The sequence below is a fragment of the Nonomuraea sp. NPDC005501 genome (assembly GCF_040605905.1).
Classification (GTDB): domain Bacteria; phylum Actinomycetota; class Actinomycetes; order Streptosporangiales; family Streptosporangiaceae; genus Nonomuraea.
The window spans coordinates 1-56523 of sequence record NZ_JBEXDT010000027.1; the positions used below are offsets into that span (position 1 = coordinate 1).

A 56523-nucleotide genomic window follows, 5' to 3' on the forward strand; every position below is an offset into this window, starting at 1 on the left:
GAGTTCTTCTCCCTCTCGTTAGACCGTGGTCCCAGGGACGGCGGCTTCCGCTCCGACGACCGCGGCCCCAGGGACGGCGGTTACCGCTCCGACGACCGCGGTCCGCGCGGCGGCGGCTACCGCGGCGACGGCCAGGGCTCGCGCGACGGCGGCTACCGCTCCGACGACCGCCCCTTCCGCTCCGACGACCGCGGCCCCAGGGACGGCGGTTACCGCTCCGACGACCGCGGTCCGCGCGGCGGCGGCTACCGGGCCGACGACCGCGCCCCCCGCACCGGTGACCGTGGCCGGCCGTTCTCGGCCGACCGTGAGCGCGGCGTCCGCTCCGAGGACCGTCCCCGTGACGGCCATCGCTCGGCGGGCTACCGTGGCGACGACCGCGGTCCGCGCTCGGGCGGCTTCCGCTCCGAGGGCCGTGGCAACGGCTTCCGCTCGGGTGAGCGCCGCTACGGCCGCTGACCCGCGCACCATCCTCGACGGCCCGCCGTACCACTCGAAGAGAGCGGTACGGCGGGCCTCGCCGTTTCCGGCGGCACGTCCCACCGGGACGGTCGCCGTTTCGACGTCCGGTCGTCCCACCAGCGGAGCGGTGCCCAGCGTGGTGCGCGTGTGCGGCGCATGGCCCTCCACAGCTGCCGGCCCTGCACAGCTGCGCCGCCGATGAAGCCCACCCCGACGAGCGGCGCTCCAGGTGCTGGACGGTTACCTGGCGGCCTGCCGCGGGCGCGGAGCGCGGTCAGCCCTTGAGGCCGCTGAGCGCGATGCCCCGGGTGAAATACTTCTGGAAGACGAGGAAGAACACGATCGTCGGGACCGACGCCAGCAGCCCGCCCGCCATGATGGCGCCCTGGTGGTCGGGCCCGGCGAAGTAGGAGTTGAGCCTGGCCAGCGCCACGGGCAGGTTGGCCATCTCGTCGCTCTGCACGATGATCAGGGGCCAGAGGAAGTTGTTCCACTCCGCCAGCACGATGAAGATCGACATGGCGGCCAGGGCCGGCCGCAGCAGCGGCAGCACGATCGTCCACCAGATCCGCCACTCCCCGGCGCCGTCCACCCGGGCCGCCTGGATCAGCTCGTTCGGCAGCGACTGGAGGAACTGCACGAGGAAGAACAGCACGAACGCCTTGGCCAGCGCCGGCACGATGTAGGCGGCGTAGCTGTCCAGCCAGCCCAGGTTCCGCATGATCACGTAGTTGGGGATCAGCGTGGTCTGCCACGGCACCATCATCGACGCGATGATCATCAAGAAGATCACCCGCCGCCCCTTGATGTCGTGCTTCGCGATCACGTACGCCGCCAGCGAGCAGACCAGCAGCGATCCCACCGTGATGGCACCGGTGATGAACAGGCTGTTGAACAGGAACCGCCAGAACCCGAAGTCCACCTGGAACCGCTGGAAGATGCCCTGCAGGTGGCCCGGGTTGATCCGCTGGGCCGACCACGCCGGGTCGTAGAAGTTGTGGACCGTGGGCGACTCGGGCACGAACGACGGCGGTGTCCTGGCCAGCTCCGCCGGCGGCTTGAAGACGGTGATGACCAGCCAGTAGAACGGCGCGATCATCGTCAGCGACAGCAGGTAGAACGGCAGGCGCAGCAGGTGCCTGTTGACCCGGGTGCGCCGGTCGCCGGCCCGCGCCGGCTGCCGGGCGTGACGGGCGGGGGCGATGGTGTCCAGCGGGGCGACGGCCATCACAGCTCCTTCATCGCGCGGCCCACGCGCAGGTTGACGAGGCTCAGCACGAAGATGATCAGGAACAGCACCCAGGCGATCGCCGAGGCGTAGCCGAGCTTGAAGTGGGTGAAGCCCTGGTCGTACAGGTAAGGGACGATCATCAGGCCGGAGTCGAGCACGCCGCCGACGTTGTTGGTGCCGCGGAAGACGATGTACACGGCCTCGAACACCTGGAACGCCCCGATCAGCCCCGTGACCACCACGTACGTGGTGACCGGCCGCAGCAGCGGCAGCGTGATCCGGCGGAACTGCTGCCAGGCCGAGGCGCCGTCGATCCGGGCCGCCTCGTAGTACTCCTCCGGGATCGAGCCCAGTCCCGCCACGTACAGCACCATGCCGTACCCCATGCCGCCCCACACCGACATCAGCACGAGGACCGGGATGGTCAGCCCCGGCGTGGCCAGCCAGGCGACGGCCTTGCCGCCGAACCAGCCCACGATCGTGTTGGCCAGGCCCACGTCGCTGGGGAACAGCACCCACTTCCACAGGAGCATGAGCGCGATGGAGGAGGTGACGGAGGGCAGGAAGAACAGGGTGCGCATGATCCGGTGCGGCCAGCTCGTGCCGTTGAAGGCCAGCGCCAGGCCCAGCGACAGCAGCGTGCCCAAACCGACCGACGCCACCACGTACAGGGCCGTGTTGCCGAGCGCGTGGCGGAACCTGGCGTCCTCCGCGAGCTGGCGGAAGTTGTCCAGGCCGGTGAACACGGCCGGGTTGATCCCGTCGAACCGGGTGAAGCTCAGGAACAGCGAGTTGGCCAGCGGCCAGATGAGGAAGCCCGCGAACAGCGCGAGGAACGGCAGCAGCATCAGGTACGAGGTGCCGTAGCGGCGCAGCGCGCTGCGCAGGGGAGTGGTCACGGCGGAGGTCGCCATGTCGGCCATGTCAGGCTCCTGGATCGGTGGCCGGGACCGGCGCCCACCGGTCCCGGCGGGCGGCTATCCGGCGTTGCGTTCCATGACCTTCGCGGCCTCGGCCAGCGCGGTCTTGACGTCCGCCTTGCCGAGGATGGCCGACTGGAGCTGCTTGGCCACGTCCCCGGCGCTCTCGTCCCAGCCGGGGCAGCCCGGCGCGGCCTTGCCGGTCCTGATCGAGGCCTCGAACACCTGGGCCTGCTCCGGGGTGAACGTCGAGTCCGACACCACCTTGTCGGGGCGCGGCGGGATGAAGGGCAGGTTCCGCCTCTTGGCCTCGTCCACCATCGTGGTGATCGCCGGGTCGGAGTAGAGGAACTTCACGAAGTCGGCGCCGATCTGGGCGTACTTGCTGAACGACGTGACGCCGATCGCGCGCCCGCCGATGAACGTGGTGGGCCCGGCCGGACCCGCGGGCAGCGTGGTCATCGCCCACTTGCCCTTCAGCTTCGGCTTGTTGATGTCGATGCCCTTGGCGATCCAGTTGCCGGCGACCACCAGCGCGGTGCCGGTGTCGAGCGCGTCGGAGCCCTCCACCTGGGCAGTCGGCGCGCCGTGCTTGCGGTAGAGGTCCACCCAGTACGTCAGCGCCTGCTCGGCCTGCGGGGTGTTCAGCGACGGCTTGCAGTCGGGCGTGTAGAACGTGCCGCCCGCCTGGTAGAGGTAGTTGAAGTAGCCGATCCAGTCGAGGTTGCCCCAGTCCTGGCTGTACGGCTTCTTCACCCCGGCCGCCTTGAGCTTGTCGATGTCGGCGACAAGCTCCTCCCACGTCTTGGGCGGAGCGTCGATCTTGGCCTGTTCCAGCAGGTCCTTGCGGTAGAACAGGGCGAACGTCGACATGTCGAGCGGCACGCCGTACACCGAGCCGTCGGGGGAGACGGCCGACTCCCACTGGGCGGGCTGAGCCTGCGCCTTCAGCGCGTCCAGGCCGTGTTGACGCAGGTCCACCATGGCGCCGCGGGCACCGAACTGGATCGTCCACGTCATGCCGCCGGACAGGACGTCCGGGCCGCTGCGGCTGGTGGCCGCCGCCAGCAGCTTGGCGTACGCGTCGTCCCACGACAGGGTCTGCACCTTGATCGTCACGTTGGGGTGCGACTGTTTGTACAGGTCGGCCGCCTTCTGGAAGATCGCGGTCTCGTCGTCCCCGCCCGTGGACCAGAAGGACAGGTTCGCGGGGGCGTTCTGGTCGGCCTGCTTGGTCTCCGACTGGCCGCTGGTGGCGCACGCGGCGCTCAGGAGTGCCACCAGGACCGTGCTGCAGACTGCCGTCGTTCGTCGCATGGGGGCTGTCCGATCTGTCGGTCGGATGGGCGCCCGGTTCCCCTGGCGGAGGCATGCGGAATGTGCGGGGCATCCCGCGCCCGGCGCCCGAATTCACGGGTATGGGGATCTCACCACTTAAACGGGTAAGTTACAATAGGCGGCGATCGAGATTGCCGGAATGTTTCCAGCCCGCCGGCCGTCGGCCGTGGTCCCGCCGCCGGGCGGCCGCGATGAAGCGGTTCAGGGGGCGGTGCGGGGCGGCGGGGCGGTGCTCCCGCGCGGGCGCAGGCGCGCCGCCGGTTCCTCCACGCCGGAGATCTCCTCGCCGGCCGCCCTCCGCAGCAGGAGCCCGGCGGCCCGCGCGCCGGAGGCCGGGATGTCCCGCGTCAGCGCCGTGAGCGGCGGCCGCACCACCTGGCACAGCGGCGAGTCGTCCCAGGCCACGATCGACAGGTCGGCCGGCACCTCCAGCCGCATCTCCCGGGCCACCGACAGGCCCGCCAGCGCGGTGATGTCGTTGTCGTAGACGATCGCCGTGGGCCTGGCGCGCGAGCTGAGCAGCCGCCTGGTGGCCCGGGCGCCCGCCTCGCCGGTGTAGTCGGTGTGCGGGACGGCCGTCTCCTCCAGCCCCAGCGCCGCGAGCGACTCGGTGAACGCCGCGTCCCTGATCGCGGTGTGCGCCAGGGCGGCCGGACCGGCCACCCTGGCGACGCGGCGGTGGCCGAGCGCCGCCAGGTGCTCGATCACCTCGCGCATCGCGGCCGCCTCGTCCGACCACACCGCGGGCAGCGAGCCCGCCGCGGACGGGTGGCCGATCACCACCGCCGGCATGCCCAGCCGCTCCATCACCGGCACCCGCGGGTCGTCCGCGTGCAGGTCCACGAGGATCACCCCGTCCACCCGCCCCTCGCCCCACCAGCGGCGATGTACGGCGATCTCGGCCTCGTGGCCGGCGACCACCTGGAGCATCAGCGCGCAGGAGCGGGCCGCCAGCTCGTCCTCGATGCCGCTGATCAGCTCCATGAAGAACGGCTCCACGCCGAGGAAGCGCGCCGGGCGGCACACGACGAGCCCGATCGCGCCCGAGCCGGCCCCGGTCAGCAGGCGCGCGGCGACGTTCGGCCGCCAGCCGATCTCCTGGGCGATCGCCTGGATGCGCGCCCTCGTCTCGTCCGACACGCCGGGCCGGCCGTTCAGCGCGTAGGACACCGCGCCCTTCGAGACACCGGCCCGCCTGGCGATGTCGGCGATCGTCGGCCTCTTCACGCGCACCTCCGGCATGAAAGTTTCACTGAACCGTATCAGCGGGATGGGCGGTGATCACGCCACAGCCTGCGGTCACGTGCTTACCCGGTTCATCGACCCCGTTCGCTCGGCCTGATCTCGTGGGGCGTCACCCCGATCGTTCCGACGTGACGTCCGGCGGCGGCGCCGTCCGGGCGGCGGCCCGGCCGGGGCGCAGCAGCGTGACCAGCGCCAGCCCCAGCGCCGCGCTCGCCGCCACCACGACCGGCGGCGGGACGAGCTGGGCCGCCGCGCCCGCCACGGCGAAGCCGACGCCCTGCCAGAACATCAGCCCCGACGTCTGGATGCTGAGCGCCCGCCCGAGCAACCTCTCCGGGGCCGCGTCCACCAGCAGCGCGTCCAGTCCCAGATGGTGCGCCAGGCCCATGCCGGACAGCACGAGCAGCGCGACGGCCGGCGGCAGCCCCGGCCACAGACCGAAGCCGAGTTGCGGAGCGAACATCAGCAGGGCCAGCGGCACGATCAGCCGCAGCCGCCGCTGCGGCGAGGCGATCCACAGGCACAGCACCTCACCCAGCACCGTGCCCACGGGCAGCGCCGACATGAGCAGCCCCAGCCCCAGCGTGCCGAACCCCTTCAGCTCCGCGTACGGGGCCGCCAGCGCCTCCGGAGCCACCGCCAGCGCGGGCGCGGCCCAGCCGAACACCAGGACCCGGCGCAGCCGTACGACCCGGAAGACCCGCCCCAGGCCGCCCACCGAGTCGCGGACGAGCGAGGCCGCGGGCCCGGCGGAGGCGGCCGGCCTGACCCTGACACCCGCGGCGAGCACCGCGGCCGACACCAGGAACGCGGCCGTGTCGATCAGCAGCACGGTCCGCGGCGTCACCACGACCAGCAGCAGCCCTCCGAGCGCGAAGCCGCTCACCTGCGCGGCCTGCGCCACCAGCCGGAAGAGGCTCCGACCGGCTATGTAGACGTCGCCGTCGAGCACGCGGGGCAGCACCGCGGCCCGCGCCCCCGCGAAGACCGGCCCCACCAGGCCGATCGCGAACGCGGCGAGCAGCACCGCCACGACCGGCAGCCCGGGCAGCGCCATCACGGCGGCGAGCGCGGCCGTGGCCAGGTTGCACCCCACCAGCAGCCGGCGGACCGGCACCCGGTCGACCAGCGCGGACAGCAGCACCCCACCGAACAGGTAGGGGACGAACGCCACGGTGAACACCAGGGCCGAGAGCAACGGCGACCCGGTCTGGCGGTAGACCAGCACGGTGAGCGCGAACTGGGTCATGATCGTGCCCAGCATGGCCGCCATGTGCGACAGGAACAGGGCACGGAACTCGCGGACGGCCAGGGCATCGCGGTAACGGCCGCGCGCCGTCACGGCCGGGCCGCCGGTCGAGACGTCGGCCGGGTCGCGGGGAGCATCGGCCGGGCTGCCGGTCGAGACGTCGGCCGGGTCGCCGGGAGCATCGGCCGGGCTGCCGGTCGAGCCGTCGGCCGGATCGCCGGGAACATCGGCCGGGACGTCGAACAGGCCGTCGGGCGGGCCGTCGGGCGGGCCGTCGGGCGTGATGGAGGACGGGCCGGGGGAAGGCTCGGGGGGCCGGCCGGTGGATCGGTCCATGGGGCCTCCTCGGAGGGTGGGACGCCGGCGCGGCCGGCCGCGCCGGTCATCGGGCGACCGGCCACGCGGCTACCGGTCAGTAGGCGTAGCGCATGCGGGATCACCTCCTCGGGAGAGCGTGACGGGCAGGGCTCGCACCCCGCGCAGGGTGCCGCTGTCCCACATGACCGGCTCGCCGTCGCGGCGTACGCCCGCGTAGCCGGCCAGCTCGGTGAACAGCACCCTGGCCTGCATCGACGCGACCCCGACGCCCAGACAGGCGTGCAGGCCGCGGCCGAAGCCGAGGTGCGGGTTGGGGTTGCGGCCCAGGCGCAGCGAGTCGGGCTCCCGGAAGACGGCGGGGTCGCGGTTGGCGGCGCCGATGATCAGCGTCACGCCGTCGCCGCCGCGCACCTTGTGGCCGCCCACCTCGGTGTCCGTCAGGCAGCCGCGGGCGAGCACCTGCACCTGACTCGTGTAACGGACGACCTCTTGCACCGCGGATTCCGGATTTCCGGTGAATTTTGGAAGGACGCCCGGATTATCGGTGAAGGCGAGCAACGCGAGCGACAGCAGCCGGGCGGACGATTCGAAACCGGCGTGAAATGTGGACCGCAGGGAATTCATTACCAAACGACGATCCACGCCGAGACCGTCGAGTTTTTTACTGACATATGCGAACATGCCGCCAGGGCGGTGCTCGCTCATCCAGCGCTCGATCATCTCGTCCAGCTCCGCGCGCGCCGCGAGCCCGGCGGGTATCACCTCGGGCCGCAGCCCCGCGTCCATGGTGTCGATGACGGGCGGGGACACGCGCCGCAGCAGGGCGAGGTCCGGGGGATCGACCCCGAGCAGGTCGCAGATCGTCCCGACCGTCAGCGGCAGGGCCACCTCGTCCACGAAGTCGGCCGTCCGCCCGTCCACCCCCGCCAGCAGCGCCCTGACCCGGGAGGCCGTGCGCCCGGCCAGCGCGACGTGGTCGCACGCCCGGTAGGCGGCCGTGAGCAGCCGCCGCACGGGAGGGTGCTCGGGCGGGTCCACGGTCTGCAGCATGACCAGCTCGCCGGGGACGCCCTCGCCGAGCCGCCGCCAGTCGGAGGTGAAGCAGTCGAGCCGCTTGAGCACCGCCGTGCAGTCCTCGTGACGCGTCAGCACCCAGGTGCCGAGCTCCTCGAACCAGAAGAACGGGTCGTTCTCGCGCCATGCCGAGTACACCGGAGTGGGGTCGCGCAGTATTTCGGGGCGGAGCAGTGTACGGAGCGAAAGCGGAAAGAGGCTTTCCGTCGGCACAAAAGCCTCCATCGGCTGGTCGAAAATTCCCCTGTTCATTTGCCAAATGGACCATAGATGAATGACAGAATGGGGTCAAGATCAGTTCGCCGGCATCGTGTCTCGCGTTCCGGACACCGGACGTGAGAACCACGCGGGCCGACTAGGCTGGTCGTGCACGTCAGCCGACCGACGAGAGAGACCATGAAGACCTTCGAAGAGCTGTTCGCCGAGCTGTCCGAGAAGGCGCGCACCCGGCCCGCGGGGTCGGGCACCGTGGCCGCGCTGGACGCCGGCGTCCATGCCATCGGCAAGAAGGTCGTCGAGGAGGCCGCCGAGAGCTGGATGGCCGCCGAGCACGAGTCCAGCGACCGGGCCGCCGAGGAGATCTCCCAGCTTCTCTACCACGTGCAGGTGCTCATGCTCGCGAAGGGCATCGGGCTGGACGAGGTCTACAAGCATCTCTAGGGCGCCCGGCGCCCGCCTCGCCCGACCCACGCCCGCACCCGCGAGACACGAAGAGACGACACCGACATGATCCGACTGGCAGTACCCAACAAGGGCGCCCTCAGCGAAGCCGCCCAGGCCATGCTCAAGGAGGCCGGCTACCGGCCCCGCCGGGACAGCAAGGAGCTGTTCGTCCTCGACGAGGACAACGGCTGCGAGCTGTTCTTCCTGCGCCCGCGCGACATCGCCGTCTACGTCGGCGAGGGCACTCTCGACGCCGGCATCACCGGCCGCGACATGCTCGTCGACTCCGGCGCGCCGGTCGAGGAGATCATGCCGCTCGGTTTCGGCGACTCCACGTTCCGCCTGGCCGCCAGGCCCGGCACGCTCTCGTCGGTCAAGGACCTCGACGGCATGCGCGTGGCCACCTCCTACACCGGGCTGCTCGGCAAGTACCTGTCCGACGCGGGCGTCGACGCGCGCGTCATCAAGCTCGACGGCGCGGTCGAGACCGCCATCCGGCTCGGCGTGGCCGACGCGATCGCCGACGTCGTCGAGACCGGCACGACGCTGCGCAACGTCGGCCTGGAGGTGTTCGGCGAGCCGATCATGCGCTCGGAGGGCGTGCTGATCAAGCGGCAGAGCGCCCCCGAGTCGCCCGGCGTCCAGCAGCTCGTGCGCCGCTTCCAGGGCGTCGTGCACGCGCGCGACTTCGTCATGATGGACTACGACATCCGCGCCGAGCGCATCGAGGAGGCCATCGCGCTGACGCCCGGCATGGAGGGCCCGACGGTGTCGCCGCTGCACCGCGAGGGCTGGGTCGCGGTCCGCGCCATGGTCCGGCGCAAGGGCCACCAGCAGGTGATGGACCAGCTCTGGGACATCGGCGCCCGCGCGATCCTGGTCACCGACATCTACGCCTGCCGCCTCTGACCGGTCCTTCTCCTGTCCCCGGCGGCTTTCGGGTCACCGCCGGGGCCTCCGTCGTGTGCCGCACGCCGCCGGGCGGCCCGCGCCGCGCATGTCGTGGGGCTCGCGCGCGGTCGCTTCCGGCCGGACACCCCGCTCGGCCGACCGGTGGAGCGGGCGCGTCGGTTAGCCTTCCGGCATGAGCGCGCGACCGGCCAGGGGTAGCCTTCCGGCATGAGCGCGCGACCGGCCAAGGGCGGCGGGCGGTGGGTGTCCGTGCCCCCCGAGCGGGTCCACCCGTGGATCGACGGGTTCGCCGACCGGCACGGGCCGTTCGAGGCGACGGGTGACGACCGGGCGGTGCGGCTGGTGGCCGCCGACGGGGCGCTCGCCGAGCTGCACGCGCCCTTCCCGCCCATGCGCCCGGGGCCGCCGCACGTCACCCGGCTCGTCGCGCACGCCCGCGCGGAGCGGCGGATCGGTGTCGTGCTGGTACGGCTCGGCGGGTACGCGGCCGGGGTGTTCCAGGGCTCGGAGCTGGTGGCGTCCAAGGTGGGCTCCCGGCTGGTCCAGGGCCGCACGGCGGCGGGCGGCTGGTCCCAGCAGCGCTTCGCCCGGCGGCGCCGCAACCAGGCGGACCAGGCGCTGGACAGGGCCGCCGACACGGCGCTGCGCGTGCTGACGCCGTACCTGCCGGAGTTGGAGGCCGTGGTGCTCGGGGGAGACCGGCGGGCCGTGGACGCCCTGCGCGCCGACCGACGGCTCGCGCCGCTCCTGGCGCTGGAGGCGGAGCCGTTCCTGACGGTCCCGGACCCCAGGCTGGCGGTGCTGCGGGAGACGCCGGCCCAGTTCCGCGCGGTCCGCGTCCACGTGGTGGACCCGCCATCGCCCACGGGTACGGGACCCGCTTCGGGCAACCCGGCTTCCCGGCTGGACCGCGGGGGACCTGCGCCCGAAGGTTCGTGACTCCGGCCCGCTGACGCGGCTTCCCGGCTCGATCGCACGGGGCCCGTGCGGCCGTCCGCCGTCTTCGGAGGCGCGGGACCGACTTCCTCGCTTCGAGTCCGTTCGGTGGGTGAGTTGCCGGGGCATTCTGCGGGGGCACAATGAAACGCGAAGTAGAATATTGTTCCGGTAAGCGGTTGCCAGAGAAACCGCAGGTTGAGTCGATTCAAAAGAATGTTCAAGGCCGCTATGATGAGCGACGTTCACCCCCGGCGCGGCCTCGTGAGGATCCATGGCGACAAGGAGCATCAAGGAGGTCGCGCGTCTGGCGCGCGTCTCGGTCGGCACCGTGAGCAACGTGCTCAACCGGCCGGAGATCGTCGCGCCGGCGACCCGGGCACGGGTGTTCGACGCCATCCGCGAGCTGGGCTTCGTGCGCAACGAGGTGGCCCGCCACCTGCGCGTCGGCCGCAGCCGCACGGTCGGCCTGGTCGTGCTGGACGTGGCCAACCCGTTCTTCGCCGACGTCGCCCAGGGCGCCGAGGCGCTGGCCGACGAGCACGACACGATGGTCGTGCTGTGCAACAGCGGGGCCGATCCGAGCCGTGAGCGGCGCCATCTCGACCAGCTCGAACAGCAGCGCGTCATGGGCATACTGATCACCCCGGTCGACGCGCAGCATCCCCGGCTGGCCGAGCTGGCCGCCCGGGGGACGCCCGTGGTGCTGGTCGACAGCTCCGCCACCGGCCTCCAGTGCTCGGTGGCCGTGGACGACCGGCTCGGCGGCCAGATCGCCGCCGCCCACCTGATCGAGCGGGGACATCGCCGCATCACGTTCGTCGGCGGGCCGCCGTCGATCAAACAGGTGGCCGACCGGCACGCGGGTGTGGCCGGGGCCGTAGCCGCGGCCGGGGGCGTGGAGCTGATCGACTCCTCGATGCCCATGCTCAGCGCCGCGGCCGGGCGCGCCGCCGGTGAGCGCGTCGCGGCCATGCACGCGGGCGAGCGGCCGACGGCCGCCTTCTGCGCCAACGACCTGCTCGCGCTCGGGTTCCTGCAGGCCATGGCCGCGTGCGGGCTGCGCGTGCCCGACGACATGGCGATCGTCGGCTACGACGACATCGACTTCGCCGCCGCCGCGGCGGTCCCCCTCTCGTCGGTGCGGCAGCCGCGCGAGCTGCTCGGCCGCACGGCCATCGAGCTCCTGCTGGAGGAGGTCGCCCACCCGGAGCGGCACCGGCACCGGCAGGTGATCTTCCAGCCGGACCTGGTCGTCCGGGAGTCCAGCGCACCGCGAAGGCGCAGCTAGAAGGAGCACCACCGTGACCGAGATCTACCGCAACCGGCTCGCGGGACCCGACGACCTGGCGGGGTTCCGGATGGAGGGGGCCGGGGCGGTCTCCTTCCCCATGGGCAGGATGCGGCTGGAGAGCCTGCGCCCGCCGGCCGACGGGCAGGCCGCCAACCTGGTGCTGTGGTGTCCCGAGGACTTCCCCGCGGACGTGCGGATCGAGTGGGACTTCTGGCCGGTCAGGGAGCCGGGCCTGGCCATCCTGTTCTTCCACGCGCGGGGCAGGGGCGGCGAGGACCTGTTCGACCCGGCGCTGGCCAGGCGTGACGGGCCGTACGAGCAGTATCACAGCGGCGACATCGACGCCTACCACGTGTCCTACTTTCGACGGATGTGGCCCTCGGAGCGAAAGTTGCACACCTGCAACCTGCGCAAGAGCCACGGGTTCCATCTGGTCGCGCAGGGGCCCGACCCGCTGCCCGCGGTGCTCGACGCCGAGGGGCCCTACGCCATGCGTCTCGACATCCGCGCAGGTGAGGTCACGTTCTCGGTCAACGATTTGGTCTCGTTCAGCTGGATGGACGAGGGCCTCACAGGCGGTCCGGCCCTGGCCGGAGGCAAGGTCGGCTTCCGGCAGATGGCCCCATTGATTGGCGAATACGGAAATCTCCGGGTTTCGCGTCATTGACTCTGAGTCGATTCAACACTACGTTCGCCACCACCGAGACGTTCATCCGTCCGTAACGGGGCGGGAACCACGGTGCAACACCCCCATCGCCGTGTCCGTGCACACGCCACGAGAAAGTGCTGCCGGATGAGCCATACCACCACGTCAACCAGGGTCTACGCGGTCTGCTCGGAGCTCGTCTGGGCGGTCCGCCTGAACCTGCTGTGGATCGCCTTCACTCTCGCGGGTGGAGTCGTCCTGGGTCTGGGCCCCGCCACCGTCGCCGCCTACACGCTGGCTCGGAGGCACGCCCGTGGTGAATCGTTTCAGGCGATTCCGGAGTTCTGGTCCGTCTACCGGCGGGAGTTCGTCCGCGGCTCGCTGCTGGTGCTGCCGGTGGCGGTGCTGGCCGTCCTCATGGTCGGCAACTACCTGTACCTCTCCGCGCTCGGGCCCAGCATGGGAACGCTGCGGATCGCGACCTTCGTGGCGCTCATCGCACTGGCCGGTGTGGGGGCGTACGTGGGGCCGCTCTACGCGCACTTCGACCTGCCGCTCCGGGCGTACTGGCCCAAGGCGGTACAGCTAGCGCTCCTGCGCCCGGCCTCGTCCGTGCTGTTGCTGCTAGCCCTCTCAGCCATCGCCTACGCGACCTCGGCGGCGCCCATCCTCGCCCCGGTGATCAGCTTCGGCGCGTGGATCTACCTCAACACGTGGCTCTGCCTGCGCTTCTTCGAGGAGAACGAGGCGCGCCTGCATTCGAAAGGGAACACATGAGCGCACCCCGTCGCCGCCGGCTCATCGCCGGTGCGCTAACGCTCACGGCTGCACTCACCGCCTCGGCCTGCTCCGGTGGCGGTGACGCGCCCGCGGCGGATACCAACACGATCACGTTCGTGTCGAGGCTGTTCGGGACGGCGCCCGATCCCAAGGGCGAGATGCAGCAGGCGATCGAGAAGTTCCTCGGCAAGAAGATCCAGGTCACCTGGGTGCCCAACGCCGAGTACTCCGACAAGCTCAACGTCATGCTCGCCTCGGACAAGATCCCGCAGGTCGTGGACGTGGACCCGCACATGCCGGCGTTCGTCAAGTCCGCCCAGGCCGGAGCGTTCTGGGACCTGACCGACAAGCTGGACAAGTACCCGAACCTCAAGCCCGCCGACGAGCGCACGGGCCTGAACTCCTCCATCAACGGCAAGATCTACGGCTTCTACCGGATGCGCCCCCTGCTGCGCTCGGCCATCGTCATCCGTAAGGACTGGCTGAAGAAGCTCGGCCTGGAGGAGCCCAAGACGGTCGACGACCTGTACGAGATCGCCAAGGCGTTCACCGAGAAGGACCCGGACGGCAACGGCAAGAACGACACCTACGGCCTCGTCATCCCGAAGTGGCCCGGCAACTACGCCACCGCCAGCCCGTACGACGTGATCGAGACCTGGTTCGGCGCCCCGAACGGCTGGGGGCAGCGCGACGGCAAGGTCGTGCCGGGCTTCGACACCCCCGAGTTCCTCGAGGCCAACCGGTGGCTGAAGAAGATGGTCGACGGCGGCATGGTCAACCCCGACTTCGCCACCCTGGACGCCGCCAAGTGGAACGAGCCGTTCCACCAGAACAAGGGCGGCATGATCATCGACGTCAACATCCGCTCCCGGCAGGTCCTCGACCTGTTCAAGGAGGACGACCCGGAGAACTACGGTGACAAGGTCACCATGGTCGGCAACCTCGCCCGCTCCGACGGCAAGAAGTTCTCCTACCCGTTCACCGGCTACAACGACGTCCTGGCCATCTCCAAGCAGAGCGTGCGGACCGACGCCGAGCTCGACAACGTCCTGAAGACGCTGGACAAGCTGGCCACCAAGGAGGGCCAGGTCCTGCTCCAGAACGGCATCGAGGGCCGCAACTTCAAGGTCGAGAACGGCGACACCGCCGCGCTCATCAACGAGGACGACCCCGCGGTCAAGACCATCCAGGACAACGTGGACGACGCCTTCACCCAGCTCAGCACCAAGGGCACGATCGACATCGGCGGCATCGCCTACCAGCGCGTGCCGTCCGGCGAGCCCTACAAGAACATGCTGAAGCTCCAGAAGGAGCTGGTGGCCGAGGACCTCAAGACGGCCGTGCACAACGTGGGCCTGCCCGTGGTCTCGCCCACCGCCGTCGCCAAGGGCGCGCTGCTCGACACGATCATTCCGGACGCCCGGATCAAGTACCTGTCGGGCACCTTCTCCGAGGACCAGCTCAAGGCCGAGATCAAGCGCTGGTACGACAGCGGCGGCACGCAGGTGACCGCCGAGGTCAACGACCTGGTCTCCAAGCTCGGTCAGTAGACGCCCTGAGGGGCCCGGGCCGCGTCCCGGGCCCCTCACACGAAAGGAGGCCGCTGTGGCCACCGACCTGGCGCCGCCTCGCGTGAAGGCGGTCCCCACGGCGAAGAAGCGGCGCGCGGACAAGGTGCCGCTCGGTACGGCGCTCATGCGCTACCGCTGGCTCTACCTGATGCTCCTTCCGGGCCTGGCCTACTTCGTGATCTTCAAGTACCTGCCGATGTACGGCGTGACGATCGCGTTCCAGGACTTCCTGCCCTTCCTCGGCTACTCCGGCAGCCCCTGGGTCGGCTTCAAGCACTTCCAGGAGCTGTTCGCCGGGCCCGACTTCGGGCGGCTGCTGTTCAACACGATGTTCCTGGCGCTGCTGCACATCGTGTTCGTCTTCCCCGCGCCGATCATCGTCGCGCTGCTGCTGAACGAGCTGCGGATCAACGTGCTCAAGCGCACGGTCCAGTCGCTGGTCTACATCCCGCACTTCCTGTCCTGGACGATCGTCGCCTCGCTGACGTACCTGCTGTTCGCGGCCGACTTCGGGGTGATGTCCGGCTGGATCCGCGACATCATGGGCGACACGGCGAAGATCGACTACATGGCGATGGAGGACTGGTTCCGGCCGCTGATCATCCTGCAGCAGCTCTGGAAGCAGACCGGCTGGGGCACGATCATCTACCTGGCCGCGCTGGCCGGCGTGGACCCCAACCTGTACGAGGCCTCACGCATGGACGGCGCCGGCCGCTTCCGGCAACTGTGGCACGTCACGCTGCCCGCGATCCGCCCCACGGTCGTCGTCATGGCGATCCTCGCCTCCGGCAACCTGCTCGACTCGGGTTTCGAGCAGATCTGGCTCATGACCACCTCGCTGAACCGCTCGGTGGCGGACGTGTTCGACACCTACGTCTACTACGCCGGCATCACCCAGGGCGCCATCAGCTACTCCACGGCGGTCGGCCTGTTCAAGGGCGTGGCCGGTGTCCTGTTGATCTTCGGCTCCAACTGGCTCGCCAAGCGCCTCGGCCAGCGTGGACTGTTCTAAGGAGCCCCGAGCATGAAGACCAAGACCGAAACGCCGGTCGGCAACGGCAGCTCCCTCGGCAGCCGCGTGTTCGACACGCTGAACATCGTCGTGCTCAGCGCCCTCGCGCTGGTCACCATCCTGCCGCTGCTGTACGTCCTGGCCGGATCGTTCGCCGGCGAGGCGGAGATCTCCTCGCGGCCCTTCTTCCTGTGGCCGAAGAAGATCGTCACCGAGTCGTACCAGTACATCTTCGCCACCGACACCTTCGTCCGCGCGCTGGTCACGACGATCGTGGTGACGGCGGTCGGCACGGTGGTGCAGCTGCTGCTGACGTTCACCATGGCCTACCCGCTGGCCAAGCGGTACCTGCCGGGCCGGACGCTGGTGCTGAACCTGGTCATCTTCACCATGGTGTTCTCCGGCGGCATGATCCCCACCTACCTGGTGGTGCGCGACCTCGGGCTGCTGGACAGCTACTGGGCGCTGATCCTGCCACTGGCGATCAACCCGTTCTACCTGATCATCGTGAAGAGCTTCTTCCAGGAGCTGCCGCAGGCCCTGGAGGAGGCGGCGCGGATCGACGGCTGCAACGAGATGGGCGTCTTCTTCAAGATCGTGCTGCCGCTGTCGAAGCCGATCATCGCGACGTTCTCGCTGTTCTACGCGGTGGCCATCTGGAACGACTACATGTCGCCGCTGCTGTACCTCAGCGACCCGTCCAAGTGGACCTTGCAGATCCTGGTACGCCAGCTCACCAACAACGACGCGGCCAACGCCCTGGCGCAGATGGACCGGGCCTGGGTGCCGCCCGAGCAGGGGCTGAAGTTCGCCGTCGTGGTGATCGCGACGCTGCCGATCCTGTTCGTCTACCCGTTCCTGCAGAAGCACTTCGCCAAGGGAGTGCTCATCGGAGGCGTCAAGGAATGACCCGTACGGTGCTGCTGGCCGGGGACTCGACGGTGGCGTCGTGCCCGGCGTCCGAGGCGCCGATGTCCGGGTGGGGCGCGCAGCTCGGGGGGCACGTCGGCGGGCCGGTGCGCAACTTCGCCAAGGGCGGGGCCACCACGGCCGGCCACCGGGCCGAGGGCCTGTGGGCCGCGCTCCTGCTGGAGGCGGCTCCCGGCGACCTCGTGGTGATCCAGTTCGGGCACAACGACCAGAAGGAGCCCGAGCTGCCGTACCGCGACAACCTGCGCGCCTTCGTCGAGGAGGCGCGCGGCGCGGGCGCCCTGCCGGTGCTGTGCACGCCCGTGCAGCGCCGCCGGTTCGTGGGGGACCGGCTGGCGCCGACGCACGGCGACTACCCGGACCGGGTCCGCGCGCTCGCCGCCGAGCAGGGGGTGCCGCTGATCGACCTGACGGCCGCCACCACCGAGCTGTACGAGCGCCTCGGCCCGGAGGGGTCGAAGGCGCTGTTCACCCACTTCCCGCCCGGCGGGCATCCCCTTCACCCGGACGGGGTGGCCGACGACACCCACTTCTGCTTCCGCGGCGCCGACGAGGTGGCCGCCATCGTCGCCGAGCGACTGAAGGAGATCGCATGACCGTGCTGCGCTGGCTGGACCGACCCGCGGAGCAGGGGGTGACCTGGGGAGTCCCCTGGTCGCGCGGCACGGTGGAGCCGGGCGCGGCGTTCGCCCTGGCCGATCCGCAGGGCCGCGAGGTCCCGGTGCAGAGCTGGGTGACCGCGACCTGGCCGGACGGCTCGGTGAAGTGGTCGGCGCACGCCGTCGCCCCGGAGGCGGAGCCCGCCGCGACGTACCGGCTGGAGCCCGGCCGCGGTCCGGCCGCCCCCTCCTCGCCCGTCACCGTGACGCGCGGGGACGGCGTGCTGCGCGTGAGCACGGGCGTCGTGACCTGGACGATCGAGGAGTCGGGCGCCACGCTCGCCCGCTCGGTGGAGCGCGGCTCCCAGGAGATCGTCCGCGACGTCCGCCTGGTCAGCCTGCACCAGGACGGGCCCACGCCCGACGACGCCGGCACGCTCACGAGAGCCGAGGCGACCGGTCACGTCACCCGCGTCACCGTCGAGCAGGACGGCCCGGTCCGCGCGGTCGTCCGGCTGGAGGGCCACCACGTCCGCACGGTGGGAAGCACGGCGGGAGGCACGCTGGGAAGCACGGCGGGAGGCCCGCTGGGAAGCACGGCGGGAGGCACGCTGGGAGGAGACGGCGGCGCGCGGCTGCCGTTCAGCGTGCGGCTGTACTTCTACGCCGGGGCCGAGGACGTCCGCGTGGTCCACACGTTCGTCTGGGACGGCGACTCCGAGCGGGACTTCCTGGCCGGGCTCGGCCTGCGCGCCGATGTCGTCATGCGCGACGAGCTCCACGACCGGCACGTACGGCTGGCCGGGCCGGACGGGTTCCTCACCGAGGCCGTGCGCGGGCTGACCGGGCTGCGCCGCGACCCGGGCGAGGTCGTGCGGCGGGCGCAGGTCGAGGGCCGGCCGTGCGGCCCGATCGGCAATCCTGAGGTGGCCGGCCGCCTGCACCTCATCCCGGCCTGGAACGACTACACCCTCGACCAGACCTCCGCCGACGGCTTCACGCTGCGCAAGCGCACCGGCGAGGGGCACGCCTGGGTGACGATTCCCTCGGGCACCCGCTCGGCCGGCTACGGCTACGTGGGCGGGGTGAGCGGCGGGCTCGGGTTCGGGCTGCGCGACTTCTGGCGGCTGCACCCGACGCGGCTGGACGTGCGCGGCGCGGCCACGGACCTCGCCACGGCGACGGTGTGGCTGTGGTCGCCGTCCGCCCCGGCCATGGACCTGCGGTTCTGGCACGACGGCATGGGCCAGGACACGTACGCCGAGCAGCTCGAAGGGCTGGAGATCACCTACGAGGACCACGAGCCGGGCTTCGGCGACGCCCACGGCGTCGCCCGCACCCATGAGCTGACCCTGCGCGTCCACGAGGCCACGCCCCCGGCGGAGGCGCTGGCCGCGCACGCCGTGGCCATGAACGACCCCGCGCTGCTGACGGCCCCGCCCGCGCGGATCCGCGCGGCGGGCGTGTTCGGCGACTGGGCGCTGCCGGACCGCTCGACCCCGGCCCGTACCGCGATCGAGGACCGGCTGGACTTCCTGTTCGACCTGTACACGCGGGAGCGGGAGCAGCGCCGCTGGTACGGCTTCTGGGACTACGGCGACGTCATGCACACCTACGACGCCGACCGGCACACCTGGCGCTACGACGTGGGCGGCTACGCCTGGGACAACTCGGAGCTGTCGCCCGACCTGTGGCTGTGGTACCAGTTCCTGCGCACCGGGCGGGCCGACGTCTTCCGCTTCGCCGAGGCGATGACCCGCCACACCGGCGAGGTCGACGTCTACCACCTGGGCCGCTGGAAGGGGCTGGGCAGCCGGCACAACGTGCAGCACTGGGGGTGCAGCTGCAAGCAGCTGCGCATCTCCAACGCCGCCTACCGGCGCTTCTTCTACTACCTGACCGCCGACGAGCGCGCCGGCGACCTGCTCGACGAGCTGTCCGAGCCGGAGGCGACGTTCGTGGCGATCGACCCGCAGCGCAAGGTGCGCGAGGACGTCTACACGCCGGACCCGTCGGCGTTGTCGGTCGGGCTCGGGACCGACTGGGGCGCGCTCGCGGCGGCCTGGCTGACCCGCTGGGAGCGGCACGGCGACGAGCGGGCGCGTGACCGGCTGCTCGGCACGATGGCCGGCATCGGGGCGCTGCCGCAGGGGTTCCTGACCGGCGAGGCCCGGCTCGACCTGGCCACAGGGCGCTTCGACGCCTCCCGCGACGCGATCATGGTCTCGCACCTGTCGTCGGTGTTCGGCCTGCCGGAGATGTGCTCCGAGCTGATCGCGCTCGACCTGGACGTGCCGGGCTTCGAGCGGGCCTGGCTGGACTACTGCCGGCTCTACCTGGCGCCCGCCGCGGAGCAGGCCGCCGAGGTGGGGGAGCCGCTGCGCGGCATCTCGCTGGTGCAGGCGCACAGCCGGCTCACCGCGTACGCGGCGGCCCGCACGGGCGACGCGGCGCAGGCGGCGCGGGCCTGGCGCAAGTTCTCCCTGGACGAGGACGACCAGCTCAACCGCAACGAGCTGCAGCGCGAGCCGCACTGGCGGCTGACCCGCGTGGAGGGGCCGGGCGTGCTCGCCGCCGTCGAGGAGGCGCCGTTCGTCTCGACCAACGACGCCGCCCAGTACGGCCTGGCGGCCATCCAGAATCTCGCGCTCATCGGCGAGCACCTCCCGGAGCAGGCTCCCCGCGAGAAGGAGAACCCGGAGGAGGCGTCCCGGCGGTAGGGGAGGGAGCGGCGGGACAGAGGTGACGAGCAGGGCGATAACGGGAGGTGGGACTCCAGTTCAGGGGCCTACACTGATCGGTATGCACACTCCCGATTGACGGCACGGCGCACGCGGCCGCCGCACACCCCATCCCTCGTTTCCTAGCTCGGGAGTGTTCCGTCAACCATGATCATTGCCAATGACATCGAGCTGCGCGCCGGCGCGCGCCTGCTCATCGAAAGCGCCTCCTTCCGGGTCAACCCGGGCGACAAGATCGGCCTGGTGGGCCGCAACGGCGCGGGTAAGACCACGCTGACCAAGGTCCTGGCCGGCGAGGCGCTGCCCGCCTCCGGGACGGTCACCACGAGCGGCAGCGTCGGCTACCTGCCGCAGGACCCCCGCACCGGCGACCTGCAGGTGCTCGCCCGCGACCGCATCCTGTCCGCCCGCGGGCTCGACGAGGTGCTGCGCAAGCTGCGCGAGGCCGAGCTCGGCATGTCCTCCGCCGACGACAAGACCCGCGAGAAGGCGGTGCGCCGCTACGGCCGGCTGGAGGACCAGATGCACGTCCTCGGCGGCTACGCGGCCGAGGCGGAGGCCGCCTCGATCGCCTCCAGTCTCGGTCTGCCGGACCGCGTCCTTGGGCAACCGCTGGAAACGCTTTCCGGCGGACAGCGCAGGCGCGTGGAATTGGCGCGCATTCTTTTCAGCGGTGCGGAAACTCTCCTTCTTGACGAGCCGACAAACCACCTAGATGCGGACTCAATCGGGTGGCTTCGTGATTTTTTGCGTTCCCATCAGGGCGGCTTGGCGATCATCAGCCATGACGTCGGTCTTCTTGAAGCCACGGTCAACAAGGTCCTGCACCTCGACGCGAACCGCTGTGTCATCGACCACTACAACGTCGGCTGGAAGGCCTACCTGGCCCAGCGCGAGACCGACGAGAAGCGGCGCAAGCGCGAGCGGGCCAACGCCGAGAAGCAGGCCGGAGCCCTGCTCGCCCAGGCCGACAAGATGCGCGCCAAGGCCACCAAGGCCAAGGCCGCGCAGGACATGATGCGGCGCGCCCACCGGCTGCTGGCCGGCACCGAGGAGGAGCGCCAGAGCGACAAGGTGGCCCGCCTGCGCTTCCCGCAGCCGCAGCCGTGCGGGCGCACCCCGCTCACCGCCGAGGGCCTGTCCAAGTCGTACGGCTCGCTGGAGGTCTTCACCGACGTCAGCGTGGCCATCGACCGAGGTCACCGGGTCGTCATCCTCGGGCTCAACGGCGCGGGCAAGACCACGCTGCTGCGGATACTGGGCGGCATCGAGAAGCCCGACACGGGCGAGGTCCGCCCCGGCCACGGCCTCAAGATCGGTTACTACGCCCAGGAGCACGAGACGCTCGACGGCGAGCGCACGATCCTGGAGAACATGCGCTCGGCCGGCGGCGAGTTCACCGACACCGAGCTGCGCAAGGTGCTCGGCTCCTTCCTGTTCAGCGGCGACGACTCCGACAAGCCGGCGGGCGTGCTGTCCGGCGGCGAGAAGACCCGCCTGGCGCTGGCCATGCTGGTCCTCTCCAGCGCCAATGTCCTCCTCCTCGACGAGCCAACGAACAACCTCGATCCGGTCAGCCGCGAGCAGGTTCTCAACGCTCTGAGGTCGTATTCAGGAGCAATCGTCCTCGTGACCCACGACGAGGGTGCCGTTGACGCCCTGTCACCGGATAGGGTGATCTTGCTACCGGACGGAACTGAAGACGCATGGAGCGCCGAATTTTCCGATCTTGTGGCACTTGCCTGATCTTAATTTGGGCGGGTACGGATCTTTTCCCATGGAGTAGGTAGCCGATCCCGCTGAAATGACTGATCATGGCGGAGTAACGCTGCGGAAGTCCGGCACTACAGGAGGTACTCGTGGCCGAGACACTGAAGAAGGGCACCCGGGTCACCGGGGCCGACCGTGAAAAGCTGGCCGGCGATCTCAAGAAGCGCTACGCCGCGGGTGAGAGCATCCGTGCGCTCGCCGCTTCGACCGGTCGGTCCTACGGGTTCATCCACCGCATCCTGAGCGAGTCCGGTGTGACTCTGCGCGGGCGCGGCGGGGCGACCCGAGGCAAGTCCAAGCGCTGACGGCCGCCTCGGAACGTGCGACCGCAGCCGCTCGTCCCTAGTCAGCCAGCCGCCGCGCCCGGGCCCAGAATCTCATTCTGTAAGCTCGGGCGCGACGGTTCAGTGGCGAAGAGGGAGCGGGCGATGGCGGAAGCGAAGGCGCCACAGCAGCGCGGGGGGAACGCGGACAACGTGTTCGCCGAGGATCCGGCGGAGACGGGACTGCGCTTCGAGGTGGACGGTGAGATCGCGACGATCACGCTGGACCGGCCGGACAAGCGGAACGCTCAGACGTTCGCGACCTGGTCAGCGTTGGCCCGAATCGGTGATGACCTACCGGACCGGGTGCGCGTCGTCGTTGTGAGAGGTGAGGGACCGTCCTTCTCGGCAGGCATCGACCTGCGGATGTTCACACCAGAGGGGGTGCCCGGACAGGGCTCGTTCAGTTCGACGGCGCGGCTCGGGGCCGCGGCGTTCGAGCAGCGGTTGCGGCAGGCACAGCGGGGGTTCCTGTGGCTGCGCCGCCCCGAGATCGTTTCCATCGCGGCCGTGCAGGGTCACGCGATCGGCGCGGGTTTCCAGCTCGCGCTCGCCTGCGACCTGCGGATCGTGGCCGACGACGTCAAGTTCTGCATGAAGGAGCCCGCCCTGGGGCTGGTCCCCGATCTGACCGGGACCAAGCCGCTGGTCGAGCTGGTGGGCCTGGCCAAGGCGATCGACATCTGCCTGACCGCCCGGACCGTGGAGGCCGACGAGGCCCAGCGGATCGGGCTCGCCGAGCAGGTCGTCGCCCGCGACGGCCTGGACCGGGCCGTACACGACAAGATCGCCGGGCTGCTCTCGACCAACCGGGACGCGGCGGCGGCGACCAAGCGACTCCTCCAGGGCGCGCGCTCGCGCACCCTGGAGGAGCAGTGCGCGGCCGAGGGCGCCGAGCAGGCCGAACGCCTTCGCGCGCTGTTCTCCTCTCAACCTTGACCCCAGGACAGGTTTCGCGCTGAGCGGAGCCGGGAATCACCGGGCGTCCCGGCGGCGCTCATACCGGGGAGGAGGGCCCCGGATGGCGATGATGGGAGGGGGCTTCGGCCCCCAGTTGATGGCGTCGCTGCGCCGCGACGAGTCGGTCACCAAGCAGCGGCTCACGCCCGGCACCGTGCGGCGCATCGCGGGCTACGCCCGGCCGTACACCCGGCAGATCACCGCGTTCCTGCTGCTGGTGATGGCGGGGGCGGTCGTCGTGGTGGCCAACCCGCTGCTGATGAAGGCGATCATCGACGACGGCATCCTGCCCCGCCGCACCGACGTCGTGGTGGGGCTGGCGCTGGCGATCGGGGCGCTCGCGCTCCTCGACGCCGGGCTCACGCTGGCGCAGCGGTGGTTCTCGGCCCGGCTCGGCGAGGGGCTGATCTACGACCTGCGCACCGAGGTGTTCGACCACGTGCAGCGCATGCCGGTCGCGTTCTTCATGCGGGCGCAGACCGGTGCGCTCGTCTCGCGGCTCAACACCGACGTCATCGGCGCCCAGCGCGCCCTGACCAGCACCCTGTCGTCCGTCGTGTCCAACGTGATCAGCCTGGTGCTCGTGCTGGGCGCCATGCTCGTGCTGTCGTGGCAGGTGACGCTGGTCGCCCTGGTGCTGCTGCCGATCTTCGTGATCCCGGCCAAGTGGGTGGGCCGGCGCATGTCGGCGCTGACGCGCGAGCAGATGCGGCTCGACGCCGAGATGAGCTCCGTCACCACCGAGCGCTTCAACGTGGCCGGCGCGATGCTCGCCAAGCTCTACGGCCGGCCCGAGGACGACGCCGCGATGTTCGGCGGGCGCGCGGCCCGGGTGCGCGACGTCGGCGTCACGGTCGGCATGTACGGCACCGTGTTCCGGGTGGCGCTCGGCCTGGTCGCGGCCCTGGCGACCGCCCTGGTGTACGGCGTCGGCGGCGTGCTGGCCATCGGCGACGTGTTCGAGCTGGGCACGCTGGTCGCCCTGGCCGCCCTGCTCATGCGCCTGTACGGCCCGCTGACGTCGCTGTCGAACGTGCACGTGGACGTGATGACGGCGCTGGTCAGCTTCGACCGGGTCTTCGAGATCCTCGACCTGAAGCCCATGGTGGCCGAGCGGCCCGACGCCCGGCCGGTGCCCGACGGGCCGGTGACGATCGAGTTCGACGACGTCCACTTCCGTTACCCGGCGGCCGAGGAGGTGTCGCTGGCCTCGCTGGAGTCGGTCGCCCGGCAGGACACCGCCCCCTCGCACCCCGTGCTCAAGGGCGTGTCGTTCACCGGCAGGCCGGGCCGGCTCGTGGCGCTGGTCGGCCCGTCCGGAGCGGGCAAGACCACGATCACCTCCCTGGTGTCCCGGCTCTACGACGTGAGCGAGGGCGCGGTCCGGCTCAACGGGCTCGACGTGCGCGAGGCCACGCTCGCCTCGCTGCGCGACACCGTCGGCGTGGTGGCCCAGGACCCCCACCTGTTCCACGACACGATCGGCGCCAACCTGCGGTACGCCCGGCCCGGCGCGAGCGACGAGGAGCTGTGGGAGGCGCTGCGCGCCGCGCAGATCGGCGAGCTGGTGGAGGGCCTGCCCGACGGGCTCGACACGGTCGTCGGCGACCGCGGCCACCGGCTGTCGGGCGGCGAGAAGCAGCGGCTGGCGCTGGCGCGGCTGCTGCTGAAGGCGCCGCGCGTCGTCGTCCTCGACGAGGCCACGGCGCACCTCGACTCGGAGTCGGAGGCGGCCGTGCAGCAGGCGCTGAAGACCGCCCTGGCGGGCCGCACCTCGCTGGTCATCGCCCACCGGCTGTCCACGATCCGCGAGGCCGACGAGATCCTCGTGGTCCAGGACGGGCGGATCGCCGAGCGGGGCACCCACGACGAGCTGCTGGCGCGCCGCGGCCTCTACGCGGAGCTGCACCGCACGCAGTTCAACTCGTCAGGTAGCCCAGCGTCGTGAGCTCCTGCCGGGCGACCTTCTCCACCAGCGCGAGGTCGTCGGGCCGCAGCCGGGAGCGGCGGGAGCCCGGCTCCGAGGGGCCGCCGTACAGGGCGACCTTGGAGACGCGCGTGCCGAGGAAGTCCGCGACCGAGGCCGCCGCCTGGGCGGGCCTGAGCGCCAGGTCCTCGTAGCGCAGCGTCAGGAGCTGGTCCTCGGGCAGGTCGCGGCGGAGCGTGGCGCTGAGGCGCACGGCGCTGCGCCAGCGCAGGGCGCTCTTGCCGGCGACCGGCATGCCCTTCCACTTGTCGAGGTGCTCGTCACGGTTGACGCCGAGGAACGCGTTGGGGAACTCGGTTCCCTCCGACAGCATCGCCGGCTTGAACCAGGCCAGGCACGCCGGGTCGGCCAGCATGTCGGCCACCACGTCACGGCCGTCGCGGACGATCTGCACGAACCGGGCGTCGGGAAAGGCCCGCAGCAGTGTGGCCGCGCTGTAGATCAGGTCGGGGCTCGCGTCGCCGAAGCGGGTGACGTCCCCCGTCGAGACGCAGGGACCGGCGCCGGTGACGCCGCCCGCGTCGCGGCACGCCTCGCCGCACTGGCGGCACGAGCCCGGCAGCACCTGCCACGACTCGGCGAGCGCGTCGCGCAGCACCCGCACGGCGCCGGAGCTCTCGCCGAGGGACGGCTTGCGGGCGAAGGCGTACAGCACATGGGCCACGCCGGCCCGGCCCATGGTCACGTGGAAGCCCGGTGACCGTTTCAGGGCGCGGCCGAGCAGGTCCGTGCCGGAATGCGGCGCTCCGAGCAGGAAGACCGGCCGGCGGACCTTGATGCCGTTGACCACGAGGATGTGGGGCGGAAGTCGCATACGAGATGCAAGTGTGACACCGTTTTCCCCGTGAACGAGCCAGGGAACGAGCCAGGGAACGAGCCAGGGAACGGGCCGTCGCGGCCTGACGGACAGATCACCCCGATCCGGCCCGGGGACACCGTCGCCGTCGTGGCGCCGTCGGGGCCACCGGACGCCGCGCTGCTGAAGCGCGGAGTCGAGCGGCTGGAGGGGCTGGGGCTGAAGGTCGTGGCCGGCGGGCGGGTGCTCGACCGGCAGGAGCTGCCGTACCTGGCCGGCTCGGACGCGGACCGCGCCGCCGACCTGCAGGCCGCCTGGTGCGATCCGGCCGTGACGGCGGTGTTCTGCGCCAGGGGCGGGTACGGGGCGGCGCGGCTGCTCGGCCTGATCGACTGGGACGCGATGCGGGCGGCCGGCCCGAAGACGCTGGTCGGCTCCAGCGACATCACCGCGCTGCACCATGTGTTCGCGGCCGAGCTGGGCGTGCCGACCCTGCACGGCCCGATGCCGGCCTGTGACACGATCGCCGGCGGTGACGCCCCCGAGCCGGTGTCGTGGGAGCACCTGCGGGCGGCCCTGACCGGGCAGGCGCCCCCGGTCACCGGCGACCGGGCACTGGCCCCGGGCCGGGCCGAGGGCGTGCTGGCCGGGGGCAACCTGTCGCTGCTGGCCTCGATGTGCGGCACCCGCCACCACCCGTCGTTCGACGGGAAGATCGTCCTGCTGGAGGACATCGGCGAGGAGCCGTACCGGATCGACCGGATGCTCACCCAGCTCCTTCAGGCGGGCGCCTTCGACGGCGTCCGGGGCCTCGTGCTCGGCTCGTGGGTGGACTGCGGCGACCCCGCTCCGGTGCTGCGTGACCGGCTGCTGCCGCTCGGGGTGCCGGTCCTGGCGGGCCTGCCGGTTGGGCACGGATCACCACAGCTGAGTGTGTGGCTTGGAGCCCCGGCCGTTATCGATACCGAATCGTGCTCGCTGGCTGGGCCGCTCCGCAGTGGGGAGCAGGCAAGGTAGGAGATACATATCGGGATGAAACGGACATGATGGGACACGGCACGTGACGTTCTTCAAACGTGGCCGGAAACCCCCGCGCAGGGCGATCGAGGACGTCGACCTCGACTCCCTGCTCGCACTCGTCGCCGAGACTCTCGGCTTCACCTGCGTCTTCGCCGCCGACGGCGGCTCGCTCACCCTCGGTCTCCCGGCTCCCCGCCGGCCGCGCGAAGGCGAGATCCTCGTCCGGCTGGCCGGGCTGCGCCGCGAGGCGGGACGCCGCCCGCGTGAGGACTGGCCGACCCTCGTCTCCGAGCATCTGGCACGAGCCGTCGGCGCCGCGGGGGACCGGGTGGACGTGTGCGACTTCGAGCAGGCGGCGCCGCTGCTGCGCACCCGCGTCGAAGCGGTGGACGAGGTGCCCGACCCGGCCCGCGTGGTCGGCCGGCACCTCAACGGCGACCTGGTGGAGCTGCTCACCGTCGGGGACCGCCCGGTGCTGCCCGAGGAGGCCGGCTGCTGGCCCCTGCCCACGGCCGAGGCCCTGGAGCTGGCCGTCGCCAACGTCCGGCGCGGCGAGAGGCTGACGGTGGAGGCCGTCGAGCTGTCCGGCACGGCCGTCGTCCGGCTGACCGGGCCCAGGCCGTCGGCGGCCACGCACCTGCGCTGGCTCGGCGACTACCTTCCGGTGCCCGCCCACGGCGCGCTCGCCGTGCTGCCCGACCCGTACACGCTGCTCGTCCATCCGGTGAACGGGATCGGCGTGGTGCGCGCCATCGAGCGGCTGCGCGTCCACGCCGCCCGCACCGGCGGGCTCAGCCCGCAGGTCTACTGGTGGCACGGGGGCCGGTTGACGCTCATCCGGGCCGACATCGAGCTGAGGGGCGGCCAGACGAGACTGGTCGTCGCCCCGCCGCCCGACTTCGCCCGCGTCCTGGCCCGCCTCGCCGCCTGAGCGGGGCGGGCGGCTCAGGTGTCGCGGCCCAGCTCGGGGGTGCGGTCGCTCTCGGACAGCGCGCGGGCCGCGTGGATCAGCGGCACGTGGCTGAACGCCTGCGGGAAGTTGCCCACCAGGCGGCCGTAGCGGGGGTCGTACTCCTCCGCCAGCAGCCCCACGTCGTTGCGCAGCGCCAGCAGCCGCTCGAACAGCTCCTTCGCCTCGTCCCTGCGCCCCTGCAACGCCATCACCTCGACCAGCCAGAAGCTGCACGCCAGGAACGCGCCCTCGCCGCCGGGCAGGCCGTCCACCGCGTTGTCCTCGGCCACGGGGTAGCGCAGCACGAAGCCGTCGGCCATCAGCTCCTTCTCGATGGCCGCCACGGTGCCCACCATGCGCGGGTCGTCCGCCGGCAGGAAGCCGACCATGGGCATCAGCAGCAGCGACGCGTCCAGCTCGCTGGAGCCGTAGGACTGCGTGAAGGTGTTGCGCCTGGCGTCGAAGGCGTTCTCGCACACCTCGGCGTGGATGCGGTCCCGGATGCTCCGCCACTTGTCCGCGGGGCCGAGCCGGCCGTAGCGCTCGACGTACTTGACCGCCCGATCCAGGGCGACCCAGCACATGACCTTGGAGTGGGTGAAGTGCCGGCGGGGGCCGCGCACCTCCCACAGGCCCTCGTCGGGCTCGTCCCAGTGCTCCTCGACGTAGTCCAGGAGCTGCCGCTGGATGGACCAGGCCCGCTGGTCGGCCGTCAGCCCGGAGGCGCCGGCCAGGTAGAGGGCGTTCATCACCTCGCCGTACACGTCGAGCTGGAGCTGGTTGACGGCGTCGTTGCCGATGCGGACGGGCCGGGAGCCCTCGTAGCCGTCGAGCCAGTCGAGCTGCATCTCCGGCAGCCGCCGCTCGCCCGCCACGCCGTACATGATCTGGAGGTCCTGCGGCCGGCCGGCGATCGCGCGCAGCAGCCAGGCCCGCCACTCGGCGGCCTCGCCGAGATAGCCGTTGTTGATGAGCGCCTCCAGCGTCATCGTGGCGTCGCGCAGCCAGCAGAAGCGGTAGTCCCAGTTGCGCACCCCGCCGAGGTCCTCCGGCAGGGACGTCGTGGGCGAGGCGACGATGCCGCCGGTGGGGGCGTACGTGAGCGCCTTGAGGGTGATGAGGGAGCGCACCACGGCCTCGCGCCAGGGGCCCTGGTGGGTGCAGGTCTCCACCCACTCCTTCCACAGGGCCTCGGTCTCGTCGAGCTGGGCCTCGGCGTGGATCTGCTCGGGCATCGGCTCGTGCGACGGATGCCAGGTGAACACGAACGGCAGCCGCTGGCCCGCCTTGACGTGGAAGGTGGCGCGGTGGGCGTAGTCGCCGCCCTTGAGGGGGACGGGGGAGTGCAGCCAGGCGGAGTCGGGCCCGCCGACGGCCTGGAGGTGCCCGTCGGTACGGCGCACCCACGGGACGATCCGGCCGTAGTCGAAGCGCACCCGCAGCTGCGTGGCCACCTCCACCGTGCCGGAGACGCCCTCCACGATCCGCACCACGTCGGGGTTGCGGTCGCGGGGCGGCATGAAGTCGATGACCCGGACGGTGCCCGTGGGGGTGTCCCACTCGCTCTCCAGGATCAGCGTGTCGGGGCGGTAGCGGCGGCGGGTGGCGGGCTGCCTGCCGGGCGGGCCGATCCACCAGTGGCCGTTGCGGTCGCCGCCGAGCAGCGCCGCGAAACAGGCCGGGGAGTCGAATCTGGGCAGGCAGAGCCAGTCGATCGAGCCGTCCCTGCCCACCAGGGCGGCCGACTGCATGTCTCCGATCAGCGCGTAGTCCTCGATCCGCATGCCTTGACGCTACTCGGCCGGAGGGTGATCACGCGGCCGGGTCCGATCACGTCGCGTCGTGACGGGCCCTGCCGCGCGATCACGTCAGGGGGAAGCGGCGGGCGAACAGCTGGGTCAGCGGCCCGATCGCGAGCGCGAACACCAGCGTGCCGATGCCGACGGTGCCGCCGAGCAACCAGCCCACGGCCAGCACGGCGATCTCGATGAGGAAGCGGCCGAGCCGCAGGGACAGCCCCAGCCGCGCCAGGCCGGTCATGAGCCCGTCACGCGGTCCCGGACCCATGCCGGCGCCGATGTAGAGCACGGTGGCCAGTGCGATCGACACGATGGCGAGGCCCAGGTAGAGCCAGCTCAACGCCCAGTGGCCGGAGGCGGGCAGCACGAAGAGCGCGGCGTCGGCGAACAGGCCGACGAAGATCACGTTGCTGATGGTGCCGAGGCCGGGCCGCTGCCGCAACGGGATCCACAGCAGCATCACCAGCGCGCCGACCCCGATGATCACGGTGCCGATCGACAGCCCGAGGCGGCCGGCCAGGCCCTGGTGGAAGGTGTCCCACGGGTCGTTGCCCAGCCCCGAGCTGACCTGGAGGCCGATGCCGAGGCCGTACAGGGCCAGGCCGCCGTAGAGCCGGACGAGACGGGAGGGGAGGGAGCCCAGGTGCGGGACGGTCGCTTCGCTCATAGTGGACCCAGAGTGGCAGGCCACCCCCTTGCCAAAACAGGGCCAATCATCAAAAGTGGCCTGATGAGATATGTGGGAGCGGCGCAGGTGGCCCGGCTCGCCGACGTGCCGCCAGCGGCCCGCCCGTACTACCGGGCACTCGCCGACGCCGTGCGCGCGCTCATCCTCGACGGGCACATCCCCGTCCGCGTGCGCATGCCCGCCGAGCGGCACCTCGCCGCCACCCTGGGCGTCAGCCGCACCACCGTGACGGCCGCCTACGACCTGCTGCGCGAACGAGGCTACCTCGACAGCAGGCAGGGCTCCGGAAGCTGGACCGCCCTGCCCGACCCCGCCTCCACCGACGACAACCCGTGGCTGTCCACCGGCCGCGACGGGCTCATCCAGCTCCACGCCGCCGCCCCGCCCGCGCCGTCCGCGCTGCGCGAGGCGATGGCCGAGGCCGTCGAGGACCTGCCCCGGTACGGCATGGGCCACGGCTACGACCCCATGGGCCTGCCCGCGCTGCGCGAGCGCGTCGCCGCCCGCTACACCGCGCGCGGCCTGGCCACCCGGCCCGAGCAGATCCTCGTCACCACCGGCTCCCAGCACGCCCTCCACCTCGCGATGAGCCTGCTGGCCGGGCCGGGCGACCCCGTGCTCGTCGAGTCGCCCACCTACACGCACGCCATCGACGTGGCCCGCCGGTGCGGCGCCCGGATCGTCCCGGTCGGCATCTCCCACGAGGGCTGGCAGGCCGACCTGGTCGCCTGCGCGCTGCGCCAGTCGGCGGCCCGGGTGGCGTACCTCATGCCCGACTTCCAGAACCCCACCGGCGCGCTCATGGACGACGCCACCCGCGCCGCCGTCGCCGGCGCGGCCCGGCGCACCGACACCACGATCCTCATCGACGAGACCTGGGCCGAGCTGGACCTGTCCGAGCCCGACCCGTCCGAGCCCGCCCCTTCTGAGCCGGCCCCTCACACGGCTGTCAGGAGCGGGACCGTCGCGCCCATGGGCGCCTTCGACTCCGACAACCGGATGATCAGCATCGGCTCCGCCTCGAAGCTGTGGTGGGGCGGGCTGCGCATCGGCTGGCTGCGCGCCAGCGCCGCGCTGATCCGCCGGCTGGCCGTGCACCGGGCCGCCGTCGACATCGCCAGCCCGGTGCTGGAGCAGCTCGTGGTGGCCCGCCTGTTCGACCGGCTGGAGGAGACCAGGGCCGAGCGCCTGCGCGGGCTGCGCGCCTCCCGCGCCACGCTCGTGGCCGCGCTGCGGGAGCGACTGCCCGCCTGGGAGTTCACGGTGCCGCGCGGCGGCGGCACGCTGTGGGTACGGCTCGACTCCGGCTCGGCCGTCACCCTGGCCGAGGCCGCCGCCACGCGCGGGGTGCGGCTGGCGCCCGGGCCGTGGTTCGGCGTCGACGGGACGCTGGAGGGGTACCTGCGCCTGCCGTACACGCTGCCGCCGGCGGTGCTGGAGGAGGCCGTGGAGCGCATCGTGGCCGCCCGCGACCACGGCTCCGCAGGAGGGGACAGGCCCGCCGACTCGCTGGTCCCGATGGTCTGACCGGTGCTCACTCGGACGGCTTGACGCCCCGGGCCAGCGGGGCGCGCCACTTGTAGCGCATCGCGGCCACGCGCAGCCCGAAGGCCACCAGCGCCGAGGCCAGCGTGGCCGGCCAGCCGTGCAGCCCCAGCGTGGACAGCTCCGCCATCATGGCCGAGCCGAGCAGCGCGGGCACCGCGTAGAGCTGGCGGTCGTACAGCAGCGTCGGGATCTCGCCCGCCAGCACGTCGCGCAGCATGCCGCCGCCGACGCCCGTGGTGACGCCGAGCAGGGTGGCGTGCAGCGGGCTCAGCCCGTACTCGAGGGCCTTGAGCGTGCCGACCGCGCAGAACAGCCCGAGTCCGGCCGCGTCGAACACCAGGATCGCCGGCATCACCCGCGCCACGTGCGGGTGCCAGAAGAACACGATCACCGTGGCCGCCAGCGGCACGAGCACGTACCCCACGCTCTGGAACGCGATCGGGCGCACGTTCAGGATGAGGTCGCGCACCACGCCCCCGCCCAGCGCCGTCATCTCGGCGAGCACCGCCATCCCCACGACGTCGAGCCGCTTGCGCACGCCCATGAGCGCGCCGGACAGCGCGAAGACGAAGATTCCCACCAGGTCGAGCAGTTCGGGCACGGTCACATGTCTATCGGATCGGCCGTCCCGCGGGCGCGTGCGGGTCCGCGCGGGCGGGCTCAGCGGGCGGGCTCAGCGGGCGGGACCGGCGGGCGGGCTCAGCGCGCGGGACCGGCGGGCGGAGTCAGCGGATCGGCGGCGTCGCGGGCTCGTGGTGCTCGGACATCAGGTGGCGCAGCCTGCGGGTGAACATCAGCAGGGCCAGCCCCGCCACGATCGCCATCAGCGCCAGCAACGTGTAGTACATCGGCTCGGACACGACGCCGCTCAGCCGCCCGGTCTGCCCGCCGACCGCGTCGCCCACCGAGACCGCGATGAACCACAACCCCAGCATCTGCCCCTTGAACGCCCGGGGAGCCAGCTTGGTGGTGACCGACAGCCCGACGGGGCTCAGCGACAGCTCGCCGAACACCTGGATGAGGTAGACGAGCACCAGCCACCACACCGACACCCGGCCGCCCTGGGCGAGCGTGGCCGCCACCGCCATCACCAGGAAGCTCAGCCCCACCATGACCAGCGCGAAGGAGAACTTCTGCGGCGTGCTCACCCGCGTGCCCAGCTTCACCCACAGCGCCGCGAAAACCGGCACGAAGATCATGATGAACAGCGGGTTGAAGGACTGGGTGGTGGCCGCGTTGATGTGGACGCCGAACAGCGTCAGGTCCGTGTTGTTCCCGGCGAAGAACAGCAGCTTGCTCGGCGCCAGGTCGTACAGCATCCAGAAGATCGCCGCGGCGGCGAACAGCCACACGTACGCCTTCACCCGGGAGCGCTCGTCCTCGGTCAGGTCGTGGCTGCCCAGCAGGATGTAGCCGAAGTAGACGACCGGCACCGCCAGGATGATCACGGTCACGACGACCGTGAACCGGTCGATGGTGAACGTGCCCGTCGCCACCCAGATCGCCATGGCCGCCACGACGCCGAGCGTGCCCAGCCCCACGTGCCGCAGCACCTGCCGGCGGTGCTCCGGCGGCAGCGGCATGCCGGGCCGGTCGCCGACGCCGCGCAGGTTCCCGCGGCCGAGCACGTACTGGGCCAGGCCGAGGGCCATGCCGACGGCCGCGGCGCTGAAGCCCAGGTGCCAGCGGTCGCCGTCGGCCAGCCAGCCCACCACGATCGGCGCGAAGAACGCGCCCAGGTTGATCCCCAGGTAGAACAGCGAGAACCCGGCGTCGCGGCGGCCGTCGTCCTCATCCGGGTAGAGCTTGCCCACCATGACGGAGATGTTCGGCTTGAGCAGGCCCGTCCCGGCGATGATCAGCCCCAGCCCCAGCCACACGAAGACCGGCGACGTCACCGGCACGGCCATGCTGATGTGGCCGCACATGATGACGAACCCGCCCCAGAACACCGAGCGCCGCGGGCCGAGGATGCGGTCGGCGATCCAGCCGCCGGGCAGCGCCACCAGGTAGATGAGCGCGCCGTACACGCCGACGACGGCCGTCGCGGTCTGCTCGCTCATGCCCAGGCCGTGCTGGGCGGGGGACGCGGCCATGAAGGTGGCCAGGATGGCGCGCAGGCCGTACCAGCTGAACCGCTCCCACATCTCCGTGCCGAAGAGCGTGGCAAGCCCCCACGGGTGGCCGAAAAAGGTGCGTTCGTGCGTTTTCATGCGCGCCCCCGGGCATTCTTCCGCAGTCGATTCATCACTCTACGTGATAGCGGACTCCGTCACCGGTGAGGCCTTGCCGCCACCCCGGTCGTGTGGTGCGATGCATGCCACGCGGACAAGTGAGCGGACAAGTGAACAGCTGCGGAGGCGGTTGCCATGGCCGATGTCCTCGACGTGCGGGCGGAGATCGACGAGCTGATCGCCGGCCGTACCATCTGCGACCAGCTCAGGACGGCGGCCGAGCGGCATCCCGGCGCTCCCGCCTATTCGGATCCGGGCGCCGGAGGCGGCTGGGTCACGCTCACCTACGCCGAGGCGCGGCTGCGGGTGCTGGAGATCGCCGCCGGGTTCGCCGCGCTCGGCCTGCGGCCCGGCGAGACGGTCGCGCTCATGATGGTCAACCGCAGCGAGCACGTGCTGGCCGACCTGGGCGCCGTGCACGCGGGCGGCGTCGGGTGCACGATCTACTCCACGTTCGCGCCCGGCCAGATCGCGTTCGCCGCCGCCGACGCCGGCGCGGCCTACGCCGTGCTGGGCGGCCCCGACGACCTCGCGCGCTGGCAGCCCGTGCTCGGCGAGCTGCCCGGCCTGCGGAAGGTCATCCTGCTGGAGGGCGCGCCGGCCGGCGACCGGTTCATGGCGTGGGACGACCTGCTCGCGCTCGGCCGCTCCGCGCTGTCCGCCGACCCGGAGGCCGCCGAGGCCCGCCTGCGCGCCGTCACCGCCGAGGACGTGGTGACCGTCCTCTACACCTCGGGCACCACCGGCACGCCCAAGGGCGTGCCGCTCACCCACCGCAACGTGCTGTACGAGGTCGCGGCCACCGACCGCATGGCCCGGCTGCCGGAGCGCGGCACCCAGGTCTCCTACCTGACGTACGCGCACATCGCCGAGCGGGTCCTCAGCCTCTACCTGCCGCTGGTGAAGGCGTCGCACGTGCACTTCTGCACCGACCTGGCCCAGCTCGGCGCCACGCTCGGGCAGGTGCGGCCGATGCTGTTCTTCGGCGTGCCCCGCGTGTGGGAGAAGATGATGGCCCGCCTGCTCGCCGTGCTCTCCGCCCAGCCCGAGGAGCGCCAGGAGGCGGTGCGGCGGGCCATGGCGGCGGGCCTCGCCTACGTCGAGGCGGGGCAGCACGGCCACACCGTCACCCCGGAGGTCCGCGCCGCCTACGAGCGCGCCGACGCGGAGCTGCTGGCCGGAGTGCGCGCGCTCATCGGGTTCGACCGCGCGGAGTGGACCGCCACCGGCGCCGCGCCGCTGCCCGCCGAGGTGCAGCGCTTCTACGCCGGTCTCGGCCTCAAGGTCATCGACGTGTACGGCATGACGGAGACGACCGGAGCGTTCACCGGCAACGGCCCCGGCTGCTACCGGCTCGGCACCGTCGGCCGGGCCGAGCCCGGCGTCGAGGTGCGCATCGCCGAGGACGGCGAGATCCTCACCCGCAGCCCCCTCAACACCCGCGGCTACCTCAACCGGCCCGACGGCACCGCCGCGCTCGTCGACGCCGGCGGCTGGCTGCACACCGGCGACATCGGCACGGTCGACGACGACGGCTTCTACCGCGTCGTGGACCGCAAGAAGGAGCTCATCATCACCTCCGGCGGCGAGAACATCTCGCCCGCCGCGATCGAGAACCACCTCAAGGAGCACCCCCTCGTCGGCCAGGCCCTGGCCTACGGCGACAACCGCCCCTACCCGGTCGCCCTCCTCACCCTCGACGCGGACATGGCGCCCGGCTGGGCCCGGGCCCGCGGCATCGAGGGCACCCTCGCCGAGCTGGCCGCCCACCCCGACGTGCTCAAGGAGGTCGAGACCGCCGTCGCCGCCGCCAACCAGCGGCTCGCCCGCGTCCAGCAGGTCAAGCGGTGGGCGCTGCTCGGCGCCGAATGGACGGCCGAGACCGAGGAGCTGACGCCCAGCCTGAAGCTGAAGCGGCGGGTCATCCACGCCAAGTACGCGGACCTGATCGAGGAGCTGTACTCCGGCTGACGAGTCTTTGCCCTCCAGGGCGTGTGTCGTGGTCACTGCCATGACCGGGCGCTTCCTACGGTCTGGATCATGACCAGAAGACTCGTTCTCGTCTCGCTCGCGGCGGGGGCCCTCACGGTGCCCGCGCCGGCGTCCTCCGCCGCCACGACCCTGCCCGGGGCCGCGAGTCCCGCCGGGGTCGCCTCCACCTCCACCTCCACCTCCACCTCCGCCTCCGGCCATGGGCTCGCCACCGCCGCGCGCGCCGCCCGTGTCCCGACCATCCGCGAGATCAACCTGCGGCCGGCGTCTCCCGTCGTCGGCGCCGGAGACTCCGTCCGCATGGTGATCGACGTCGTGGCCAAGGACGTCAAGGGAAGGAACGGGGTGAGCGTCAAGGTCGAGCCCGGCGCACCGCCCCAGTCGGCCCCCGGCTCTTCCGAGGGGACTTCCCCGGCCACGGGAGCCGTCGCCCCCGGCGAGCCCGCCGCCCAGGCGCCCCGCCCGGCCGCTCCGGCTCCCCGCCCCGCCGCTCCCGGCACGGGCAGGCCCGGATCAGCCGCCTCCGGACCCGGTACGCAGGACCGGACGCCGCCCGCCGGCTCACCCGCCGGCCCACCAGTCGTGGCGCCCGCGGTGGCCTTCGACGACCTGGGCGCGCCGATGCCGTCCGGTCACGCCATCCGGCCGGCGGGCCGTCCGCTGCTGCCCACGCGCGACCACCAGCCGGGCGTGGTGGTGTCCCACGACCACTCCTCGTCCGCGTCGCCCGGCACGGCCCGTGAGATCCACGGCGCGGCCCGCCTGGCGCCGCGCTCCCCGGAGCGCGACCACAAGCGGGGCTCCGCCGCGGGCCGGGACGCGGGGCGCGACAAGGGCGACGCGACGGTGTCCTGGCGCCCGACCTCGGGCTGGATGCGGTTCGACGGCGACTGGCAGACGTGGCGCTTCCTGCCGGACAAGGCGCTGAACCGCACCTATCCGGCCGGCACGTGGACGATCACCGCGACCGCCGTCGGCGCCGACGGGTCCACGGCGACGAAGTACACCACGTTCCAGCTGCGCCGCGAGACCAGGCTGGACGCCGTGCGCGTGGCATCCGCCCCGGACGGCTCGGCCGTGCGGTTCACCGGCTCGCTGACCCGCGTGGGACCGCGGGGCCTGGCCGACTACGCCCCGTTCGCCGCGCAGCCGGTCGACGTCCTCTGGCGGCCCGAGGGCAGTGACACGTGGGAGGAGGTGGCCGAGGCCACCACGGGGGAGACCGGCGCCTTCACCACGTCGGTGGCGGGCCGTACCGGCGGCTCCTGGCGCCTGCGCTACGAGGGGACCTCCCGCTACGCCCCGATCCTCTCGAAAATCCACCAAATAGCCGATTAGAACGATAAATGGCCCGAGAGAGGCATATTTCGGGCTATGAAATGAAGAGTCGTTGCATGATTGTGATCGGCGGATCGCAACTTTCCTTTACCTCGTCGCGTCAATCGCGATGACGCGCACCCGTCCGGGCGCGCGTTCCACACGGGGAAGGAAGTTCACCCAATGATGCGACGACTCGCCGCCGGCCTGGCGGCGGCCGCTCTGGGCGTCACCATGGTGGGGGCGGCCGCCGCCCCCGCGCTGGCGGACCCGGACGTCGACGGCGGCCACACCGCGCTCCGGTTCGACGCGGGCCCCGAGCCCGTCTGGCAGGGCAGGAGCCTCTCGCTGGACGGCAGGCTCTCGGTGGAGTGCGAGGAGGACTACATCAGCGGTTTCGTCTCCGTCCACCACGCCGACTACTGCAAGGAGTCGGAGTCGTGGCACCGGCTCGGCTGGAAGCGGATCGTGATCCTCTTCCGCCCGGACCGCGGCGGGGACTGGGAGCACGTCGAGACGGTCACGACCGGTCGTGACGGCTCCTTCCACACCAGGGTCCCGGCCTACACCTCGGGCACGTGGCGCGCGGTCTTCGAGGGCTCGCGCCGCCTCGACCCGGTCGAGGCCACGGACTGGGTCAAGGTCGTCGGCCACCGCCGCTGACCCGCCCGGCCCTTCGCGCGGCGCCGCCCGGCTCCCTCCTGGGGGCCGGGCGGTCGCCTTTCCGCCTGCCGGCCCTCGCCGGGGCCGGCCGGGGTGTCAGGTGAGCCGGCCCACGTGCGCCAGCGCCTGCTTGAGCAGGACTCCCTGGCCGCCCGTCATCTCCTGCTGCACCATCGGCGAGGCCGCCTCCTCCGGCGTGAACCACACCAGGTCCAGCGCGTCCTGGCGCGGCCGGCAGTCGCCCCGCACCGGCACGATGTAGGCCAGCGACACCGCGTGCTGGCGCGGGTCGTGGTACGGCGTGACGTCGGGGGAGGGGAAGTACTCCGCCACGGTGAACGGCGCGAGGGAGGCCGGCAGGCTGGGCAGGGCGACCGGTCCGAGGTCCTTCTCCAGGTGGCGCAGCAGCGCGTCGCGGACCCGCTCCTGGTAGAGCACCCGCCCGGAGACCAGGGCCCGGCTCACGTTGCCGTCGGGGGCGATGCGCAGCAGCAGTCCCACGTGGGTGACGATGCCCATGTCGTCCACCCGCACCGGCACCGCGTCGACGTACAGGATCGGCATCCGGCCGCGCAGCGACTCCAGCTCCTCGGGTGCGAGCCAGCCGGGCGTGGTTTCGGTCATTTCGGTCATCTGTAGATCGTACTGGGCTCCGTGCGCGAGGAGGGGGAGGCGGGCTCCCCGTCGAAGACGATGCCGCGGAGCAGGCCCGCCGCGCTCCGGTCGATCACCACCGCGCCCGCCGCGGGAGCGGCCGTCCCGGCCCTGACCCGCGCGAGCAGCGCCTCGCAGCGGCGGCGGTGGTAGGAGAACGTGCGCGCCCGCACGACCCGGGCGCGGGCCCGCTGGCCGGCCAGGGCCGCCTCGGGGCCGGCGTCGAGCAGCAGCAGGTGGAAGGCGGCGCCGCGGCGCCGGGCCATCCGGGCGAAGACGCGCAGCACCAGCGGCCCGCAGCCCCGGTTGTGCGCGATCACCGGCCCGCCGGCGGCGAGCGCGCGCCGGATCCGCAGGAGGTGGGTGGCGAAGACGACCGCGGTGCGCACCCGTCCGGGCGCCCGGCCGAGGGTGCCCGCCCAGCGCGCCTTCGACTGCGCGGAGTCGATGACCGTGACCCCGTCCACGACCACGGGCGCCGCCTCGGTGCCGTCCATCGCGTACAGGCGGCGCAGCATCGTGCTCTTGCCGGCCCCCGGCAGCCCGGTCAGGATCACCAGCGCCCCGGGCGGGTAGCGCAGCACCCGGTCTCCGGCGGCGTCCGGAAGGGGCCGGTCCGTCTGAGTGGTTTGTCCAGGCATATCGGGTACCTCCGCGTCCGTCCTGTCGCGCGGGGGGCACCCGCCTGCCTAGCGAACGAAGACGCGCCTGATGGGGTTCCGCCAGGGGTGACCGGTCGCACGGGAGCCCGCGTCGACGCAAAGGAGATCGCCTTTGGGCACGCGGTGCGGGACCGTTCCTGTTAGCGTTATCGCGAAAGGGGTGAGGCGCATGGCGACGGCTTCTGACGGGGGAGGGAGGCCGCGCAGCCGGCCCGCGGTGCTCGGGGACGTCGCCGCGCTCGCCGGCGTCTCCGCGATGACCGTCTCCCGGGTGCTCAACACGCCTCACCGCGTGCGCGCCGAGACCCGGGCGCGCGTGCTGGCGGCCGTGCGCGAGCTCGACTACTGGCCCAACTCCGCGGCCCGGCAGCTCGTCACCGGCCGCTCGGGCGTGCTGGGTGTGGTGAGCATCGACACCACCCTGTACGGCCCGGCCTCCACCCTGTACTGCATCGAGCAGACCGCCCGGCTCAGCGGCTACACCGTGAGCATCGCGAGCCTGAGCGCGCTCAACCGCCGCTCCATCGAGGAGGGCGTCCATCGGCTGCGCTCCCAGTCGGTCGACGGCGTCATCATCGTCGCCCCGCACGAGTCCGCCGCCGACGGCCTGCACCACCTGCCGCCCGACCTGCCGGTGGTCGCGGTCGACGCGGGCGAGGACATCCCGGTCCCGGTCGCCATGGTCGACCAGCGGGCCGGCGCGATCCGCGCCACCCGCCACCTGCTGAGCCTCGGCCACGAGACCGTCTGGCACGTGGGCGGCCCGGCCGACTGGATCGACGCCAGCGGCCGCATCGAGGGCTGGCGCGGCGTCCTGGAGGCCGAGGGCCGCTCCGTGCCCGAGCCGCTGCGCGGCGACTGGAGTCCCCGCTCGGGCCACCAGCTCGGTCGCCGGCTGGCCGCCGACCCGTCCGTGACGGCGGTGTTCGTCGGCAACGACCAGATGGCCCTGGGCGTGCTGCGCGCCATGCGCGAATCCGGGCGGCGGGTGCCGGAGGACGTCAGCGTGGTCGGCTTCGACGACATCCCCGAGTCGGCGTACTTCTGGCCGCCGCTGACCACCGTGCGGCAGGACTTCCGCGAGGTCGGCCGGCACGCCTTCCACCTTCTCCTCGACCGCATGGCGGGCGAGGAGAAGGGGGAGCGGCGCCGGCTGGTCGAGCCCGACCTGGTGGTGCGGGAGAGCACGGGCACCCCGCAGCGGGCCTGAGGGGCCGGGCCCGGGGCGGATTCAGCTCAGCCGGATCACGTTCCACGAGACCGGCGGCAGCAGCACCCGCAGGGGGTCGTGCTCGACGTCCGGGTTGGGACGGGGGGCGATCCGGCCGGGATCGTCGGCGGTGTTGCGGGCGTAGACGTCCGCGTCCGTCAGCGTGGTCGCCTCGGTGATCCGCACGCCGCCGAGCGCGCGGGCGTCGATCTCCAGGGACAGCGGTTCGTCGGTGGAGCGGTTGACGGCGAACACGGTGACGCCGCCGTCCTCGGCCCGGGTGGCCACGGCGTGCAGCAGCGGCACCTCGCCGTACTCGGCCGTCTCGTACGACGGGGAGACGGGCTCGACCCGCAGCACGTCGCCCGTGGCGTACCGGGAGGCCTGGGCGAAGGGGTGGAAGGTGGTCTGGCGCCAGGCCCGCCCACCCGGCTCGGTCATGATCGGCGCGATGACGTTGACGAGCTGGGCCAGGGAGGCGGCGGTCACCCGGTCGCTGTTGCGCAGCAGGGTGATGAGCAGCCCGCCGAAGGCGACGGCGTCGGCCAGGTGGTAGTGGTCCTCCAGCAGCGGCGGCGCCACCGGCCAGTCGCGCGGCGGCTCGGCGGCCTGGAAGCGCGACAGGTACCAGATGTTCCACTCGTCGAAGGAGATGTTGATCTTCTTGCGGGACTTGAGCTTCGCGCCGACGTGGTCGGCCGTGGCCACGACGGAGGAGATGAAGTACTCCATGTCGGTCGAGCAGGCCAGGAAGCTGCCGAGGTCGCCGTCCTTCTCCTCGTAGTAGGCGTGGCAGGAGACGTAGTCGACCAGGTCGTAGGTCTCCTCCAGCACCTGCGCCTCCCAGGCGCCGAACGTCGGCATGGAGGAGCCGGAGCTGCCGCAGGCCACCAGCTCCAGGCCGGGGTCGACCATGCGCATGGCGCGGGCGGTCTCGGCGGCCAGCCGGCCGTACTCGGGGGCGGTCTTGTGGCCGGTCTGCCAGAAGCCGTCCATCTCGTTGCCCAGGCACCACATGCGGATGTCGTGCGGCTCCTTGGCGCCGTTGGCGATCCGCTGGTCCGACAGGGCCGTGCCGGACGGGTGGTTGCAGTACTCCAGGAGGTCGAGGGCCTCGGCGACACCCCGCGTGCCCAGGTTGAGCGCCATCATCGGCTCGACCCCGGCCTTGCGGCACCAGCGGACGAACTCGTCCACGCCGACCTCGTTGGTCTCCGTGCTGTGCCAGGCCAGGTCCAGCCGGCGCGGCCGGCTCTCGCGCGGGCCGACGCCGTCCTCCCAGCGGTAGCCGGAGACGAAGTTGCCGCCCGGGTAGCGCACCGTGGACACGCCCAGCTCGCGGGTCAGGTCGAGGACGTCACGGCGGAAGCCGTCCTCGTCGGCGGAGGGGTGTCCGGGTTCGTAGACGCCGGTGTAGACGCACCGGCCCAGATGCTCGACGAACGTGCCGAACGTGCGCCGCCGCACGGGGGCCACTCGGAACGCCGGGTCGATGGTGAGGTGCGCCTCGCGGGCCCTGCGGTTGCTCACGTGCTCTCGCGCTCCTGTGGTGCAGGTGTGACTGGAATGCCCCGATTGTTAGCGTTATCACCCCCAACGTCAAGGTCTGTGCACTGATGGAAGCAAGGTCTTGACATGCGGATTGTGACCGCTAACACTCCTGAGGCATCGCTGTCCAGAGGAACGAGGCCCACCGTGGACAGACCATCCCTCACCCGCCGCAGCCTCCTGGGCGGTGGTCTCGCGCTGCTCGGCGCGGGCGCCGCCGGCTGTTCCCTTCCCGTCGGACTCGGCTCGGCCGGGACCCGCGTGCGTTACTGGCACTTCCTCGGTGCCAGCGACGGCATCATCATGAACAAGATGGTCCGCGGGTTCGCCAAGGACAACCCGGGCATCGCCGTCGAGGAGAACGTGCTCGCGTGGGGCGAGCCGTACTACACGAAGATCGCCATGGCCGGCGCCGGCGGCCGCTCGCCCGACCTGGCCACCTTCCACCTCGCCCGCCTGTCCGGCATCGGCGCCGGCCGCATCCTCGATCCGATCGACCCCGCCCTGCTCGCCGAGAACGGTCTCGAAGCCGCCGACTTCAGCCCGCCCATCTGGGAGCGCGCGCACGTGGGCGGCGAGCTGTACGCCGTCCCGTTCGACGCCCACCCCATGGTGCTGTACTACAACACCGAGATCTGCGAGCGGGCCGGCCTGCTCGCCCCCGACGGCAGGCTGCGGCCCACCGACGGGCCCGAGGAGCTGCTCGCCGCGCTGCGCAAGGCCAAGGGCGTGCTCGGCGGCCGGCCGCCGCTCGTCTTCGACGCCCTCGGCCTCGGCACCGTCGGCCCCTGGCGCCTGTGGTGGTCGCTCTACTCGCAGACCGGCGGCACCCTGCTGTCGGAGGACGGCTCGCGCGTCACCCTCGACGACGCCAAGGCGCTCGACGCGCTGCGCCTCATGCGCACCCTCGGCGAGGAGGGGCTGTGCGACCCGCGCACCGACTACGGCGCCTCCGTGGCCGCCTTCACCAACGGCCAGGCGCCCTTCCTGTGGAACGGCGACTGGGAGACCACCGGCCTGAAGCAGCGCGGCACCCCGTTCAGCATGGCCCGCTTCCCCAGCGTCTTCGGCACGGGAGCGGCCCAGGCCGACTGCCACGCGTTCGTGCTGCCGCACCAGCGCGAGCGCGACCCGGAGATCGAGCGGGCCACCTACCGCTTCATCGCCTACCTGGTGAAGAACAGCGCCGACTGGGCCGTCGCCGGGCACGTCCCCGCCTACCTGCCCACGCTGGAGGAGCCGGAGTACCTCGCGCTGCACCCCCAGTCGGAGTACCGCTCCGTCATCACGGAGGTCGCGCTCGACCCGAGGGCGTGGTTCGCCGGATCCGCGTCGCGGCTCTGGCTCGACTTCGGCGAGGCGTTCTCCCCGGTCGTCAGCGGCGCCCGCACCCCCGAGCAGGGGCTCGCCCAGGCCAAGCAGGCGCTTCGCCGGCTCATGGCCGCGCCCAACCCCTTCCCCGCAGAGGAGCGATGATGACCACCACCGTCGCCGTCCCCGCCGCCCCGGCCGCCGCGCCCGCCGAGCACGCCCGGGCGCGCCGCCGCTGGACCCAGCACGGGATGCTGTTCATCGCGCCGTTCCTGGCGGTCTACCTGGCCTTCCTCGTCTGGCCCCTGCTGCAGGGCCTGCGGATGAGCCTGTCGAGCGTCAACATCGCCGGCACCAACGACCGCTTCGTCGGCCTGGCCAACTACGCCGAGGCGTTCGCCGACCCCCGCATGTGGCGCTCCCTGTGGAACACCCTCGTGTTCACCGTGCTCAGCACGGTCCCGCTCGTGCTGCTCGGCCTCGCCCTCGCCCTGCTGGTCCACCAGCTGCGCTTCATGCAGTGGCTGTGGCGGCTGTCGTTCTTCGGCCCGTTCCTGCTGCCGTCGGCCGTGGTCTCGCTGCTCTGGCTGCAGATGATCTACCCGCCCGAGTACGGACTGCTCAACGGAAGCCTCGGCACCGACGTGCTGTGGCTGGGCGACCCGTCCACGGCGATGTGGTCGATGGTGCTGACCACGGTGTGGTGGACGGTCGGCTTCAACTTCCTGCTCTACCTCGCCGCGCTCCAGTCGATCCCGCGCCACCTGTACGAGGCCGCCGCGATCGACGGGGCGTCCTCCTGGCACCGGCTGCGCTCCATCACGCTGCCCCTGCTCGGCCGCACGACCGGCGTCGTCGTCGTGCTCCAGCTCCTCGCCTCGTTGAAGGTCTTCGACCAGATCTACCTGATGACCGGCGGCGGCCCCGAGGACTCCACCCGGCCGATCATCGAGTACGCCTACGACGCCGGGTTCACCGGCTACCGCATCGGCTACGCCTCGGCCGTGTCCTACATCCTGTTCGCGATCATCGTCGTGGTCTCCCTGGCGCAGCTCCGGCTGTTCCGCAAGAGCGAGGAGCCGTCATGACCAAGAGGTTCGGCTGGGGCCGGCTCGTGCTGCTGGCCGCCGCCCTCGTGCTCGCCGCCGCCTGGCTCGCGCCCGTCGCCTGGGCCGTGGCCACCTCGCTCAAGCCCGAGAGCGAGACGACCAAGCTGCCGCTGGAGTGGGTCGGCAGCCGCATCACCTTCGACGCCTACAGCCTCGTGCTCGGCACCGGCGGCATCGTGAAGTGGGCGGTCAACTCGGTGGTCACCGCCGTGATCGTGACCGCCATGACCGTGCTGTTCTCGGCCATGGCCGCCTACGGCTTCGCCCGGACCAGCTTCCGCGGGCAGCGGGCGCTGCTGGCTCTCATCCTGGCCGGGATCATGGTGCCGCCCCAGGTGCTCATCGCGCCGCTGTTCGCCGAGATGGTGTCGCTGGGGCTCGTCGACACCTGGTGGGCCGTCATCCTGCCGCAGGTGGCCGCGCCGCTGATCGTCTACATCCTCTACAAGTTCTTCCAGGACGTGCCGCCGGAGCTGGAGCAGGCGGCCTTCGTGGACGGGGCGGGGCGCTGGCGGGTGTTCTTCACCATCGTGCTGCCGCTGTCGCGGCCGGTGCTCGCCGCCGTGTCGATCTTCACGTTCATCACGACGTGGAACAACTTCCTCTGGCCGTTCATCGTCTCCACCGACCCGAACACGATGACCCTGCCGGTGGGCCTGGCCAACGTCGTGCAGGGCACGTTCGGCCTGCGCTACGCCCAGATCATGGCGTCCGTCGTGCTCGCGGGGCTGCCGCTGCTGGTGGTGTTCGTGCTGTTCCAGAGGCAGATCGTGCGAGGCGTCGCGCACACCGGCCTGGCCGGCCAGTGACCGGAGCCGGCGACGCCGGCGCGGCGTGACGGGAAGCCCCCACGTCCGCCGGCTTGCCGGAGACCGTCCGGGCGGCCCCGGGGGTACGCCCGGACGGTCACGGGGTGCTCGCGGGTGACGGGCTCGTCGGGGCGCCCGGTGAACCCGGCGCCGCCGGTGACGCCGGGCCGGCGGGGGTGGAGGGGCCGGGGGTCGAGGGGCCGGTGGGGGTCGAGGGGCCGCCGGGGTTGAGCGTGGCGAACAGGCCGTTCCTCGCCTCGACCGGCACGATGAGCCGCAGGCTGCCCCGCCCCGAGTCGAAGCTGAACGTCATCGGGACCGAGCCCGTGTCGGCCACGCCCGTCACCGTGCCGATCGGCCGGTCGGTCCCCACGATCCCGCGCGCGGGCACCACCACCGGGGCCGTCAGCTGGGCCTGCCCGCCCTTCTGCAGCGTCACCTGTGCCAGGCGCACCGGCTCGGCTCGGTCGTTGACGAGCACGGCGTACAGCGGCAGCCCGGCCGGCGGCGTGGCCGGCCGGGCCCCCGGTCGACCGCCGAGGAGGAACGCGTTGCGGACGTGGACCCCCTTGCCGCTGGCGTTGGCTCCCTCGTTCTGGGGGGTGAAGATGCGGGTGACGTCCTCGGAGTTGTACGTCAGGCCGCTGCATCCCGCGGTCGCGAGCGTCAGCGCGACGGCGGAGACGGCGACGGTACGGCGCATGTCGAACTCTCTCTCCCCCGGTATCCGATGGTTCTTCCGCTACCCAGCGTCACCAGGTCGAACCCCACGATCCTCCCGCCAGTCATCGGATGGATGAGGCATGGGCACGTGAGTCAGGCCCTTGACCCCGGTCAACGTCGATGTAATCATCGGATCTCTGATCCGCGAGTCTCCGCCACAGCTCGACGAAAGAGCCGCCGTCATGGGACTTCCTCCGCAGCCCCGTACCCAGGTGAGACCCGCTCGGCGCGCCTCCCGCGCCGCGCTCGTCCTCGCCCTGATCGCCGCCCTCACCACCCTCGTCATCGCCCGCCCCGCCGCCGCCGAGGTCGAGCACCCCCGCCAGCAGTGGTTACGCGACTCCACCGCCGGACTGTTCCTGCACTGGGGCATGTTCACCGCCCCCCGCCACCTCGACTGCGCCCAGTGGGAGCGCGACGTCACGGACGGCGGCTGGAGCGCCGGCTACTGGGTCGACGAGGCACGCAAGCTCGGCGCCTCGTACATCGTGCTCGCCACCTTCCACAGCCGCCTGGGCTACGCCCGCCCATGGCCGTCGGAGATCCCCGGAAGCTGCTCCACGCGGCGTGACCTCCTCGGCGAGCTGGTCGCCGCCGGCAAGGCGAAGAACGTCCGCGTCCTGCTCTACATGACCGACGACCCGCAGTGGCACAGCGAGCAGGGCGTGCAGACCCTCGACTCGGCCGCCTACTCCGCCTACAAGGGCCGGCAGGTGGACCTCACCACCCGGCCCGGGTTCGGCATGTTCAGCTACGACCTGTTCTTCGAGGTCATGCGGAACTACCCCGACCTCGCCGGGTTCTGGATCGACAACGACAACGAGTACTGGGAGCAGAACCACCTCTACGAGCAGATCCGCGAGAAGCGCCCGTCCTGGTTGCTGAGCAACAACAACGAGGACACGCCGATCATGGACACGGTCAGCAACGAGCAGAAGACCGGCATGACCCCGGCCTACGACTACCCGCAGGCCGCCTTCACCCCCATGCCCCGCCTGACCGAGGCCGACTACAAGCTGCCCACCACCGGCGACTGGTGGTACGACGGCCGCGACCACCCCGTGGACGTCCGCCTCAGCACCGGCCGCTACATCACCAACGCCGGCTCCTCCATGAAGTCCCTCATGGCCGAGACGCCGATGGTCAACGGCCGCTTCCCGCCGCAGCAGGAGGCGTTCAACGCGTTCATGGCAGGCTGGGTGCCGCCCATCCGGGCCTCGCTGGAGCGGACCGAGGGCGGCGGCTACCTGTACGGCGGTCTGCAGCCCGGCTTCTGGAACGACGGCGCGCACGGCGTCGTCACCGTCGCCCGCGGTTCGGGCACCCAGTACGTCCACGTGGTGACCAGGCCGCGTACGGACTTCGTCCGCCTGCGCGACAACGGCCACCTCGTCACCGGCGTCCGCGACCTGCGGACCGGCGAGCGCATGCGCTTCCACCAGTCCGGCGGCCACCTGACGATCCTCGGCATCACCAGGTGGGACGACTACGACACGGTCTTCGAGGTCGAGACCAAGGGCCGCCCGTTCGTGTACGACTCGTCCGCGTTCACGGCCACCGCCACCTCCTCCCGCGCCGGCCACCCCGCCTCCGCGCTCGTGGACGGCGGCTTCCAGGACTACTGGGACAGCGACGCCCGGCTCCCCGTGTCGGTGACGCTCGATCTGGGCAGGCGCCGCCCCGTCGCCTACCTGGCCGTCAACCAGCGGGAGATGTCGCCCACGTATGCCCGCGAGTCGTTCGGCCGGCCCGAGGACTCCGCCCGGATCAAGGACTACCGCGTCTACGTCAGCGACGACGGCAAGCGGTGGGGTGAGCCCGTGCGCGCCGCCGCCCTGCGCAGCGCCCGCGGCGTCCAGTTCATCGACCTCGGCCCGCGCACCACCCGCCACGTCAAGCTGGAGATCCTCAGCACGTGGAGCGGCCCCCAGGCGCCCCACTTCCACCGGCAGCTCCAGATCGACGAGATCGGGGTCGGCTTCGGCCATCCCCTCTCCCTGAGCGCGCCGCCGCCGCTGGAGGCCGAGCGCGCGAGCCGGGACGGCGCGGCCCGCGTCGCCGTCTGCCCCGCCTGCTCCGGGCTCGCCCAGGTCACCGGCCTCGGAGGAGGTGACCGCGACGCGGTGACGTTCCGCGACGTCACCGCCGCCGCGGCGGGCACGTACCGGCTGCAGATCGACCACACCGCCGCCACGCCCGCGCCGCTGTCGGTGAGCGTCAACGGCGCCGCGCCGGTCCAGGTGACGGTCCCCGGCGACAACGCCGGCGTCGTGGCGAGCACGGCCCTGGCCGTGCCGCTGAACGCCGGCGCCAACACGATCCGCCTGTCCAGCGCCGCCGCCAAGGGCCCCGGCGTGGACCGAATCGCCGTGGGGCCGATGCCGCCCGCGTCGGAGGCGCCCCGGACGACGCTGACCGTCTCACCCTCGGGCATCCAGTGGACCGGCCCCGGCCGGCAGTCGATCAAGGTGACGGCGACGCTGCGGCTGGATACCGACGAGTCCGTCGACGAGGTGACGCTGGCGCCCGCGGTGCCCGCCGGCTGGACCCTGGAGGGCGCCGCGGCCACGGCCGCGTCCATGCGGCTCGGCCAGACCCTGGAAGGCTCCTGGACCGTCACCTCCCCGGCCGGCCAGGACGCCGGACAGGCCGACATCCCGGTCACCGCGTCGTTCCGGAGCCTGGGCCGGCCCGCCGGGACGAGCAAGCAGGTCCGCGTCCGGCCGCGTCCCGCCGACCGGGTGTTCATGCGCGAGGCCGAGGACTCGCGCAACCGGATCGGCGACGCCGGGATCACCGGCTGCACCCCGTGCTCGGGCGGGCAGAAGGTGCGCAACCTCGGCGGCTCCCCGGACGCGTACGTGCTGTTCGAGGACGTCACCGTCGACCAGGCCAAGGAGTACACGCTGTACCTCGACTTCACCGTCAACGGCGAGCGCTCCTACCACGTGGCCGTCAACGGCGGCGCGCCGGTCGAGGCGAAGGTCAGCGGCGTGGGCAACAACACCCCCTACGTCACGTCCGTGCCCGTCGCGCTGAAGGCCGGCGCCAACACCATCAAGGTCTACAACGACACGGCGGCCGCCCCGGACCTGGACCGCGTGTCCCTGGGCTAGCGCCGCCACGCCACCCGGCGGGGCCGCGCCGAGCGGTCCCGCCGCCCTGAAGGACCCTAGGGAGCACCATGCGCACGACCCTTCCCCGGTGAGCCGCCGGGCGCTGATCGGCGCCGCCGCGGGCGCCCTGGCGGTGCCGTCCTTACCCTTGGCCGCGCCGGCCCGCACCGAGCAGGCCCGCGAGCAGGCCCGCGCCGAGCAGACCGGCGCCGAGCAGGCCGGTCCCGCCCGCGCGCGACCGCAGGACGCCTCCGCCGCGCTCCTGGAGCAGTGGGCGCAGGCGGAGGGAGCCCACCCCCTGGTCCCCGACGTCGCCCGCGCCGGCCACCGGCTGGGCGCCCGGCCGCCGCGTCCCCGCGTCGTCGTCAAGGTCACCGACTTCGGCGCCCGGGCCGACGGGGTCACCGACTGCGCCGCCGCCGGCACCGCCTCCCGCGGCCAGCGCACCCTCTCCGTCTCCGGCACCGGACGGCTCAAGGCCGGCGACCTGGTCCTTCTCGAATGCGACAACCCGCCCGACGCCACCCTCCTCGCCCACCTCGCCGGCGACGTCCCCGGCACCCGCGCCTACGACTGGCCCGCCAGGGCGCCCCAGCTCGTCACCGGCTCCGGCGGCCAGTATGTCCAGTACGCCACCCTCCAGTGGCCGGTCCGCGTCGAAGCGGTCCTCGGCGACCGCCTCGTCCGGCTCGCCCAGCCCCTCAGGTACGACCTGCGCCCCGGCTGGCCCGCCCGGCTGCGCGCGCTCGGCCCCACCGTCCACGACAGCGGCGTCGAAGACCTCACCATCCGCAACGAGCCCGTCCCCATGACCGCCCACGACAAGCACCCCGGCTCCAACGGCGTGTGCTTCCAGGCCGTCCACGACTGCTGGGCCAGGAACGTCCGCGTCGAGAACTGCGACCTCGGCTTCGGCTTCACCGGCGCCAAGTCCGTCACCCTCACCGGCGTCGCCGTCGGCGGCCGCTCGGCCCACCACAGCTTCGCCTGCCGCATGCAGGCGCACGACAACCTGGTGGAGGACTTCGAGATCGAGGCGTTCACCGTGCCCGTCCCCGCCGGGGCCGTGCACCACGGTCTCAACCTGGAGGGCCTGTCGTCCGGCAACGTCTGGCGGCGCGGCACCATGGCCGAGGGCACGTTCGACACCCACCGGGCGCTGCCGTTCGAGAACGTCCGGACCGACGTCACACTCGTCAACAACGGCCGCGTCGGCGGCTCGGCCGCCTCGGGGCCGCTGTTCGGCGCCCGCATCGCCCACTGGAACGTCCGCGTCACCGGCGGCGACCCGTACGCGGTCACGATCGCCGACGTCGCGCCCCGCAGCGTCACGGTCGGCGTCCGGGGCGTCACCGGCACCGTGAGCGGGCTGGTCCCGGACTTCGCCGGCGACCTGGAGAGCCTGCTCGCCGGGCACGGCGAGCGGCCCCAGGTCGCCGACCTGTACGCCGCCCAGCGCGCGCACCTGCGGCTGTGAGGCTCAGCCCTTGTAGTTGAACACCTGGCTGAGCGTGTGCCGCACCTCCACCAGGTCCCGCTGGTCGGCCATGACCTGGTCGATCGGCTTGTACGCCTCCGGGTGCTCGTCCACCAGGGCGGCCGCCCGGTCCGCGTTCCAGGTGCGGCCGCGCATCGCCTCGGCCAGCGAGCCGGCCGTCAGCCGCTTCCTGGCCTTGCTGCGCGACATCCGCCGCCCCGCGCCGTGCGAGCACGAGTCGTACGAGGCGGGGTTGCCGCGCCCGCGCACGATGTACGACCGCGTGCCCATCGACCCCGGGATCACGCCCTCGTCACCGGTGGCGGCCTTGATGGCGCCCTTCCGGGTGATCCACAGCTCCTTGCCGCCGTGGCTCTCCAACTGGGTGAAATTGTGGTGGCAGTTGATGACACGGACGCGCGATCCCTTGCCGACGACCCGGAACAGGGCGTCCACCAGCACCCGGTCCATCCGGGCGCGCGAGGCCATGGCGTAGCTCTGCGCCCACAGCATGTCCTCGACGTACGCCTCGAACTCCGGGGTGCCCTGGGTGAAGTAGGCCAGGTCGGGATCCTCCAGGCCCATGGCCTGGCGCCGCATCAGGCCCTTGGCGCCGACGATGTGCTGGGTGGCGAGCTGGTTGCCGATGCCGCGCGAGCCCGAGTGCAGCACCGTCCACACCCGCTCCCGCTCGTCCAGGCACACCTCGACGAAGTGGTTGCCCGACCCGAGGGTGCCGAACTGCACCGCCACCGTCTTCTCCTGCTTGGCCGTCAGATCGGTGTGCGGCAGCCCGAGGGCGCTCAGCGTGCGGTCCACGGACGGGTCGTCGTGGCCCTTGCCGACGCCGGCGGGGATGCGCCGCTCCACGAGCGGCATGAGCGCGTCGAGGCTGTCGGGCAGGTCGGCCGCGGTGAGGGTCGTCTCGGTGGCGACCATGCCGCAGCCGATGTCGACGCCCACGGCGGCCGGGATGATCGCGCCCTCGGTGGGGATGACCGAGCCGACCGTGGCGCCGATGCCGACGTGCGCGTCCGGCATCAGCGCGACGTGGCCGGCGACGAACGGCAGGCGTGCGGTGCGCGCGGCCTGCGTGATCGCGGCGTCGTCGATCTCGCTGGCCCACGAGAGCACGTTGGGTGCGGGCTGGTTCGGCATGTCCGAGGTCTCCTTTACTCGTCCGTGCCCCAGTGTGCCGCGATCATGACGAGAACCCCACTCCTTTTCCCGGCGCCCGCTCCGGGCCGGTCGGAGGGCCGAACAGCGGCAGGCACGCCTCCAGCCCGTCGATCCGGTGGCCGGGCGGCGTGCTCCACTCCCCGCGGTCCAGCCGCAGCCGCTGCTGCAGGGCCAGCTCGCCGCGGCGGCTGTGACGGACGAGACCGTCGTCCCGGTAGCCGAGCCGTCGCGAGACGCGCAGCGACGCGTGGTTGTCGAGGTACGCCTCCGACACGGCGCTCTCGGCCCCGAGCCCGTCGAACGCCAGATGCAGCGCGGCGCGGCGCATCTCGGTGCCGATCCCCAGGCCCTGGAAGCGCCGCCCGAGCCACGAGCCCGTCCGCACCTCCCGCGTGACCGCGAAGTCCACGGCCTCCACCTCCTGCACGCCCACCACCCGTCCCTCGAAGACGGTGACCAGCGGGCAGCTCCAGGCGGCGGGCGTCCAGCCGGCCCACTGCCGGAAGTGGTACTGCACGGTGCTGCGGGCGCGCTCCTCCGGTTCGGCGTCCGACCAGGGGTGGAGGAACGGCATGACCGCGGGGTCGTGGATGCCCTCGGCGGCCCGTCCGGCCAGCTCGTCCAGGTCGGCCAGCGAGGGCAGCCTGAGCTCCAGCCGGGGCGTCGTGATCGTCAGGGAGAAGAGCGGCCAGTGATACATGGTCCGGATGATGGCATCCCGTCCGGCATGCCCGGTACTCGATTTCCGGGGGGTGATGCCGGGGGGAATCGCGTGTGGTGTGCGGCTGTTGTCATGGGATACGGCACCATGTGACCAGCCGGGTTGGGGCTACGGCGGGGCCGGGCCGTAGGCTTGCCGTCCGGTGATCTGACAGGAGGTGACGCCCATGTTGCGGGACTCGTTCGGACGGGTGGCGACGGATCTGCGGGTGTCCCTCACGGACAAGTGCAACCTTCGCTGTACGTACTGCATGCCGCCCGAAGGGCTCGACTGGCTGCCCAACGCCCAGCTCCTGACCGCCGACGAGATCGTCCGGCTGGTCACGATCGGCGTCGAGCGGCTCGGCGTCACCGAGGTCCGCTACACCGGCGGGGAGCCGCTGCTGCGCCGCGAGCTGGTGGAGATCGTCGCCCGCACCACCGCGCTGAGCCCCCGGCCGCAGGTCTCCCTGACCACCAACGGCATCGGCCTGTCCAGGCTCGCCCGGCCGCTGGCGGAGTCCGGGCTCGACCGGGTCAACGTCTCGCTCGACACCCTCGACCGCGACACGTTCAAGCGGCTGGCGCACCGCGACCGGTTCACCGACGTGGTCGAGGGGATGGCCGCCGCCCACGACGCCGGCCTGCGCCCGGTCAAGGTCAACACCGTGCTCATGCGCGACGTCAACGACCACGAGGCCGTGCCGCTGCTGCGCTTCTGCCTCGACCAGGGGTACGAGCTGCGCTTCATCGAGCAGATGCCGCTCGACGCCCAGCACGGCTGGAGCCGCGAGGGCATGGTGACCGCCGACGAGATCCTCGACCGGCTCTCGGCCGCGTTCGACCTCACCCCCGACGACCTGGAGGAGCGCGGCAGCGCCCCGGCCGAGCGGTTCCTCGTGGACGGCGGGCCGGCCCGGGTGGGCGTGATCGGCTCGGTGACGCGGCCGTTCTGCGGCGCCTGCGACCGCGTCCGGCTCACCGCCGACGGCCAGGTGCGCAACTGCCTGTTCGCCACCGAGGAGTCCGACCTCAAGACGCCGATGAGGGACGGCGCCACGGACGAGGAGCTGGCCGCGCGCTGGACCGCCGCCGTGGCCCGCAAGCGCGCGGGACACGGCATCGACGACCCGTCGTTCCTGCAGCCGTCCCGCCCGATGTCGGCGATCGGCGGCTGAGGCTCAGTTCTCGGTCAGCGCCAGCTTCACCCCGAGCGCCAGGAACGCGCCGGCGAACACCCGGCGCATCCACGCCATCACCCGGGGACGTGAGATCACCTGACCCCGGATGGCCGCGGCGAACCATCCGTACCCGCAGAACACCACGAACGTCGCCAGCATGAACACCCCGCTCAGCTCCAGCATGCGCGCGAACGCCGCAGGCTCGTCCACGCTCACGAACTGCGGCAGGAACGCGAAGAAGAAGATCGACAGCTTGGGGTTGAGGATGTTCACCAGCACGCCGGAGGCGATCACCCGGCTTGCCGGGCGCGGGGCCGTCTCCGGCTCGACGCTGAGCGCCCCGCGCTCGCGCAGGGTCAGGACGGCCATGTAGAGCAGGTACGCCACGCCGAGGTACTTCAGCACCTGGAACGCCAGGGCGCTCGCGTGCAGGACGGCGGCCAGGCCGGTGATGGCGGCGGCCATGTGCGGCACGATGCCCAGGGTGCACCCGAGGGCGGCCACCATGCCGGCACGCCCGCCCCGGGCCAGGCCGGCGGCCATCGTGTAGAGCACACCGGTGCCGGGCGTGACGACGATGACGAGGGTGGTGAGGAGGAACTCGGTACTCATCGCGCCATCGGACCACTCCTGTCCCTTCTATGTCAATCGTTGTTGCCATAGAGGATGGCGGGCTCCCCGCGATTGCGGAGCAGCGGGCGGCGGGGCGCGGACGCCAGGCGCGGCGTCGCCGGACGCCCGGCGGGGTATCGGGACCGGGCGCGGACCGAGGTGCGTACGGTGAAGGCATGAGCGGTGGGTACGACGTGGTGGTGCTGGCCGGGGGAGAGGCGCGGCGGCTCGGCGGCGCCGACAAGCCCGGGCTCGTCGTGGGCGGGCGGACGCTGCTGGAGCGGGTCGTCGCCGCCGTTCCCGGGGCAGGACGGGTGGTGGTCGTCGGGCCCGAACGGGAGCTGCCCGGCGTGGTCTTCACCCGGGAGGACCCTCCGGGCGGCGGCCCGGTGCCCGCGCTCCGTGCCGGGCTGCGCGAGGTCACGGCGCCCAGGGTGGTCCTGCTGGCCGCCGACCTCCCGTTCCTGACCCCGGCCCACATCGCCACCCTCCTGTCCGCCATGCCCGCCACCCCCGATTGCCCCGCCGAGATCGTCGGCGGCCCTCCCGCGGCCGCCGACGTCCACCCCGCGCAGGCGCGAGACCCGTCCCTGGCACCCGGAGCGGCGGCGGCCCGGCCCACCGGTGCCCCGGAGCCCCCGGACGCGTACGAGGGCCGTGGGTGCGCCCCGGGCGACGGCGGCGAGGAGGCGGCACGGCCGGCCGGGGTGGTGGCGGTCGACGGTGACGGGCGCGAGCAGTGGCTGCTGGGCGGGTGGGAGGCCGCGCCGCTGCGGGCGGCGCTCGGCCGGTACGGCGGGCGGTCCCTGCGCGGCCTGCTGGCCCCCCTCGTCGCGGCCCGCGTGGCGCTGCCCGAGCGGGCCTGGTTCGACTGCGACACAATGGACGACCTGGACGAAGCCCGCCTCGGTGACACGACCCGTGTCCCCTTCCCGACGACAGGAGGAGGCGCGACGCCCACTGTGTGACGGCCGTGACGCGGCAGGACGTGCCGCGAGGCCGTGGCGTGCGGGGGCGTCCGCGCCGCACAACCGTATGAACGTGCTGAACGAGTGGACCGCGCTGGCCTGCAAGGAGCTGGGCGTCGACCCGGCCCGCGTCGACCGCGACCTGATCCTGGAGCTGACCAAGGAGGTGGCGCACGGCGTGGCCCGGCCTGCCGCCCCGCTGACCGCCTACCTGCTCGGCCTGGCAGAGGGCGCCGGCACCGCGCCCGAGGACGCCGTCGCCCGCCTCACCGCCCTGGCGCGCGACTGGGGACAGGCCACGCCCCAGACGCTGACTGGCGACTGACACTCCAACGAACTCTTCATGTCAAGCGCTGCGCGAACCTGAAAGTTTCCTGGCAATTATGGACGCGACGGAGCGAAAACGATTTCGGGAAAGGGGCCCTATCACACGGGTGGCGTCGTCGCCGGACTGATCATCTACGGCGCGGATTTCCCCGGGAAAGGGCGACGCCGGGTGGTTACGGGGGCAAACCACCCGGCGTCGCTTCATCGGCGTTCCGACGGGGGCCCGGAACGCCGGCACCAGCACTCCGACGGGGGACCGGAGTGCTGGCTAAAGCGTACACCTACAACCCATGGGATGCGTCAAGACTTAGTCACGACCCGATCTCGCGTCGGTGCCTCGGTATCTCGCTTTGGTTAGCTTCCGGTGTCTGAAAGGTGGGAGGAGGGACATCCATCCCCCTCTCATTGGCTCCGATTACGGCTATGTATGGCAAAAAGACTGCGCCCGCGATGAACAGCAGCCTGTACGGCCACGGCACGGGCACCACGACGGCCAGGATCAGGCAGATCGTCCGGATGCCCATCTTGATCAGGTAGCTCACCTCGCGGCGCTGGATGTCCGCGCTCAGCGAGGGTCTGGCGTCCGTCACCTGATGAACGTCGTTCTTCCTGCGCCAGATCCTCATATGTCCCACCGTAGACCTCGGAGGGGCGCCGGGCGACGGCTGCCCGGCCCTGGAAGACGGGTCATGCGATCATGGCTTTCGAGTAAGGAGGATGTGGAGATGACGGACCGAACGTACCGGGTCACCGAGATAGTCGGGACCTCGGCCGAAAGCGTCGACGAGGCCATCCGCAACGGCATCCGGCGCGCCTCGCAGACGCTGCGTCACCTCGACTGGTTCGAGGTGACGGAGGTGCGCGGGCACATCGAAGGGGGAGAGGTCGCCCACTACCAGGTGGGCATGAAGGTGGGCTTCCGGCTGGAGGACACCTGACGTCGCACGGGCGACGTCGCACGGCGACGG

50 protein-coding genes and 1 pseudogene are annotated in these 56523 nt (G+C 72.0%); 32 read left to right on the forward strand and 19 right to left on the reverse strand.

The window, feature by feature from the left end:
* A pseudogene (locus tag ABZS51_RS15745) lies at positions 1–459 on the forward strand (RNA helicase); the annotation flags it as partial.
* A 277-nt stretch (positions 460–736) separates the two neighbouring features.
* Here ABZS51_RS15745 and ABZS51_RS15750 read toward each other — a convergent pair.
* The 6 genes from ABZS51_RS15750 to ABZS51_RS15775 form a co-directional block, all read right to left on the reverse strand.
* Entirely contained in the window at positions 737–1690 is a 954-nt protein-coding gene (locus ABZS51_RS15750) for a carbohydrate ABC transporter permease (RefSeq protein WP_355440800.1), read from the reverse strand.
* On the reverse strand, positions 1690–2616 hold the full coding sequence (locus ABZS51_RS15755; RefSeq protein WP_355440803.1) for a sugar ABC transporter permease: 927 nt from the start codon (positions 2614–2616) through the stop codon (positions 1690–1692). The genes ABZS51_RS15750 and ABZS51_RS15755 overlap by 1 nt, the downstream gene beginning before the upstream one ends.
* Positions 2617–2670: 54 nt before the next feature.
* Positions 2671–3894 (reverse strand): extracellular solute-binding protein, encoded by a 1224-nt coding sequence (locus ABZS51_RS15760; protein WP_355440806.1) that lies wholly within the window; start codon positions 3892–3894, stop codon positions 2671–2673.
* 258 nt (positions 3895–4152) lie between these two features.
* Positions 4153–5178 carry a LacI family DNA-binding transcriptional regulator gene (locus tag ABZS51_RS15765; protein WP_355440978.1) on the reverse strand — a complete coding sequence of 342 codons (1026 nt, stop codon included), beginning with the start codon at positions 5176–5178 and terminating at the stop codon, positions 4153–4155.
* A 127-nt stretch (positions 5179–5305) separates the two neighbouring features.
* Positions 5306–6781 (reverse strand): MFS transporter, encoded by a 1476-nt coding sequence (locus tag ABZS51_RS15770; protein ID WP_355440808.1) that lies wholly within the window; start codon positions 6779–6781, stop codon positions 5306–5308.
* A 69-nt stretch (positions 6782–6850) separates the two neighbouring features.
* Complete coding sequence (locus tag ABZS51_RS15775; protein WP_355440810.1) at positions 6851–7975, reverse strand: cytochrome P450; 1125 nt, start codon at positions 7973–7975, stop codon at positions 6851–6853.
* Between the two features lie 258 nt (positions 7976–8233).
* On the opposite strand from ABZS51_RS15775, the gene ABZS51_RS15780 reads away from it, so the two are divergent.
* From ABZS51_RS15780 to ABZS51_RS15850, 15 genes are all read left to right on the forward strand, one after another.
* Complete coding sequence (locus ABZS51_RS15780; protein WP_214636287.1) at positions 8234–8497, forward strand: phosphoribosyl-ATP diphosphatase; 264 nt, start codon at positions 8234–8236, stop codon at positions 8495–8497.
* A gap of 66 nt (positions 8498–8563) precedes the next feature.
* On the forward strand, positions 8564–9409 hold the full coding sequence (gene hisG / locus ABZS51_RS15785) for an ATP phosphoribosyltransferase (protein ID WP_310708957.1): 846 nt from the start codon (positions 8564–8566) through the stop codon (positions 9407–9409).
* 210 nt (positions 9410–9619) lie between these two features.
* Entirely contained in the window at positions 9620–10351 is a 732-nt protein-coding gene (locus ABZS51_RS15790) for an acVLRF1 family peptidyl-tRNA hydrolase (protein WP_355440815.1), read from the forward strand.
* Between the two features lie 271 nt (positions 10352–10622).
* Positions 10623–11639, forward strand: coding sequence for a LacI family DNA-binding transcriptional regulator (locus ABZS51_RS15795; protein ID WP_355440818.1), 1017 nt, complete (start codon positions 10623–10625; stop codon positions 11637–11639).
* A 13-nt stretch (positions 11640–11652) separates the two neighbouring features.
* Positions 11653–12309 (forward strand): DUF1961 family protein, encoded by a 657-nt coding sequence (locus ABZS51_RS15800; RefSeq protein ID WP_355440821.1) that lies wholly within the window; start codon positions 11653–11655, stop codon positions 12307–12309.
* 126 nt (positions 12310–12435) lie between these two features.
* Entirely contained in the window at positions 12436–13065 is a 630-nt protein-coding gene (locus ABZS51_RS15805) for a DUF624 domain-containing protein (RefSeq protein ID WP_355440823.1), read from the forward strand.
* Positions 13062–14618, forward strand: coding sequence for an extracellular solute-binding protein (locus ABZS51_RS15810; protein ID WP_355440826.1), 1557 nt, complete (start codon positions 13062–13064; stop codon positions 14616–14618). Before ABZS51_RS15805 ends, ABZS51_RS15810 begins: the two co-directional genes overlap by 4 nt.
* Positions 14619–14673: 55 nt before the next feature.
* The gene (locus ABZS51_RS15815; RefSeq protein ID WP_355440829.1) at positions 14674–15651 is read left to right on the forward strand and encodes an ABC transporter permease subunit; all 978 of its coding nucleotides are present in this window, start codon (positions 14674–14676) and stop codon (positions 15649–15651) included.
* Between the two features lie 12 nt (positions 15652–15663).
* Positions 15664–16560 carry a carbohydrate ABC transporter permease gene (locus ABZS51_RS15820; protein ID WP_355440832.1) on the forward strand — a complete coding sequence of 299 codons (897 nt, stop codon included), beginning with the start codon at positions 15664–15666 and terminating at the stop codon, positions 16558–16560.
* On the forward strand, positions 16557–17177 hold the full coding sequence (locus tag ABZS51_RS15825) for a rhamnogalacturonan acetylesterase (protein ID WP_355440835.1): 621 nt from the start codon (positions 16557–16559) through the stop codon (positions 17175–17177). The genes ABZS51_RS15820 and ABZS51_RS15825 overlap by 4 nt, the downstream gene beginning before the upstream one ends.
* On the forward strand, positions 17174–19900 hold the full coding sequence (locus ABZS51_RS15830; RefSeq protein WP_355440838.1) for a Tat pathway signal sequence domain protein: 2727 nt from the start codon (positions 17174–17176) through the stop codon (positions 19898–19900). Before ABZS51_RS15825 ends, ABZS51_RS15830 begins: the two co-directional genes overlap by 4 nt.
* A gap of 168 nt (positions 19901–20068) precedes the next feature.
* The gene (locus ABZS51_RS15835) at positions 20069–21667 is read left to right on the forward strand and encodes an ABC-F family ATP-binding cassette domain-containing protein (protein WP_310708967.1); all 1599 of its coding nucleotides are present in this window, start codon (positions 20069–20071) and stop codon (positions 21665–21667) included.
* Between the two features lie 113 nt (positions 21668–21780).
* Positions 21781–21996: a helix-turn-helix domain-containing protein gene (locus ABZS51_RS15840; RefSeq protein ID WP_020547488.1), complete on the forward strand. Its 216-nt coding sequence runs from the start codon at positions 21781–21783 to the stop codon at positions 21994–21996.
* A gap of 123 nt (positions 21997–22119) precedes the next feature.
* A complete protein-coding gene (locus ABZS51_RS15845) occupies positions 22120–22953 on the forward strand; it encodes an enoyl-CoA hydratase/isomerase family protein (RefSeq protein ID WP_355440842.1) in 834 nt (277 codons plus the stop codon).
* 82 nt (positions 22954–23035) lie between these two features.
* Positions 23036–24922, forward strand: a complete 1887-nt coding sequence (locus tag ABZS51_RS15850; RefSeq protein ID WP_355440845.1) for an ABC transporter ATP-binding protein — start codon at positions 23036–23038, stop codon at positions 24920–24922.
* On the opposite strand, the gene ABZS51_RS15855 is transcribed toward ABZS51_RS15850, so the two are convergent.
* Positions 24894–25775 carry a sulfotransferase gene (locus ABZS51_RS15855; protein ID WP_355440848.1) on the reverse strand — a complete coding sequence of 294 codons (882 nt, stop codon included), beginning with the start codon at positions 25773–25775 and terminating at the stop codon, positions 24894–24896. The genes ABZS51_RS15850 and ABZS51_RS15855 overlap by 29 nt on opposite strands.
* A 30-nt stretch (positions 25776–25805) precedes the next feature.
* On the opposite strand from ABZS51_RS15855, the gene ABZS51_RS15860 reads away from it, so the two are divergent.
* Both ABZS51_RS15860 and ABZS51_RS15865 read left to right on the forward strand, forming a co-directional pair.
* Complete coding sequence (locus tag ABZS51_RS15860) at positions 25806–26774, forward strand: LD-carboxypeptidase (RefSeq protein ID WP_355440851.1); 969 nt, start codon at positions 25806–25808, stop codon at positions 26772–26774.
* A gap of 43 nt (positions 26775–26817) precedes the next feature.
* Complete coding sequence (locus ABZS51_RS15865) at positions 26818–27708, forward strand: hypothetical protein (protein ID WP_355440854.1); 891 nt, start codon at positions 26818–26820, stop codon at positions 27706–27708.
* Between the two features lie 14 nt (positions 27709–27722).
* Here ABZS51_RS15865 and ABZS51_RS15870 read toward each other — a convergent pair whose 3' ends face one another.
* Together ABZS51_RS15870 and ABZS51_RS15875 are read right to left on the reverse strand one after the other, a co-directional pair.
* On the reverse strand, positions 27723–29513 hold the full coding sequence (locus tag ABZS51_RS15870; protein WP_355440857.1) for a glycoside hydrolase family 15 protein: 1791 nt from the start codon (positions 29511–29513) through the stop codon (positions 27723–27725).
* 79 nt (positions 29514–29592) lie between these two features.
* Positions 29593–30195, reverse strand: a complete 603-nt coding sequence (locus ABZS51_RS15875; protein WP_355440860.1) for a hypothetical protein — start codon at positions 30193–30195, stop codon at positions 29593–29595.
* Between the two features lie 63 nt (positions 30196–30258).
* Between ABZS51_RS15875 and ABZS51_RS15880 the strand changes: the two genes are divergently transcribed.
* Positions 30259–31743, forward strand: coding sequence for a PLP-dependent aminotransferase family protein (locus tag ABZS51_RS15880; RefSeq protein WP_355440863.1), 1485 nt, complete (start codon positions 30259–30261; stop codon positions 31741–31743).
* Positions 31744–31750: 7 nt separating this feature from the next.
* On the opposite strand, the gene ABZS51_RS15885 is transcribed toward ABZS51_RS15880, so the two are convergent.
* Positions 31751–32365 (reverse strand): trimeric intracellular cation channel family protein, encoded by a 615-nt coding sequence (locus ABZS51_RS15885; RefSeq protein ID WP_355440981.1) that lies wholly within the window; start codon positions 32363–32365, stop codon positions 31751–31753.
* A 124-nt stretch (positions 32366–32489) separates the two neighbouring features.
* Positions 32490–33977, reverse strand: a complete 1488-nt coding sequence (locus tag ABZS51_RS15890) for a peptide MFS transporter (protein WP_355440866.1) — start codon at positions 33975–33977, stop codon at positions 32490–32492.
* Positions 33978–34133: 156 nt separating this feature from the next.
* Here ABZS51_RS15890 and ABZS51_RS15895 point away from each other — a divergent pair, with 156 nt between their 5' ends.
* From ABZS51_RS15895 to ABZS51_RS15905, 3 genes are all read left to right on the forward strand, one after another.
* Positions 34134–35969: a long-chain fatty acid--CoA ligase gene (locus ABZS51_RS15895; protein WP_355440868.1), complete on the forward strand. Its 1836-nt coding sequence runs from the start codon at positions 34134–34136 to the stop codon at positions 35967–35969.
* 69 nt (positions 35970–36038) lie between these two features.
* On the forward strand, positions 36039–37328 hold the full coding sequence (locus tag ABZS51_RS15900; protein ID WP_355440871.1) for a hypothetical protein: 1290 nt from the start codon (positions 36039–36041) through the stop codon (positions 37326–37328).
* A gap of 162 nt (positions 37329–37490) precedes the next feature.
* Positions 37491–37970 (forward strand): hypothetical protein, encoded by a 480-nt coding sequence (locus tag ABZS51_RS15905; protein ID WP_355440874.1) that lies wholly within the window; start codon positions 37491–37493, stop codon positions 37968–37970.
* 96 nt (positions 37971–38066) lie between these two features.
* On the opposite strand, the gene ABZS51_RS15910 is transcribed toward ABZS51_RS15905, so the two are convergent.
* Positions 38067–38603: an NUDIX hydrolase family protein gene (locus ABZS51_RS15910; RefSeq protein WP_310708981.1), complete on the reverse strand. Its 537-nt coding sequence runs from the start codon at positions 38601–38603 to the stop codon at positions 38067–38069.
* Entirely contained in the window at positions 38600–39265 is a 666-nt protein-coding gene (locus ABZS51_RS15915) for an AAA family ATPase (protein WP_355440877.1), read from the reverse strand. The genes ABZS51_RS15910 and ABZS51_RS15915 overlap by 4 nt, the downstream gene beginning before the upstream one ends.
* A 190-nt stretch (positions 39266–39455) precedes the next feature.
* On the opposite strand from ABZS51_RS15915, the gene ABZS51_RS15920 reads away from it, so the two are divergent.
* Positions 39456–40496, forward strand: a complete 1041-nt coding sequence (locus ABZS51_RS15920) for a LacI family DNA-binding transcriptional regulator (protein ID WP_355440880.1) — start codon at positions 39456–39458, stop codon at positions 40494–40496.
* A 21-nt stretch (positions 40497–40517) separates the two neighbouring features.
* On the opposite strand, the gene ABZS51_RS15925 is transcribed toward ABZS51_RS15920, so the two are convergent.
* Positions 40518–42026 (reverse strand): alpha-N-arabinofuranosidase, encoded by a 1509-nt coding sequence (locus ABZS51_RS15925; protein WP_355440883.1) that lies wholly within the window; start codon positions 42024–42026, stop codon positions 40518–40520.
* Between the two features lie 165 nt (positions 42027–42191).
* Here ABZS51_RS15925 and ABZS51_RS15930 point away from each other — a divergent pair, with 165 nt between their 5' ends.
* From ABZS51_RS15930 to ABZS51_RS15940, 3 genes are read left to right on the forward strand one after another with little or no spacing between them, the layout of a single operon-like run.
* The gene (locus tag ABZS51_RS15930; RefSeq protein ID WP_355440886.1) at positions 42192–43520 is read left to right on the forward strand and encodes an extracellular solute-binding protein; all 1329 of its coding nucleotides are present in this window, start codon (positions 42192–42194) and stop codon (positions 43518–43520) included.
* Entirely contained in the window at positions 43520–44443 is a 924-nt protein-coding gene (locus ABZS51_RS15935; RefSeq protein ID WP_355440889.1) for a sugar ABC transporter permease, read from the forward strand. Before ABZS51_RS15930 ends, ABZS51_RS15935 begins: the two co-directional genes overlap by 1 nt.
* Positions 44440–45273, forward strand: coding sequence for a carbohydrate ABC transporter permease (locus tag ABZS51_RS15940; protein WP_355440892.1), 834 nt, complete (start codon positions 44440–44442; stop codon positions 45271–45273). Before ABZS51_RS15935 ends, ABZS51_RS15940 begins: the two co-directional genes overlap by 4 nt.
* Positions 45274–45370: 97 nt before the next feature.
* Here ABZS51_RS15940 and ABZS51_RS15945 read toward each other — a convergent pair whose 3' ends face one another.
* The gene (locus tag ABZS51_RS15945; RefSeq protein WP_355440896.1) at positions 45371–45976 is read right to left on the reverse strand and encodes a hypothetical protein; all 606 of its coding nucleotides are present in this window, start codon (positions 45974–45976) and stop codon (positions 45371–45373) included.
* 232 nt (positions 45977–46208) lie between these two features.
* On the opposite strand from ABZS51_RS15945, the gene ABZS51_RS15950 reads away from it, so the two are divergent.
* On the forward strand, positions 46209–49112 hold the full coding sequence (locus ABZS51_RS15950; RefSeq protein WP_355440899.1) for a CBM35 domain-containing protein: 2904 nt from the start codon (positions 46209–46211) through the stop codon (positions 49110–49112).
* An 88-nt stretch (positions 49113–49200) separates the two neighbouring features.
* Entirely contained in the window at positions 49201–50589 is a 1389-nt protein-coding gene (locus ABZS51_RS15955) for a hypothetical protein (RefSeq protein ID WP_355440902.1), read from the forward strand.
* Between the two features lie 3 nt (positions 50590–50592).
* Here the strand turns inward: ABZS51_RS15955 and ABZS51_RS15960 are convergent, their stop codons facing one another.
* Positions 50593–51747 (reverse strand): RtcB family protein, encoded by a 1155-nt coding sequence (locus ABZS51_RS15960; RefSeq protein WP_355440905.1) that lies wholly within the window; start codon positions 51745–51747, stop codon positions 50593–50595.
* Between the two features lie 43 nt (positions 51748–51790).
* The gene (locus tag ABZS51_RS15965; protein WP_355440908.1) at positions 51791–52468 is read right to left on the reverse strand and encodes a GNAT family N-acetyltransferase; all 678 of its coding nucleotides are present in this window, start codon (positions 52466–52468) and stop codon (positions 51791–51793) included.
* Positions 52469–52655: 187 nt separating this feature from the next.
* Between ABZS51_RS15965 and moaA the strand changes: the two genes are divergently transcribed.
* Complete coding sequence (gene moaA / locus ABZS51_RS15970) at positions 52656–53645, forward strand: GTP 3',8-cyclase MoaA (RefSeq protein ID WP_355440911.1); 990 nt, start codon at positions 52656–52658, stop codon at positions 53643–53645.
* Between the two features lie 3 nt (positions 53646–53648).
* Here moaA and ABZS51_RS15975 read toward each other — a convergent pair whose 3' ends face one another.
* Positions 53649–54260: a LysE family translocator gene (locus ABZS51_RS15975; protein WP_310708996.1), complete on the reverse strand. Its 612-nt coding sequence runs from the start codon at positions 54258–54260 to the stop codon at positions 53649–53651.
* 176 nt (positions 54261–54436) lie between these two features.
* On the opposite strand from ABZS51_RS15975, the gene ABZS51_RS15980 reads away from it, so the two are divergent.
* The gene (locus tag ABZS51_RS15980; RefSeq protein WP_355440914.1) at positions 54437–55228 is read left to right on the forward strand and encodes an NTP transferase domain-containing protein; all 792 of its coding nucleotides are present in this window, start codon (positions 54437–54439) and stop codon (positions 55226–55228) included.
* Positions 55229–55295: 67 nt separating this feature from the next.
* Positions 55296–55553 (forward strand): DUF6457 domain-containing protein, encoded by a 258-nt coding sequence (locus tag ABZS51_RS15985; protein WP_310708998.1) that lies wholly within the window; start codon positions 55296–55298, stop codon positions 55551–55553.
* 313 nt (positions 55554–55866) lie between these two features.
* Here the strand turns inward: ABZS51_RS15985 and ABZS51_RS15990 are convergent, their stop codons facing one another.
* The gene (locus tag ABZS51_RS15990; RefSeq protein WP_310708999.1) at positions 55867–56181 is read right to left on the reverse strand and encodes a DUF3099 domain-containing protein; all 315 of its coding nucleotides are present in this window, start codon (positions 56179–56181) and stop codon (positions 55867–55869) included.
* A gap of 99 nt (positions 56182–56280) precedes the next feature.
* On the opposite strand from ABZS51_RS15990, the gene ABZS51_RS15995 reads away from it, so the two are divergent.
* Positions 56281–56493: a dodecin gene (locus ABZS51_RS15995; RefSeq protein ID WP_310709000.1), complete on the forward strand. Its 213-nt coding sequence runs from the start codon at positions 56281–56283 to the stop codon at positions 56491–56493.
* Positions 56494–56523: the final 30 nt, after the last annotated feature.

Excerpts from the sequence above, each read along its gene's own strand:
- ABZS51_RS15995 (WP_310709000.1), top strand. The coding sequence starts at position 56,281 with ATGACGGACCGAACGTACCGGGTCACCGAGATAGTCGGGACCTCGGCC.
- ABZS51_RS15985 (WP_310708998.1), top strand. The coding sequence starts at position 55,296 with ATGAACGTGCTGAACGAGTGGACCGCGCTGGCCTGCAAGGAGCTGGGC.
- ABZS51_RS15825 (WP_355440835.1), top strand. The coding sequence starts at position 16,557 with ATGACCCGTACGGTGCTGCTGGCCGGGGACTCGACGGTGGCGTCGTGC.
- ABZS51_RS15990 (WP_310708999.1), bottom strand. The coding sequence starts at position 56,181 with ATGAGGATCTGGCGCAGGAAGAACGACGTTCATCAGGTGACGGACGCC.
- ABZS51_RS15830 (WP_355440838.1), top strand. The coding sequence starts at position 17,174 with ATGACCGTGCTGCGCTGGCTGGACCGACCCGCGGAGCAGGGGGTGACC.
- ABZS51_RS15820 (WP_355440832.1), top strand. The coding sequence starts at position 15,664 with ATGAAGACCAAGACCGAAACGCCGGTCGGCAACGGCAGCTCCCTCGGC.
- ABZS51_RS15790 (WP_355440815.1), top strand. The coding sequence starts at position 9,620 with ATGAGCGCGCGACCGGCCAAGGGCGGCGGGCGGTGGGTGTCCGTGCCC.
- ABZS51_RS15850 (WP_355440845.1), top strand. The coding sequence starts at position 23,036 with ATGGCGATGATGGGAGGGGGCTTCGGCCCCCAGTTGATGGCGTCGCTG.
- ABZS51_RS15835 (WP_310708967.1), top strand. The coding sequence starts at position 20,069 with ATGATCATTGCCAATGACATCGAGCTGCGCGCCGGCGCGCGCCTGCTC.
- ABZS51_RS15980 (WP_355440914.1), top strand. The coding sequence starts at position 54,437 with ATGAGCGGTGGGTACGACGTGGTGGTGCTGGCCGGGGGAGAGGCGCGG.
- ABZS51_RS15810 (WP_355440826.1), top strand. The coding sequence starts at position 13,062 with ATGAGCGCACCCCGTCGCCGCCGGCTCATCGCCGGTGCGCTAACGCTC.
- ABZS51_RS15880 (WP_355440863.1), top strand. The coding sequence starts at position 30,259 with ATGAGATATGTGGGAGCGGCGCAGGTGGCCCGGCTCGCCGACGTGCCG.
- ABZS51_RS15905 (WP_355440874.1), top strand. The coding sequence starts at position 37,491 with ATGATGCGACGACTCGCCGCCGGCCTGGCGGCGGCCGCTCTGGGCGTC.
- ABZS51_RS15795 (WP_355440818.1), top strand. The coding sequence starts at position 10,623 with ATGGCGACAAGGAGCATCAAGGAGGTCGCGCGTCTGGCGCGCGTCTCG.
- ABZS51_RS15890 (WP_355440866.1), bottom strand. The coding sequence starts at position 33,977 with ATGAAAACGCACGAACGCACCTTTTTCGGCCACCCGTGGGGGCTTGCC.
- ABZS51_RS15855 (WP_355440848.1), bottom strand. The coding sequence starts at position 25,775 with ATGCGACTTCCGCCCCACATCCTCGTGGTCAACGGCATCAAGGTCCGC.
- ABZS51_RS15940 (WP_355440892.1), top strand. The coding sequence starts at position 44,440 with ATGACCAAGAGGTTCGGCTGGGGCCGGCTCGTGCTGCTGGCCGCCGCC.
- hisG (WP_310708957.1), top strand. The coding sequence starts at position 8,564 with ATGATCCGACTGGCAGTACCCAACAAGGGCGCCCTCAGCGAAGCCGCC.
- ABZS51_RS15915 (WP_355440877.1), bottom strand. The coding sequence starts at position 39,265 with ATGCCTGGACAAACCACTCAGACGGACCGGCCCCTTCCGGACGCCGCC.
- ABZS51_RS15750 (WP_355440800.1), bottom strand. The coding sequence starts at position 1,690 with ATGGCCGTCGCCCCGCTGGACACCATCGCCCCCGCCCGTCACGCCCGG.
- ABZS51_RS15920 (WP_355440880.1), top strand. The coding sequence starts at position 39,456 with ATGGCGACGGCTTCTGACGGGGGAGGGAGGCCGCGCAGCCGGCCCGCG.
- ABZS51_RS15755 (WP_355440803.1), bottom strand. The coding sequence starts at position 2,616 with ATGGCCGACATGGCGACCTCCGCCGTGACCACTCCCCTGCGCAGCGCG.
- ABZS51_RS15845 (WP_355440842.1), top strand. The coding sequence starts at position 22,120 with ATGGCGGAAGCGAAGGCGCCACAGCAGCGCGGGGGGAACGCGGACAAC.
- ABZS51_RS15910 (WP_310708981.1), bottom strand. The coding sequence starts at position 38,603 with ATGACCGAAATGACCGAAACCACGCCCGGCTGGCTCGCACCCGAGGAG.
- ABZS51_RS15965 (WP_355440908.1), bottom strand. The coding sequence starts at position 52,468 with ATGTATCACTGGCCGCTCTTCTCCCTGACGATCACGACGCCCCGGCTG.
- ABZS51_RS15945 (WP_355440896.1), bottom strand. The coding sequence starts at position 45,976 with ATGCGCCGTACCGTCGCCGTCTCCGCCGTCGCGCTGACGCTCGCGACC.
- ABZS51_RS15805 (WP_355440823.1), top strand. The coding sequence starts at position 12,436 with ATGAGCCATACCACCACGTCAACCAGGGTCTACGCGGTCTGCTCGGAG.
- ABZS51_RS15870 (WP_355440857.1), bottom strand. The coding sequence starts at position 29,513 with ATGCGGATCGAGGACTACGCGCTGATCGGAGACATGCAGTCGGCCGCC.
- ABZS51_RS15900 (WP_355440871.1), top strand. The coding sequence starts at position 36,039 with ATGACCAGAAGACTCGTTCTCGTCTCGCTCGCGGCGGGGGCCCTCACG.
- moaA (WP_355440911.1), top strand. The coding sequence starts at position 52,656 with ATGTTGCGGGACTCGTTCGGACGGGTGGCGACGGATCTGCGGGTGTCC.
- ABZS51_RS15975 (WP_310708996.1), bottom strand. The coding sequence starts at position 54,260 with ATGAGTACCGAGTTCCTCCTCACCACCCTCGTCATCGTCGTCACGCCC.
- ABZS51_RS15960 (WP_355440905.1), bottom strand. The coding sequence starts at position 51,747 with ATGCCGAACCAGCCCGCACCCAACGTGCTCTCGTGGGCCAGCGAGATC.
- ABZS51_RS15935 (WP_355440889.1), top strand. The coding sequence starts at position 43,520 with ATGACCACCACCGTCGCCGTCCCCGCCGCCCCGGCCGCCGCGCCCGCC.
- ABZS51_RS15780 (WP_214636287.1), top strand. The coding sequence starts at position 8,234 with ATGAAGACCTTCGAAGAGCTGTTCGCCGAGCTGTCCGAGAAGGCGCGC.
- ABZS51_RS15770 (WP_355440808.1), bottom strand. The coding sequence starts at position 6,781 with ATGGACCGATCCACCGGCCGGCCCCCCGAGCCTTCCCCCGGCCCGTCC.
- ABZS51_RS15895 (WP_355440868.1), top strand. The coding sequence starts at position 34,134 with ATGGCCGATGTCCTCGACGTGCGGGCGGAGATCGACGAGCTGATCGCC.
- ABZS51_RS15875 (WP_355440860.1), bottom strand. The coding sequence starts at position 30,195 with ATGAGCGAAGCGACCGTCCCGCACCTGGGCTCCCTCCCCTCCCGTCTC.